The sequence below is a fragment of the Streptomyces sp. NPDC021020 genome, from assembly GCF_044333285.1.
Taxonomy (GTDB): Bacteria; Actinomycetota; Actinomycetes; order Streptomycetales; family Streptomycetaceae; genus Actinacidiphila.
Genome location: NZ_JBIRQQ010000008.1, coordinates 115,344 through 172,628 on the forward strand (window position 1 = coordinate 115,344; position 57,285 = coordinate 172,628).

At 73.5% G+C, this 57,285-nt stretch carries 45 protein-coding genes, 1 tRNA gene, 3 pseudogenes and 3 CRISPR repeat arrays (2 of these 52 running past the window's edge); of the genes and pseudogenes, 24 read left to right on the forward strand and 25 right to left on the reverse strand.

Features of this window, described 5'->3' with window-relative positions:
• The 5 genes from ACH4SL_RS24265 to ACH4SL_RS24285 form a co-directional block, all read right to left on the reverse strand.
• On the reverse strand, positions 1-1,710 hold the 5' portion of the coding sequence (locus ACH4SL_RS24265) for a CRISPR-associated endonuclease Cas3'' (RefSeq protein ID WP_398448972.1). 540 nt of this gene lie to the left of the window's left edge; the window shows 1,710 of its 2,250 coding nt (coding positions 1-1,710); the start codon lies at positions 1,708-1,710; the stop codon falls past the left edge of the window.
• A gap of 122 nt (positions 1,711-1,832) precedes the next feature.
• The gene (locus ACH4SL_RS24270) at positions 1,833-2,027 is read right to left on the reverse strand and encodes a hypothetical protein (RefSeq protein WP_398448974.1); all 195 of its coding nucleotides are present in this window, start codon (positions 2,025-2,027) and stop codon (positions 1,833-1,835) included.
• Positions 2,028-2,376: 349 nt separating this feature from the next.
• Positions 2,377-2,849: a CRISPR direct-repeat array (repeat unit 37 nt; unit sequence GTGGCCGCCGCCCTCCGGGACGGCGGAGGATCGCAAC).
• A 45-nt stretch (positions 2,850-2,894) separates the two neighbouring features.
• Positions 2,895-3,098, reverse strand: a complete 204-nt coding sequence (locus tag ACH4SL_RS24275) for a hypothetical protein (protein WP_398448976.1) — start codon at positions 3,096-3,098, stop codon at positions 2,895-2,897.
• 387 nt (positions 3,099-3,485) lie between these two features.
• Positions 3,486-3,680, reverse strand: coding sequence for a hypothetical protein (locus ACH4SL_RS24280; protein WP_398448978.1), 195 nt, complete (start codon positions 3,678-3,680; stop codon positions 3,486-3,488).
• A 194-nt stretch (positions 3,681-3,874) separates the two neighbouring features.
• Positions 3,875-4,234 carry an ATP-binding protein gene (locus tag ACH4SL_RS24285; RefSeq protein ID WP_398448980.1) on the reverse strand — a complete coding sequence of 120 codons (360 nt, stop codon included), beginning with the start codon at positions 4,232-4,234 and terminating at the stop codon, positions 3,875-3,877.
• Between the two features lie 532 nt (positions 4,235-4,766).
• On the opposite strand from ACH4SL_RS24285, the gene ACH4SL_RS24290 reads away from it, so the two are divergent.
• The 3 genes from ACH4SL_RS24290 (at position 4,767) to ACH4SL_RS24300 (ending at position 7,584) form a co-directional block, all read left to right on the forward strand.
• Entirely contained in the window at positions 4,767-6,074 is a 1,308-nt protein-coding gene (locus tag ACH4SL_RS24290; protein WP_398448982.1) for an XRE family transcriptional regulator, read from the forward strand.
• 14 nt (positions 6,075-6,088) lie between these two features.
• Positions 6,089-6,703 (forward strand): 2'-5' RNA ligase family protein, encoded by a 615-nt coding sequence (locus ACH4SL_RS24295; RefSeq protein WP_398448984.1) that lies wholly within the window; start codon positions 6,089-6,091, stop codon positions 6,701-6,703.
• A 359-nt stretch (positions 6,704-7,062) separates the two neighbouring features.
• Positions 7,063-7,584 (forward strand): hypothetical protein, encoded by a 522-nt coding sequence (locus ACH4SL_RS24300; RefSeq protein WP_398448986.1) that lies wholly within the window; start codon positions 7,063-7,065, stop codon positions 7,582-7,584.
• Positions 7,585-7,820: 236 nt separating this feature from the next.
• A CRISPR array of direct repeats spans positions 7,821-8,298; the repeat unit is 37 nt; unit sequence GTGGCCGCCGCCCTCCGGGACGGCGGAGGATCGCAAC.
• Positions 8,299-8,454: 156 nt separating this feature from the next.
• Here ACH4SL_RS24300 and ACH4SL_RS24305 read toward each other — a convergent pair.
• Complete coding sequence (locus ACH4SL_RS24305; RefSeq protein ID WP_398448988.1) at positions 8,455-9,651, reverse strand: helix-turn-helix domain-containing protein; 1,197 nt, start codon at positions 9,649-9,651, stop codon at positions 8,455-8,457.
• 57 nt (positions 9,652-9,708) lie between these two features.
• Here ACH4SL_RS24305 and ACH4SL_RS24310 point away from each other — a divergent pair, with 57 nt between their 5' ends.
• From ACH4SL_RS24310 to ACH4SL_RS24340, 7 genes are all read left to right on the forward strand, one after another.
• Entirely contained in the window at positions 9,709-10,425 is a 717-nt protein-coding gene (locus tag ACH4SL_RS24310; protein WP_398448990.1) for a haloacid dehalogenase-like hydrolase, read from the forward strand.
• A 332-nt stretch (positions 10,426-10,757) separates the two neighbouring features.
• On the forward strand, positions 10,758-11,990 hold the full coding sequence (fxlM, locus tag ACH4SL_RS24315) for a methyltransferase, FxLD system (RefSeq protein ID WP_398448992.1): 1,233 nt from the start codon (positions 10,758-10,760) through the stop codon (positions 11,988-11,990).
• Between the two features lie 49 nt (positions 11,991-12,039).
• A complete protein-coding gene (gene fxlA / locus ACH4SL_RS24320; protein ID WP_398448996.1) occupies positions 12,040-12,234 on the forward strand; it encodes an FxLD family lanthipeptide in 195 nt (64 codons plus the stop codon).
• 88 nt (positions 12,235-12,322) lie between these two features.
• Complete coding sequence (locus tag ACH4SL_RS24325; RefSeq protein WP_398448998.1) at positions 12,323-15,382, forward strand: lantibiotic dehydratase; 3,060 nt, start codon at positions 12,323-12,325, stop codon at positions 15,380-15,382.
• Between the two features lie 131 nt (positions 15,383-15,513).
• A complete protein-coding gene (locus ACH4SL_RS24330; protein WP_398449000.1) occupies positions 15,514-16,602 on the forward strand; it encodes a lanthionine synthetase C family protein in 1,089 nt (362 codons plus the stop codon).
• Positions 16,584-17,501 carry a thiopeptide-type bacteriocin biosynthesis protein gene (locus tag ACH4SL_RS24335; protein ID WP_398449002.1) on the forward strand — a complete coding sequence of 306 codons (918 nt, stop codon included), beginning with the start codon at positions 16,584-16,586 and terminating at the stop codon, positions 17,499-17,501. The genes ACH4SL_RS24330 and ACH4SL_RS24335 overlap by 19 nt, the downstream gene beginning before the upstream one ends.
• A gap of 276 nt (positions 17,502-17,777) precedes the next feature.
• A CRISPR array of direct repeats spans positions 17,778-18,692; the repeat unit is 37 nt; unit sequence GTGGCTGCCGCCCTCCGGGACGGCAGAGGATCGCAAC.
• A 258-nt stretch (positions 18,693-18,950) separates the two neighbouring features.
• Complete coding sequence (locus ACH4SL_RS24340; RefSeq protein WP_398449616.1) at positions 18,951-19,091, forward strand: hypothetical protein; 141 nt, start codon at positions 18,951-18,953, stop codon at positions 19,089-19,091.
• A gap of 173 nt (positions 19,092-19,264) precedes the next feature.
• Here ACH4SL_RS24340 and ACH4SL_RS24345 read toward each other — a convergent pair.
• Positions 19,265-20,302, reverse strand: a pseudogene (locus tag ACH4SL_RS24345) (tyrosine-type recombinase/integrase); the annotation flags it as partial.
• Between the two features lie 96 nt (positions 20,303-20,398).
• Between ACH4SL_RS24345 and ACH4SL_RS24350 the strand changes: the two are divergent.
• Positions 20,399-20,563, forward strand: a pseudogene (locus tag ACH4SL_RS24350) (pirin family protein); the annotation flags it as partial.
• A 361-nt stretch (positions 20,564-20,924) separates the two neighbouring features.
• Positions 20,925-21,644 carry a DUF6193 family natural product biosynthesis protein gene (locus ACH4SL_RS24355; RefSeq protein ID WP_398449004.1) on the forward strand — a complete coding sequence of 240 codons (720 nt, stop codon included), beginning with the start codon at positions 20,925-20,927 and terminating at the stop codon, positions 21,642-21,644.
• A 21-nt stretch (positions 21,645-21,665) separates the two neighbouring features.
• On the opposite strand, the gene ACH4SL_RS24360 is transcribed toward ACH4SL_RS24355, so the two are convergent.
• The gene (locus tag ACH4SL_RS24360) at positions 21,666-22,760 is read right to left on the reverse strand and encodes a hypothetical protein (RefSeq protein ID WP_398449006.1); all 1,095 of its coding nucleotides are present in this window, start codon (positions 22,758-22,760) and stop codon (positions 21,666-21,668) included.
• Between the two features lie 229 nt (positions 22,761-22,989).
• A complete protein-coding gene (locus ACH4SL_RS24365) occupies positions 22,990-25,371 on the reverse strand; it encodes a glycoside hydrolase family 44 protein (RefSeq protein WP_398449008.1) in 2,382 nt (793 codons plus the stop codon).
• Positions 25,372-25,642: 271 nt separating this feature from the next.
• On the opposite strand from ACH4SL_RS24365, the gene ACH4SL_RS24370 reads away from it, so the two are divergent.
• Positions 25,643-26,134, forward strand: a complete 492-nt coding sequence (locus tag ACH4SL_RS24370; RefSeq protein ID WP_398449010.1) for a metallophosphoesterase family protein — start codon at positions 25,643-25,645, stop codon at positions 26,132-26,134.
• A gap of 47 nt (positions 26,135-26,181) precedes the next feature.
• On the opposite strand, the gene ACH4SL_RS24375 is transcribed toward ACH4SL_RS24370, so the two are convergent.
• The 3 genes from ACH4SL_RS24375 to ACH4SL_RS24385 all read right to left on the reverse strand — a co-directional run bounded on the left by ACH4SL_RS24375 (position 26,182) and on the right by ACH4SL_RS24385 (position 28,996).
• Positions 26,182-26,829 carry an HD domain-containing protein gene (locus ACH4SL_RS24375; RefSeq protein WP_398449012.1) on the reverse strand — a complete coding sequence of 216 codons (648 nt, stop codon included), beginning with the start codon at positions 26,827-26,829 and terminating at the stop codon, positions 26,182-26,184.
• 302 nt (positions 26,830-27,131) lie between these two features.
• Complete coding sequence (locus ACH4SL_RS24380; RefSeq protein WP_398449014.1) at positions 27,132-28,367, reverse strand: MFS transporter; 1,236 nt, start codon at positions 28,365-28,367, stop codon at positions 27,132-27,134.
• Positions 28,368-28,555: 188 nt separating this feature from the next.
• Positions 28,556-28,996: a hypothetical protein gene (locus ACH4SL_RS24385; RefSeq protein ID WP_398449016.1), complete on the reverse strand. Its 441-nt coding sequence runs from the start codon at positions 28,994-28,996 to the stop codon at positions 28,556-28,558.
• Between the two features lie 581 nt (positions 28,997-29,577).
• Between ACH4SL_RS24385 and ACH4SL_RS24390 the strand changes: the two genes are divergently transcribed.
• Positions 29,578-32,772 carry a tetratricopeptide repeat protein gene (locus ACH4SL_RS24390; RefSeq protein ID WP_398449018.1) on the forward strand — a complete coding sequence of 1,065 codons (3,195 nt, stop codon included), beginning with the start codon at positions 29,578-29,580 and terminating at the stop codon, positions 32,770-32,772.
• A 482-nt stretch (positions 32,773-33,254) separates the two neighbouring features.
• Here ACH4SL_RS24390 and ACH4SL_RS24395 read toward each other — a convergent pair whose 3' ends face one another.
• Both ACH4SL_RS24395 and ACH4SL_RS24400 read right to left on the reverse strand, forming a co-directional pair.
• Positions 33,255-33,896 carry a response regulator gene (locus ACH4SL_RS24395; RefSeq protein ID WP_398449020.1) on the reverse strand — a complete coding sequence of 214 codons (642 nt, stop codon included), beginning with the start codon at positions 33,894-33,896 and terminating at the stop codon, positions 33,255-33,257.
• Positions 33,893-35,056: a sensor histidine kinase gene (locus ACH4SL_RS24400; protein ID WP_398449619.1), complete on the reverse strand. Its 1,164-nt coding sequence runs from the start codon at positions 35,054-35,056 to the stop codon at positions 33,893-33,895. The genes ACH4SL_RS24395 and ACH4SL_RS24400 overlap by 4 nt, the downstream gene beginning before the upstream one ends.
• A gap of 302 nt (positions 35,057-35,358) precedes the next feature.
• Here ACH4SL_RS24400 and ACH4SL_RS24405 point away from each other — a divergent pair, with 302 nt between their 5' ends.
• Positions 35,359-35,952 (forward strand): heme-binding protein, encoded by a 594-nt coding sequence (locus tag ACH4SL_RS24405; protein WP_398449022.1) that lies wholly within the window; start codon positions 35,359-35,361, stop codon positions 35,950-35,952.
• A 93-nt stretch (positions 35,953-36,045) separates the two neighbouring features.
• Entirely contained in the window at positions 36,046-36,642 is a 597-nt protein-coding gene (locus tag ACH4SL_RS24410; protein ID WP_398449024.1) for an ankyrin repeat domain-containing protein, read from the forward strand.
• A gap of 47 nt (positions 36,643-36,689) precedes the next feature.
• Here ACH4SL_RS24410 and ACH4SL_RS24415 read toward each other — a convergent pair whose 3' ends face one another.
• The 5 genes from ACH4SL_RS24415 to ACH4SL_RS24435 form a co-directional block, all read right to left on the reverse strand.
• A complete protein-coding gene (locus ACH4SL_RS24415; protein WP_398449621.1) occupies positions 36,690-37,700 on the reverse strand; it encodes a DUF3533 domain-containing protein in 1,011 nt (336 codons plus the stop codon).
• 340 nt (positions 37,701-38,040) lie between these two features.
• Entirely contained in the window at positions 38,041-38,601 is a 561-nt protein-coding gene (locus tag ACH4SL_RS24420) for a nitroreductase family protein (protein WP_398449026.1), read from the reverse strand.
• A 36-nt stretch (positions 38,602-38,637) separates the two neighbouring features.
• The gene (locus ACH4SL_RS24425) at positions 38,638-39,879 is read right to left on the reverse strand and encodes a copper resistance D family protein (protein WP_398449028.1); all 1,242 of its coding nucleotides are present in this window, start codon (positions 39,877-39,879) and stop codon (positions 38,638-38,640) included.
• A 178-nt stretch (positions 39,880-40,057) separates the two neighbouring features.
• Positions 40,058-40,324, reverse strand: a complete 267-nt coding sequence (locus tag ACH4SL_RS24430; protein WP_031515006.1) for a metal-sensitive transcriptional regulator — start codon at positions 40,322-40,324, stop codon at positions 40,058-40,060.
• 93 nt (positions 40,325-40,417) lie between these two features.
• Positions 40,418-40,942 (reverse strand): DUF6328 family protein, encoded by a 525-nt coding sequence (locus tag ACH4SL_RS24435; RefSeq protein WP_398449030.1) that lies wholly within the window; start codon positions 40,940-40,942, stop codon positions 40,418-40,420.
• 402 nt (positions 40,943-41,344) lie between these two features.
• Here ACH4SL_RS24435 and ACH4SL_RS24440 point away from each other — a divergent pair, with 402 nt between their 5' ends.
• Positions 41,345-44,353, forward strand: coding sequence for a beta-galactosidase (locus ACH4SL_RS24440; protein ID WP_398449032.1), 3,009 nt, complete (start codon positions 41,345-41,347; stop codon positions 44,351-44,353).
• A gap of 84 nt (positions 44,354-44,437) precedes the next feature.
• Here the strand turns inward: ACH4SL_RS24440 and fahA are convergent, their stop codons facing one another.
• Positions 44,438-45,673 carry a fumarylacetoacetase gene (gene fahA / locus ACH4SL_RS24445; protein WP_398449035.1) on the reverse strand — a complete coding sequence of 412 codons (1,236 nt, stop codon included), beginning with the start codon at positions 45,671-45,673 and terminating at the stop codon, positions 44,438-44,440.
• 172 nt (positions 45,674-45,845) lie between these two features.
• On the opposite strand from fahA, the gene ACH4SL_RS24450 reads away from it, so the two are divergent.
• Complete coding sequence (locus ACH4SL_RS24450; RefSeq protein ID WP_398449037.1) at positions 45,846-47,351, forward strand: SDR family NAD(P)-dependent oxidoreductase; 1,506 nt, start codon at positions 45,846-45,848, stop codon at positions 47,349-47,351.
• Between the two features lie 13 nt (positions 47,352-47,364).
• Here ACH4SL_RS24450 and ACH4SL_RS24455 read toward each other — a convergent pair whose 3' ends face one another.
• The gene (locus ACH4SL_RS24455; protein ID WP_398449039.1) at positions 47,365-47,985 is read right to left on the reverse strand and encodes a VOC family protein; all 621 of its coding nucleotides are present in this window, start codon (positions 47,983-47,985) and stop codon (positions 47,365-47,367) included.
• A gap of 51 nt (positions 47,986-48,036) precedes the next feature.
• Positions 48,037-49,818: a multicopper oxidase family protein gene (locus ACH4SL_RS24460; RefSeq protein ID WP_398449041.1), complete on the reverse strand. Its 1,782-nt coding sequence runs from the start codon at positions 49,816-49,818 to the stop codon at positions 48,037-48,039.
• A gap of 472 nt (positions 49,819-50,290) precedes the next feature.
• Here ACH4SL_RS24460 and ACH4SL_RS24465 point away from each other — a divergent pair, with 472 nt between their 5' ends.
• Entirely contained in the window at positions 50,291-51,337 is a 1,047-nt protein-coding gene (locus ACH4SL_RS24465; RefSeq protein WP_398449043.1) for a LacI family DNA-binding transcriptional regulator, read from the forward strand.
• Positions 51,338-51,394: 57 nt separating this feature from the next.
• Here ACH4SL_RS24465 and ACH4SL_RS24470 read toward each other — a convergent pair whose 3' ends face one another.
• Together ACH4SL_RS24470 and ACH4SL_RS24475 are read right to left on the reverse strand one after the other, a co-directional pair.
• Complete coding sequence (locus tag ACH4SL_RS24470) at positions 51,395-51,793, reverse strand: VOC family protein (RefSeq protein WP_398449045.1); 399 nt, start codon at positions 51,791-51,793, stop codon at positions 51,395-51,397.
• A gap of 99 nt (positions 51,794-51,892) precedes the next feature.
• A complete protein-coding gene (locus ACH4SL_RS24475; protein ID WP_398449047.1) occupies positions 51,893-52,870 on the reverse strand; it encodes an aminoglycoside phosphotransferase family protein in 978 nt (325 codons plus the stop codon).
• A gap of 81 nt (positions 52,871-52,951) precedes the next feature.
• On the opposite strand from ACH4SL_RS24475, the pseudogene ACH4SL_RS24480 reads away from it, so the two are divergent.
• Both ACH4SL_RS24480 and ACH4SL_RS24485 read left to right on the forward strand, forming a co-directional pair.
• A pseudogene (locus tag ACH4SL_RS24480) lies at positions 52,952-53,434 on the forward strand (helix-turn-helix domain-containing protein); the annotation flags it as partial.
• Positions 53,435-53,747: 313 nt separating this feature from the next.
• Entirely contained in the window at positions 53,748-54,938 is a 1,191-nt protein-coding gene (locus ACH4SL_RS24485) for a methyltransferase domain-containing protein (protein WP_398449049.1), read from the forward strand.
• Positions 54,939-55,003: 65 nt separating this feature from the next.
• Here ACH4SL_RS24485 and ACH4SL_RS24490 read toward each other — a convergent pair.
• A tRNA-Leu gene (locus tag ACH4SL_RS24490) sits at positions 55,004-55,088 on the reverse strand.
• A gap of 214 nt (positions 55,089-55,302) precedes the next feature.
• On the opposite strand from ACH4SL_RS24490, the gene ACH4SL_RS24495 reads away from it, so the two are divergent.
• From ACH4SL_RS24495 to ACH4SL_RS24505, 3 genes are all read left to right on the forward strand, one after another.
• Positions 55,303-56,646: a M20/M25/M40 family metallo-hydrolase gene (locus ACH4SL_RS24495; protein ID WP_398449051.1), complete on the forward strand. Its 1,344-nt coding sequence runs from the start codon at positions 55,303-55,305 to the stop codon at positions 56,644-56,646.
• A 179-nt stretch (positions 56,647-56,825) separates the two neighbouring features.
• The gene (gene chpH, locus ACH4SL_RS24500; RefSeq protein ID WP_398449053.1) at positions 56,826-57,059 is read left to right on the forward strand and encodes a chaplin ChpH; all 234 of its coding nucleotides are present in this window, start codon (positions 56,826-56,828) and stop codon (positions 57,057-57,059) included.
• A 160-nt stretch (positions 57,060-57,219) separates the two neighbouring features.
• Positions 57,220-57,285: the beginning of a chaplin gene (locus ACH4SL_RS24505; RefSeq protein WP_398449055.1), read on the forward strand. It continues 738 nt past the right edge of the window; only the first 66 of its 804 coding nucleotides appear in the window; its start codon is at positions 57,220-57,222; the stop codon falls past the right edge of the window.

The window sequence follows — 57,285 nt, forward strand, 5'->3', positions numbered from 1 at the left end:
CACCGTGCCCAGACCGGGCAGCAAGTTCTCGCGGTTGCACCGGCCGGCGGCCTGCTGAAGGGACTCGGCCGGAGCCCACGCCCGATAGACCCGGGGAAAGTCGACATCGACCCCCGCTTCGATCAGCGACGTGGACACCACCCGCACCGGAGTACCGTCCCGGAGATCGGCACGGATCTCCTCGATGACCTCCCGGCGGTGCCCGCCGGTCATCCGCGTCGACAGATGCACCACTTTGCCGCGGACACGCTCCTTGAGCAGGCGGTGCAGGTGAGCCGCGTCCTTGGTGGTGTTCACGATCGAGAGCACCTGCGGCCCACCGTCTGCGGCGATCTCCTCTGCCACGCTGTCCCAGGTGACATCCTCGCCAAGCCGCCACTCGTACTCGACGCGTCGCAGTTGTTCGAACAACGCCGCGGTGTCGCTGACGACCATGTGCTTCGGTATGCCCTGCATCTCCGGCAGCGACCAGAATTCCGGCTGGGTCGCCGAGGCCAGGACCACGGTCACGCCGAAGTGCTCCACAAGATCTCGCAGGCCGCTGAGGATCGGAATCAGCAGCTGGTCGGGGAGCGCCTGGACCTCGTCGAGGACGATCGCGGAGCCGGCGACGCGGTGGAGCTTCCGCATCGCGGACGGCTTACGCGCGAACAAAGACTCGAAGAGCTGCACTGTGGTCGTCACCACGAAGGGGGCGTCCCAGTTCTCCGCGGTCAGCCGGGCCCACTCGCTGACGTCGTCGTCCTCGTCCAGGTTCACCGAACTGTGGTGTTCCAGGACCACCGGCTTCTCGTTCCCCGTGCGGGGCGGATCGAGGAGGTCCCGGTACACCTTGGCGTTCTGTTCGGTGATGCTGGTGTACGGCACGGCGACGATGACGCGCTGCAGCCCGTGCGCCGCGGCGTGATGCAGGGCGAACCCACCGGCTGCCAGCGTCTTCGCCCCACCGGTGGGAACGTGCAGCACGAACATGCCTGGCTTGCCCTCAGCCGCGGCAACCGCCTCCTGGTAGACGCGTTCGCGCAGACGCGCCACCGGTGTCGTCGCCCGGTCCCGAAGGAACGCCGATCGGCGCTCCTCGAACCGCTTGACCAGGTCGCCCATGTCCACCGGCGCCGCCAGGCGAACCGGGGCTCCAGCGAAGTGGGCCTCCGTGTCGAGGTAGTCCGCATCAACGAGGCAACTGAAGAGTATCCGTACCAGCAGATCCACGCCGAGCCTCAGCCGGTCGGCGCTCAGCCCGGATAACCACTGCGGCAACGGGATTCGCTGGTCCCGCACGATCTCGGGCACCAGCTGGGCCACCGACTGGAAGGCTTCCCGAGCCTGAACCCCTTCCAGGCCGCTTCCCTTGACCTTGGCCAGGGCGGCAGCGAGCGCCTGCAGATCGGGGAGCCCCCCGTGGTGCCCCTCCACAGCGGCCGCGAACGGCCGGCCCACGAACCGGTCCACCAGCTCGGCCCCCGCCCCTTTGTGGGGGACACCGACCGGCTTGCCGTACGGCTCCGCGTGATGGACGAGGCGGTCCTGCCATGCCGTGCAGCCCTTGCCAACGTCGTGCACCAGCGCGAGATACTCCGCCACCTCACCGGCGCCGAACACCGCGCCGAAGCCGCGGGCCAGCGCGGCCGTCCCCCGGAGGTGATCTTCCAGCGAGTGCCTGAGCTGTGACTGTGAACTGCGGCTATGTGCGTATAACTGAGGTTGCATGGTGCCAACTCCGCGAACGACAACAAACCCCTGAACCAGGGACGCCGCACACCCTACGACCCACCACTGACAAAGGCCGCCTGCCAGCCGGGACAGTCCTCGGGTGCTTCGTTGTCACGGCGTCAGAGGGCATCCGCGGCAGTGCCGGAGAGGCGGTAGACGGTGGAGGTGTCGATACCGAGGGCGGTTAGCAGGTCGAGAGCGGCCTTGAGCGGCGGGTTTCCGGCGAGGCGTGCGCCGGCGAGGTGGGAGGGGAGGCGGCCGGTGGCAATCAGTCGTTCCCACTGGGGGCGGTGAGGGGTCGTCGGCTGACGCACATGGCGCTGTTTTAACGCGGGGCGCGTCGCTAAGGTCGAGCAGGTTCCATGGCGGCGGTCACACCGGTGGCCTCGACGGTGGAGTAAGCGCTGCTGAGCCAGCCGTGGACCCCGGAGCGATGGGTTGTCGTCAGATGCGCCGTCCAGCTGCTGCTGCGACCTGATCTACTGTTATCGGCGCCCACGATTTGCCACTGCGGCGAGACAGAGCATCCGGTGATTCGGAACCTCAAGCATGCACGCGACACGCGGGTCGCACCGAAGCCGAATGCCCGTTGTGTGACCAATTGGTCGCCCGGCCCTTCGGCAGAAGCCCGTCAGCAGGGCGAGCTTGTGCTGGTCAAGTACCGTGGCCGCCGCCCTCCGGGACGGCGGAGGATCGCAACTGCTCGTGGCTGGCCCGAGTGAACGGGACCAGGGGTGGCCGCCGCCCTCCGGGACGGCGGAGGATCGCAACCCCTTGAGGTCGGTCTGCGCGGGCTGCGACCAGGCGTGTGGCCGCCGCCCTCCGGGACGGCGGAGGATCGCAACTCCGACACGCGCACCCTGGCGGCCTCCGGCTCCGAGTGGCCGCCGCCCTCCGGGACGGCGGAGGATCGCAACGACGACGTCGTCAACCCCGCGGGCGGGGGCGCGACCGTGGCCGCCGCCTTCCGGGACGGCGGAGGATCGCAACTACTCGCGGACCGTCCGGTACAACCCGTCCGTCTCGTGGCCGCCGCCCTCCGGGACGGCGGAGGATCGCAACGCGCTCATCTCGGACTCGACCTTGGCCTTGGCCGCGTATGGCCGCCGCTCTCCGGCGGCGGCCTATCGCACTGCTGACCGCTGACGGTGAAGGCGCTTCGAATGCGAAGCGTCAGAGCGTCAACCGCGCTCCAGGAGGCCCCACGGGTCGTAAGCGTCGTAGGTGTGCACACCGGGGTGCCCGGCGAATTCGCAGCAGGGCTGTGAGCCGCGTTCCGGCGTGCTGACCGCCTGGCAGTCGGCGCGCACCTCCACCTTCGTCGGGGGAACGTCCGTCCAGCTCGTCCATACGGCCCCACCGTCAGGGACGTCGAGCTGTAGCACGAAGGCGTGGTGCTCACCTCCGACGTGCGTTTGGAGAACGCAACGGAGCGCGACTTCCACGTCCTCCAAACGGGCGTCGGGGTGATCGGCGAGGGAGAGAGCCGAGGTCAGGAGGGTCGGCGGGAGCGTGGTTGCCTGCCCGCAGACGGGGACGCGGCGATGTGTGTCCGAGCTGTGAGGGTGGAGAGATTGCGGCATGTCGGCGGGGAATCCCTTTGCAGATGGTCGTGGGTTATGTGGATGGGCCGCCTCCGCTCCGCGGTGAAGGCGTGCGGAGTTGACGTGCCCTTTCTGTCGGTAGGAGCGAGAGCGGTCACCGCTCGGTGCGGCGGCCGGAGGACGGAACGGGTGCCGGCGCTCGGACATGACGAGCTTTTGGGCCCGAGATCACGAGCGGCGGCGGTGCTTTCCCCTGGGGGGTCCGTGTGCGCCCCCGCCGAGCCAGATGTCATCGAGCCCATCGGTGATATCTCCCGCCATGTGGGTGGCGATGATCTGGTCCGCCAGCACCTGGACGCAGCGACCGCACGCGTAGACGCCGGCCGTGACGCCGTTCACCGAGGCGGGTCCGATCTGCAGCACCCGGGTCGACTCCCGGCTGCACCAAAGCCAGCACCGCCCGGTCCTCCAGGCGTTGCCGTCGTCCTGCTGAGTCACCCGGGCGGCCCGGCTCGCGAGCGGCATCCCGGCGCGGAGAATGAAGATCAGCCTCTTCCTCGGTGGACGGACCACCCGCTTCCTCCGCTGCTCGCCCACCGCGGGCGCGCTCGCCGCACTCACAACGACGCTTCCAGCTCGGCCCACACGGCCTTGCCCTCGTGCAGCAGGTGGACACCCCACTTGCAGGACATCGCCTCGACGAGCAGCAGCCCGCGACCACGCTCCCGCTCCACGTCGAAGGGCCGGGCCTGCGGGCGGGTGCGTTCCGCGTCGATCACGCTGACGCGAATCCGTCGGTCGCTCACGAGTGCAACGCTCACCCGCATGTCGGGCCCCGAAGCGTGGGCGACGGCGTTCGACACCAGCTCCGTCACGATCAGCAGGGCGTCGTCCGCGAGCTGTGCGAGGTCCCACGACGTCAGGGCGTCGGCTACCAGGGTGCGTGCCGCGTGGGCCGACTCCGGGATCCGAGGCATGGATCTGGCGCAGGGCAGCGCACCGTCGTGCGGCGCGTGCTCCGTACTCGTCGGTGACGGCTCGTCCGACACGGTCGTGAGCCGGCATGCGGCAGCCGACTCTTGCTCGCGCCTGGCGACAGTGGGCTCGGCTGTCATGGCGTCTCCAGCGGTAGGAATTGAGGGCCTCAACGGTCCCTCTTCCGCATGTCAATCGTCACGGGCAATGACGACCAGGAAATCTGGACGGACAACGCACCCTGTGACCTGCGAGGACGCCTACCCTTGCGGTGGGTTTTGGACGGCGGTGCACCCCGAAACGTGGACATTTCTCAGGCCGAGCGGCTAACCGAGCGCTACCGTGAAAACACATCACCACGTCTGGGGGATTCTCATGGCCCAGTCTCCGAAGCCCGGTAGCAAGGCCCAGCGCGACAATCTGCGCAGTGAAATGCTTGCGGTCGGTTGTTCGGCATCGGACATCGCGAACGAAATGCGGGCCCGCTGGGGTTTTCGCCCTCGTGAAGCGTGGCGGCACGCGTACGGTCTGAGCTTGCAGGAGGCCGCTGACCGCATCAACGAGGAGGGCGCCACCCGCGGTGATGCCACGGCCGCCGACGCCAGTCTGCTGGGCAAGTGGGAGAAGTGGCCGCTGACCGACCGTCGGCCGTCGCAGGCCGTTCTCGACCTCATGGCCGAGGTGTACGGCTGCGAGGCCGAGCAGCTGCTGGACATCGAGGATCGGCGGGCGATGCCCCGCCCGGAGGCACCCGCCCTGCGGCAGACCGTGCGCGTTCGGGAGACGCCCGACCTGTTCCATACTCCCGACGAGCCTGCGCCGACGCTCGCCGCCGAGGTCCGACAGGCGGCGGAGGAGTCGGTCGCGTGGGCCGCTTGGGCCGAGACCAGCACGATCGGCGACATCGCCTTGGAGCAGATCCAGTCCGACGTTCGCCGCCTCGCCAAGGACTACCTCGGCGGAGACGCCGTCGAGATCTTCACCCGCACTCGGCGCCTGCGCGACACCACCTTCCGGCTGCTGGAGGGGCACACCTCACCGCGGCAAGCGTCGGACCTGTACGTCGCCGCCGGATACCTGTGCGCTCTTCTGGCCTGGATGAGCAGCGATCTGGGCCACCTGGACGACGCCGAGGCCCACGGCCGTACCGCCTGGCTGTGCGGCAAGAAGGCGGAGCACCAGGGCCTGCTCGCCTGGACGGCGAGCACCCGCAGCAAGGTCGCCTTCTGGGACGGACGGCTCAGGGACGCCGTCCAGCACGCCCGCCGCGGAGCCATGTACGCGGCCGGCGGCACTGTCGGAGCGCTGCTGGCCTGCCAGGAAGCGGATGCCTGGTCGAAGTTCGGCGCCGTCGAGGAGACCCAGGAGGCTCTGCGCCGCGCCCAGGCCGCGCGTGACCAGAGCACCGGGGACGACGAGATCGGCGGCCTGTTCTCCTGCAGCACCGGCAGGCAGGAGCAGTACGCCGCGAGCTCCCATCTGCGCATCGCGGCCTACGGCGAAGCCCTGGACGAAGCCGAGTCGGCGCTCACCCACCTCCAGGCCCAGCCGGTACGCGCGTACGGCACCGAGGCGCAGACCTCGATCAGCCGCGCCATGGGGTACGTCGGCGTCGGCCAACCCGACGCCGTGATGGAGGTGCTGCTGCCGGTTCTCCAGCTTCGGCCGGAGCAGCGCTACGGCACGGTCATCGGCCGGATGCGCGACCTGACCGCGCAGATGACGCAGGCGCCGGGTGCACGTGGCGCCGCGAGCGTCCAGGCGCGGGCTGCGCTGCTCGACTGGTGCCAGGACTCGGCGCCGCGGAGGCTCGCCCTCTCGCCAGGTGCCGGTACGAGCTGACAGGATCGACTGTCATGACTCCTCAGGCGATGCGCAACCACTGGTGGTGGCGGCCCGGTTGGGACGTGGGCCGTCGCTTCTACACCTGGCATCTCACCTGGGACGGTCAGCACGACGTCCACCGCTTCGCCGACGGCTACCGTCGGGCAATGTCCGGGCTTCCCGGGCTGGACCTCATCCCCGACCGCTGGCTGCACCTGACGATGCAGGGCGTCGGCTTCACCGACGACGTCCCCGAGGAGACGGCTACGGCGATCGCCGCCGCGGCCCGCCCCCGGCTGGCGGCTCTGCACTCGTTCGGCGTCACGCTCGCGGCTCCGATCGTCGATCCGGAGGCGATCCTCGTTCCCGTGGTCCCGGCAGAGCCCGTCCGCCGGCTCCGGCAGGAACTGCGCTTGGCGATCGCCGAGGTGCTGTCGGAGGTTCCGGAGCCCGCAGACGGCTTCAACCCGCACGTCAGCATTGGGTACAGCCACGCCGAGGGCCCGGCCGCGCCTTACGCCGAGGCGATCGAGGCCGCGGCCATCCCTCCGGCGAAGGCTCTGGTCACCCACGCGGACCTCATCGTGATCCACCGCGACCACCAGATGTACGAGTGGACCACGCTCGCCGAGGTCCCTCTCGGGTAATTTACGAGCTGCTTCGTCAGCGGTGGCCGGACGGGGCGCCAGATGACGTCGGGTCTCGCCGCGCGGGCAGCCCGCGATCGCCAACTGGTTCGTTCGGCGCCAGTCGGGCAGGCGACGAGTCGGAGGGCCGGTTGCTTCGGAACCTCAAGCATGCACGCGACACGCGGGTCGCACCTGGCTTTGTCCACGAGATCGGACAGCACTTCGACGCCGGTTCCGGCGGCGGGAAGCCCACGAGACCGGGGCGGAATGTTCACGAGATTGGACAGCACTACCGAGAGGGCGGCCGGGGCGGGCACTGAGTCCTGGCGTACGTTCGAACCTATGACGCGCACCCTGAGATCCCGGCAGGTGACCCAGTGAGCGGCTGGTGGGCCTACTTGGACGAACGGACCTGCCGTGAGGTCGATGCCGACGTGCTGCGCGACCGCCGACTGTCGGCGGTCAGGTCCGTCTGGGAGGCGCTGCGCCCCCTGGGGGTCGGCCTGCACGAAGCCGAGCGGGTGGTCCACACGCGATACGCGGCTCTCGGCGACCGCGTGCAGCACACGCCGCCCGATCCGCTGGACCTGCCCTCGCTCACAGCCCGGGCGGCAACTCTTCCCGGCCGTGTGGCAGCAGTGGAGGCGCTCTGGGACGGCGATACAGTCCACGACTGGTTCGTGCTCCTGGTCGCGGTCCTGGACGCCCCGGAGGGGGAAGGCCACCTGGCGACCGTCTACCGCCGATCTGACAGCCCTCCGCCAGGCGCTGCTGCCGCCGAGGCCGGCCGGGCGCTGGCCGGCCACCTCCAGGTGCCCTTCCACTTCGCGTCTCCGGACGTCCCGGATGACGACGCCCCGCGCTGGAGGACGATCCAACGGTCGGCGGAAGGGCCGTGACCGGGGGCGTGGACGGAGCGTGGTGACCCAAGGAGGCCGGACGACATGGTGCCTCCCGTTCTCATGAACATGGGCCCAGGTCCGATCCGCCTGCCTCCCGAGATGGTGAACAACTGCTGTCGACAGTCGTGAACAAAGCCACGCACCGAAGCAGAATGTCCGTTGCGTGACCAATTGGCCACCCGGTCCTTCCGTAGAAGCCCGTCGGCAGGGCGAGCTTGTGCTGGTCAAGTACCGTGGCCGCCGCCCTCCGGGACGGCGGAGGATCGCAACCTGGACTGGTGCCGCGAGCGCGCCCGCGCGCCGTAGTGGCCGCCGCCCTCCGGGACGGCGGAGGATCGCAACAAGCTCACCAAGAGCTTCACCGCGCTGGAGGACAACGTGGCCGCCGCCCTCCGGGACGGCGGAGGATCGCAACCTTGGGTGACCCCGTGGAGCGCGGCGCGGGTGTGGGTGGCCGCCGCCCTCCGGGACGGCGGAGGATCGCAACGCGTTCGGCGCCCCGCACCACTCCTACCGGCTGACCGTGGCCGCCGCCCTCCGGGGCGGCGGAGGATCGCAACCTTGACCGGCGGGACGTACCGCTGTCGACGGCATCGTGGCCGCCGCCCTCCGGGGCGGCGGTGGATCGCAACGCCCAGCACACCAGCCGAAACGACGACCCGCAGCTGCACGCAGTGGCCGCCGCACTTCGGGATGGCGGAGGATCGCAACGCTGCCTGGCCCCAGCACTGCGTCACTGGCCTGGAAAGTGGCTGTTGCCCTTCGGAGCAGCGGTGGATTGTGCTGCGCCCCGAACCGAGCCCGAACGCCGTCGGGCACCGTAGTTCGACTCGGCAGCCGGCCGGGTCGCGTCCCACCTCGCCGATCTCAGCGAATGCCGACCCGCTCGGCCAGCCCGACCACCTGCTTGCGGTACGTCGGGCGCACCCGCTTCCGCAGGTCGGTGACCATCTGTATCGCCATCGGGTTGCGGGCGAAGTCTTCCGGCGCCACGGCTGCCAGGTCGCTCAGGTGGACCAGGACTGCGGCGTCCTCGCGTAGCAGGTCCCAGCAGCGGGCGACCTCGAGCTGGAAGGTGAATCGGCGCTCCAGGGGGAGACGTGACGTGTCGATCTGGTCCGCGAGGGCCAGGGCGGCTCGGGAGTTGCCGGCCTCCGTGTCGAGGGAGACGGCGTGGAGCTGGACGTTCGTGGGGCCGAAGACGGTGTGGTGGACGTTGCCGTCGCCGACCGATGCCGCCAGCGGCGTGGCCGACTTGGTGAGCCGCTCACGGGCGGGCCAGTACCGCTTCCGGCGTCCTTCGGCGACCACTGCCACGAGTTGCAGCGCGCCCGCCATGGCCGCGGCCTCGCCTTGCGGATTCGGGCCCAGTTCCTCGGCGGCCAGCAGGGCAACATCCGTTGCTGCCTCCGGCTCGTCGGTGCCGAGAAGAATGTGGCCGAGATTCCACCGGGCCGCCGCGATGCGGATCGGGTCGTCCGCTTCCTCGGCGGCCCGCAGACCGCGGTCGGCCACCATCATCGACAGGTCGGCTCTGCCGGTCCTGCGGCAGTAGGAGCGGAGCATGAAGTACATGTCCGCTGCGCACCGCTGGATTTCCCGTCGCGCGGCGGCGTCCGCGTCCGAGCGATGACGGTGGAGTGCTGCGTTCACGTCCTGGATCAGGCCGGGAAGTGCGTCGGCAGCCGCGGAGAAGCGTTCGGGGTGGGTCTCCCAGGTGCGCCAGACGCGTTCGACGGCGGTGCGCAGGGCCGCCGGCGAGCAGGGTGGACGGCCGGGATCCTCCACGTGGCCGAGGAGGGCGCTGGCGACGCGTCGGTCCGCGCATGCCGCGTCGGCGCGGGGCCGTGGATCGGACGGTTCGCCCAGCAGCACGGCCACGGGGACGCGTAACTCGCGTGCGATGCTCAGCAGGACGGGCAGCGTGGGCGTCTTCTTGCCGCGCTCAATGCGGGAGAGGTAGTCCTCCGAGATCCGGCAGAGGCCGGCGACGACCGCCTGACTTCTGCCCTGCCGCTCGCGATGCTCGCGAATACGCTGGCCGAGAGGGAGATCCGGCTCCATGTGTCGGCTCCCATGGTCGGTCGTTCCGGCGGCAATTGACGAGGAAGGTCGTGGCGTATGGCACGGCGGCAGGTCGTCCTGTGGGACATCGACCATACGCTGGTGGACACCCGAGGTGTGGGAAGGGAGCTGTCCGCTCAGGCGTTCCGTGCGGTCACCGGGCGGGAGATGCTCCGCCAGGCGACGGTGGACGGTATCACCGAAGCGGTCATCTTCCGGGAGACGGCGAAGCTGCACGGGCTGGGAACGGACAGGGCCGACTTCGAGCGGTTCGCGGCGGCGCTGGCGGACGCTCACGCGACCGCGGCGGAGGAGCTGCGGTCCCGGGGCCTGGCCCTTGCCGGGGCGGAAGCCGTTCTGGACAGGCTGGCCGCGGATCCCGGAATCGTCCAGACCGTGGTGACGGGGAACGTCCGGCGCGTCGCCGAGATCAAGCTGGCCACCTTCGGCCTGGACCGCCACATCACCTGGGAGGTCGGCGCATACGGAGAGGACGCCGACGAGCGCGCCGACCTGGTGCGTGCCGCCCTACGAAGGGTCGCGGCGTACCTCGGCCTCCCGGTGGAACCGCGCGACGCCGTGGTCGTCGGCGACACGTCCGCCGATGTGCGGGCCGGACGGGCCGTCGGAGTCCCGGTCATCGCCGTAGCCACCGGCCGTACCTCCGCGGCAGAGCTGCGCGCGGCGGGGGCCGCGTACGTGGTCCCCGATCTCACTGACGACGAGCAGCTCGCGGACATGATCTCGTCCCTCTCGGTGAACGACCCGACCTGAGGTCCGCTCGGGGACCCGGACGGCTGGGCTACCCGGACTCTCGGTCCGGGTAGCCCAGCCGAACCTCTCGTAGCGTCAGCATCTGCCGCGCGAGGGAAGGAGGGGCTGCTGCCCGCGCAGCGAGTCGCCCTGACCTGCTCCCGGGTGCCGCCACCCGGGCCGGACCGTCCGCAGCGACGAGTACGCAGGGCTCACCGGACGTGAGCCGAGCAGCAGCGGACACCTGAAGGCCTCCCGGCCACCGGTGCTCGTTTCACCGGAGAACCCGAGCCCCACCGCGCCAGTTCTTGTTCGCACACGCACAGCACGTACGAGGGAAGGGACTCCTCCTCATGAGCAACACGGCCGTCGAGCCCGACGAGGGAACCCGCTTGCGGAACAGCGTCGTGGACACGCTTCGGGCCGCGGGGTGGATCAGCTCTCCCGAGGTCGAAGCCGTCATGCGTGCCGTCCCCCGTCACGCGTTCGCGCCGGAGGCCACGCTGGAGGAGGCCTACCAGCCGTACACCGCCGTGATCACGAAGACCGACGAGCACGGGATCCAGCTCAGCTCGGTGTCGGCCCCGCAGGTCCAGGCCCTGATGCTGGAACAGGCCCGGATCGGCCGGGGGATGCGGGCGCTGGAGATCGGGTCGGGCGGGCTGAACGCGGCCTATCTGGCCGAACTCGTCGGCCCCGAAGGGCATGTCACCACGGTGGACATCGACCCGAGCGTGACGGAGAAGGCCAGGCGTCTGCTGGACGACCACGGATACGGCCGGGTCACGGTGGTGACGGCCGACGCCGCCGAGCCGATCCCCGGACTCGGGCAGGTCGACGTCGTGCTGGTGACCGCGGGGGCCTGGGACATCCCGCCCGCGTGGACGGACCAGCTCGTTCCCGGCGGGCGGCTGGTGGTGCCGCTGCGGATGCGCGGGCTGACACGGTCCGTCGCCTTCGTCAGCGTGGACGGCCATCTGGAGAGCGAGTCCGCGAAGATCTGCGGCTTCGTCCCGATGCAGGGCGCCACCGCCCACCGGGAGGACCTGCTCCTGGTCGCCGGCACGGCCGAGATCGGGCTGCGCTTCGACGACGGCCTGCCCTCGGAACCGGGCCTGCTCGACAACGCCGTCACCCTCCCCCGCGTCGAGATCTGGACCGGAGTGGCCATCGGCGTCAGCGAACCGCTGGACACCCTGCAGATGCACCTTGCCATCGCGCTGCCCGGCTTCTGCACCATGGCCGTGGACTCGGACCTCGACTCCGGGATCGTCGCCCCTGCCAACAAAGGCTTCTCCCTGGCTGCCGTGGACGGGGCCGGGCGCACCTTCGCCTACCTCACGCACCGCCGTACCGAGGACGGCGGGCACGTCGAGTTCGGCGTCCACGCGCTCGGCCCGGACGCCGCCGCCTTCGCGGAGACCGTTGCCGACCACGTACGCGGCTGGGCCGTCACGCACCGGGGCGGTCCCGGCCCGGTCATCCGGGCCTACTCGGCCGGCACCCCCGACGACCGGATCTCCGGCGACCGGGTCATCGACAAGGTCCACAGCCGGATCTCGCTTTCCTGGCCCGACGCCGAGTAGCCGCCGGCCAGGTCACCGCACCATCCACAACGGAAAGAAGGGCACCACCATGAGCATTTCCGCCCTCGCCGCGGCCCCCGCGCCGACGGCCACGGACGACGAGGACTTCGCCCCGCTCGACGTGCGGGTCGTCCTCGCCACCCATCCGCACGGCAAGCTCCAGTGCTCGACCGGTGACGGCTGCGGCAGCACCTGTTCCAACGGCGCTTCCGCCTGCGCGTCGTCGGTGGACGACCCCGCCTGATCCCCTTGCACAGCCGTTGGGTCGGCCCGACGAGCGGTCGGTCCGGCCCGGCGGCCACCTTCGCAGCCGCACGGGAAGGGAGCAGCCCATGGCCCGATCCGCCCTCCGCTACAGCTGGCAGGGACCCGCGATCCTACGAGCCACCACCATCTCCGGCGTTGCTGACCTAACCGTCACGCTCAACCTGGAGGACGCGGCGGTGGTCCGCCCCTGGATGCGCCGGAGCTGGGAGCAGCCGATCTTCCGGAACGCCCTGCGCATCGCCGCTCCCGGGCTGTCGGACGCGATGCAGGCAGTCCTTGACGGGCACGAGGCGCGACCCCGCCAGGTCCGGCGAGTGGCGCTGTCCGTCGCGTCCTACCTGCTGCGGTGGCAGAACCGTGCCACTCCCTTCGGGCTGTTCGCCGGGACGGCGGCCGTGGCGGTCGGGACCACCGCGGACGCCCATTGGCGCGAGAAGCACCGGGTGCTGATGCGGGCGGACGCCGAGTGGGTCACCGATCTCGTCCTGCGCCTTCAACGGCACCCGGAACTGCTGAGACGGCTGCCCGTCGTGGCCAACAACACCGCGCGCCCGCGCGGTGACCGACTGGTCGCCACGGGACCGTCGGCCGACGCCCGCGCCCACCTCATGGCGCCGATCGAGGTGTCCGTACGTAACTCCCGTGCTGTCACCGCGGCCGTCGAGGCCGCCCGTGAACCGATCGTGTACTCCGACCTGCACGCCCGTCTTCGCGCGGCCTTCCCGCGTGCGGCAGACGAGCGTATCGACGAGCTGCTCACCGGCCTGATCGACCAGCAGATCCTCCTCACCAGCCTGTGGGCGCCGATGACCACGACGGACGCCTTCGGCCACCTGTGCGCCGAGCTGGAGCGGCTGTCCGCGACCGGCATACCCCATGTCCGCGACCTGGTTGCCGAGCTGTACGACATCCGCGACGAGATCGCCGTCCAGCCCTCGACCGTCGCGGCGGACACGGCGCAGCGAGCCACGGCGAAGATGCGCGCCCTCTCCGACGCGACTCCGACGCCCTTGGTGGTCGACACCGCCCTCGACTGCGAGGTGCGCATACCCGCGCGGGTGATGGAGGAGGCGCAGGCGGCGGTCACCGCGCTCTACCGGACCACCCTGCAGCCGTACGGTCACCCGCACTGGCGGGACTACCACCGCCGCTTCCGTGCTCGGTACGGCGTCAGTGCCCGCGTGCCCGTGCTGGAGTTGGTCGCGGACAGTGGCCTCGGCCTTCCGGCCGCATTCCTCGGGGCGGAACGTATCCGGCCGCCCGGTCTCCGTACGGAGCGGGACGAGCTGCTGCTCGCGCTGCTGCAACCCGTACTGAGGGACGGGGCGAGTGAACTGGTCCTCACCGACCAACTGGTCGCCGACCTCGCGGACGCCACCGGCACCGAGCCGCACTTCCTTCCGCGCATCGAGACCGCCTTCGAGATCCACGCCCCCACGGGCGAGGCGGTCACGCGAGGAGCCTTCGCCCTCGTCCTCACCGCCGCTCCGCGGCCGGCCAGCAGCATGGCCGGCAGATTCGCCCACCTCCTGCAACCCGACGAACAGGAGGCGCTGGCAGCCGGTTACCGCACCGACCCCGACGCGCTCACGGTCCAGCTCAGCTTTCCGCCTCGCAAACGGCGCAACGAGAACGTCGTCCGCACGCCACGACTGCTGCCGGACGTCCTCGCCGTGGGCGAGCCCCCGACCGGTGACCATGGAGCGATCCGCCTTGATGACGTGGCCGTCACGGCTGACGCCCGCCACTTCTTCGTCGTCCAGTTGTCGACCGGCCGCCGCCTCGACGTCCGGGTCCTGCACGCTCTTGAGGCCGGAGCCCAGACACCCGCGCTGGCCCGGTTCCTCGCCGAGATCGCGGGTGCGCGTTACGCCGCCTACCGGGGATTCGACTTCGGCGTCGCATCGCACCTACCGTACCTGCCGCGGATCCGCTACCGCCGCACCGTTCTCGCCCCCGCCCGCTGGCTGATCGCGGCCGATGAACTCCCCGGCCAGAGCGTCGCCCAGACGGCGTGGGACGCGGCGTTCGAAGCGTGGCGTACGCGGCTGCGCGTGCCGGACGACGTCAGTCTGGTCGAGCACGACCAACGCCTCCCCGTCAGTCTCGGACATCCGGTGCACCGCCGCCTGCTGCGCTCCGAACTCGACAAGCACCGACGGCTGGAGCTGCGCGAGGCTCCCGGCGCCGACGCCTACGGCTGGATCGGACGCGCGCACGAGATCTGGGTCTCGCTCCGCCGGGCCGACCCCGCCCCGCAGCGGGACGGCTTCACCGTCTCGTCCGCCACATCCGAACCCGCGCCGCTTCACCTTCCGGGAGCGGGAAGCGTGCTGTACGCCCGGCTGCGTGCCCACCCCGCCCGCTACGACGAGATCCTGACCCGTCACCTTCCCGCCCTGCTCGCGGCTTGTGGAGACCTCCTGTCCTCCTGGTGGTTCACCCGGCACCGCGAGACCGCCCGCCCGGACGCCGACCAGTACCTCGACCTCGTGCTCCATTTCATGCCCGGTACGTACGCCGCGGTCGCCGAGGACGTGCACGACTGGGCCGGCGCTCTTCACCGCGGACGCCTCGTGGCCGGCCTGACTTTCACCGACTACCGCCCGCAGACCGGCCGCTTCGGACACGGCCAGGCCATGGAGGCTGCGCAGCGCGTGTTCGCCGCCGATTCCGTTGCTGCGCTCGCGCAGATTTGCCTTGCCGAGCAGGACGGTTCCGTGCACGGGCAGGCGCTTGCCGCGGCTGCCGTCCTGGATCTCGCGGAGCACCTCGCGCCCTCCCCGACGGAGGGGAGGAACTGGGTCGTCGAGCAGTTGCCGCGAGCGACGGGACGCTTGGACCCGCGATTACGGGACGAGGTGCTCGGCCTCTCCTCGCCGGGCGCTGCGGACGTCCTGGCCGGACGTCGCGGGGGAGAGGCGGTTCTCCGAGCGTGGTCGGACCGCGCCGCGGCCCTGACGGCGTACCGGGCCAGCCTGGGCGGCACCGATCCGCTGCGAGCCGCTCGTTCTCTGGCCCACCAACACCACGTCCGGGCGCTCGGCGCCGATCCCGCTGCCGAGGCGGTCACCCTTCGGCTGACCCGTACGGCGGGGCTGTCCCGGCAGAGGACGGCCCGATGAGCGCTCCCGCCATCAGCGCTCTGGACCTACTGCTAGAGACCGCTCACCGTCTGGATCAGCCCGCGCCTGCGGACCATCCCGGGGCGGAGCAGTCCCTCGCCGACGGAGCAGCCGGAACAGCCCTCCTCCACGTGGAGTCCTCGGGTCGCCACGCGCGGCCCTGGCACGCCGCCCACCGCTGGATCACCGCCGCAGCATCCGGTCAGGTCAGCGCCGCGGACACCGCCGGGCTCTTCCTCGGCGCACCTGCTGTCGCCTTCCTCCTCAGCACCGTGCCGCCCGAGTTCGACCACCTCTACGCCCGAGCCCGGCGCACCCTCGACCAGCACGTTCTGGCACTCGCCCATCGACGTACCGACGCCGCCCTCGCCTGTATCCGGCGCGGCGACCTGCCCACCTTCGCCGAGTACGACCTCTTCTACGGCATGACCGGCATAGGCGCGTACCTCCTACGCGTGGACCCCGGTAGCAGCGCGCTCGACCGCGTCCTCCGCTACCTCGTCCTCCTGACGCGCCCCTTGACGTCGGAGGGCCGCGAACTCCCGGGATGGTGGGTCCGGCACGACCCGCAGCGCGGCAACTCCCCGCACTATCCGGGCGGACACGCCAACCTGGGCGCAGCACACGGCATCACCGGCCCGCTGCTCCTGCTCGCCCAGGCGCTGAGGCGAGGCGTCGAGGTCAAGGGGCACCGCGACGCCGTACGCGCCATCTGCGCCCACCTCGACTCCTGGCGCCAGGACAGCGAGGCCGGCCCGTGGTGGCCCGAGCACCTTTCCCGCCGGGACCTCGATCGCGGGGTGCCGCATCGGCACCGCAGTGCCCGCCCCAGCTGGTGTTACGGGACCACCGGCATCGCGCGAGCAGGGCAGCTCGCCGGTATCGCCCTGCATGACGCCGAACTCCAGCGCGCCTACGAGGACGCCCTCTACCGGGCCCTGAGCGATCCCGCCCAACTGGCCAACGTCACCGACGCCGGGCTCTGCCACGGGTGGGCCGGCATTTACCAGACCGCGAGCCGCGCCGCTGCGGACGCGCTCGACGAGCGCTTGTGCGGCTTGCTGCGACCGCTCGGGAACGCGTTCCTCGCCCACGCCCAGCACGGACCCGCCGACCCGGGGCTGCTCAACGGAGCCGCCGGGACGGCGCTCGCCCTGTCCACCCTTGCCACCCAGCAGCCCCCGAGCACCGGATGGGACGCATGTCTCCTGATCGACTGACCCGTCCCGAGCGAGGCCCGAATGCGCGTGCCGGATTCGCGGTCGCGTCCAGAGATCCGCTTGCCGAAAAGCCCTCCGGGGTCGGAGACGAAGGGCAGGCGTCGTGGTGGCACGCGTACCTGCACTTCGCTGACTGGACCGAGGCCGACAGCACCTTCATCGAACACGTTCTGCCGCTCCTGCTCGCCGCGGAGGCAGGGGACGCGATCGACGGCTGGTGGTACACGCGGAAGTATCCCTGCTGGCGGTTGCGCCTCCGGGAGCAGCATCGGTTCGCTGCCTTGCCCTACGTCCGCGCGGGCCTTGACCGCTTGGTCGACGAAGGCCACCTGCACCGCTGGTGGCCGGGGATCTACGAGCCGGAGACGCCCGCGTTCGGCGGCGCCGCGGGCATGTCGGCGGCCCACGGGCTCTTCGTCGCCGACAGCCGTGAGATCCAGCGTCTTTCGCAGCACGGCACTCTCGCGCTCGGCCGCCGAGAGCTGTCCGTCCTGCTCTGCACGATCCTGATGCGCGCCGCCGGACTCGAATGGTACGAGCAGGGCGACGTCTGGCACCGCGTCATCACCGCCGACCACCGCTCCAGCCTCACGGACGTCCCGCCGGAAGTGCTCGACGCCCGCACCGCCGAGATCCGCAGCTTGCTCCTGGCGGACACCGCCGCCCTTCTTACTCACGCCGGCCCCCTGCGCCCGGTGACAGCATGGGCGGCAGCTTTCCGCGACACGGGCCTCTCCCTCGCCCAGTCCGTCCAGCAGGGGACCTTGGAACGTGGCCTGCGCGAGGTGCTCAGCTACCACGTGCTCTTCCACTGGAACCGCCTTGGCCTGTCGCTCCGGGCCCAAAGCGCACTCGCCTGGTCCGCCCGCGCTGCCATCCTCGGCCCGATAGCCTCCTGAGCACGGGCGTCGCGCCGGTATCGCCGAGCAGCGGGGACGGGGGCCAGGCGCTACAGGTGGACTACCCGCCCGTGTCGGTGCGAGACGTCGTTCGATGAGACCCTGGTCCCTCCGAGGCGTCTACGGGTGCGGGGGCCAACAGCTTGCTTCGGAACCTCAAGCATGCACGCGACACGCGGATCGCACCTAAGCAGAATGTTCGGTATCAGTCGAATTGGCCACCCCGCCCTTCCGTAGAAGCCCGCCGGCAGGGCCAGCTTGTGCTGGTCAAGTACCGTGGCTGCCGCCCTCCGGGACGGCAGAGGATCGCAACCGGTACATCTCGTGCTGCCAGAGATCCCTCTGGTAGTGGCTGCCGCCCTCCGGGACGGCAGAGGATCGCAACGTCGGCGTTGCGGCGAACCACGGGCTGCTGCCCGGCGGTGGCTGCCGCCCTCCGGGACGGCAGAGGATCGCAACCTGGAGGTGTGCTGCGCGAACGCCGCGGCGGTGAACGTGGCTGCCGCCCTCCGGGACGGCAGAGGATCGCAACACGTCCATCGTGACGAGCGTCTCGGGGTCGAGCAGGTGGCTGCCGCCCTCCGGGACGGCAGAGGATCGCAACGTCCACTGGGCCACGCTCAGCGCGGACGCCGACGTGTGGCTGCCGCCCTCCGGGACGGCAGAGGATCGCAACAATCTGAGCCTTGAGGTGTACGCGCCCACGGCGCACCGTGGCTGCCGCCCTCCGGGACAGCAGAGGATCGCAACGCCATCAGCTCGGCATAGTGCTGGTCCTGCCAGCGGTGGCTGCCGCCCTCCGGGACGGCGGAGGATCGCAACTACCGCCACGCGGACCTCGCCGTCATTGAGGGCCCGGTGGCTGCCGCCCTCCGGGGCTGCAGAGGATCGCAACACGGCCTACGACGCCGAGACCGCAGAGTCCGTCAGCGGTGGCCGCCGCCTTCCGGGACGGCGGAGGATAGCAACAGGTTGCCGCCGAGCTGCCCGAAGACGCCGTCGGGGTGGCTGCCGTCCTCCGAGGCGGCGGAGGATCGCAACACCGGCACCGCCGACATCACCTACCAGCCGGCCCCCCCCGTGGCCGCCGCCCTTCGGGACGGCGGAGGATCGCAACTTCACCGGCTGGCCGGTGTTGGTGAACCGGCACACGTGTGGCCGTCGCCCTTCGGGGCGGCGGAGATTCGTAACATTCCCCAGGTCTGGACCGCACAGCTCTTCCAGGAGCGCCCGTTGCCTTCGGCCCCTCCTCCAAGGGGGGCGCGAATTCGCCAACCGCGCGACAGCCTGTTGCGCGGCCCTTTATCAGAAAGGGCCAGCGCCACCAAGTCGAGGATTGCGAACACACTGCCCGATCTGGACCCTCCTTCGAGGCAATGCAATTACCGCACCGAGGTGACGATGGCGGCTCAGTTCATGGACGTCAAGGAAACGGCCGAATACCTGAACATGTCCGTGCAGTGGGTGTATCGGGAGGCGCCGCGGGCCGGGCTGGTGCCGTACAAGTTCGGGAGGGGGGTGAATGCGAAAATCCAGTTCAGGATTGCCGATGTCCAGAACTGGGTGAGGCAGCGGCGGATGGTCGGCTGACCATCCGGTTCGGCGTGCGCTGCCACCACGGAGCAGAGGCGGCAGCGCGCGCCGACACAGACCGCCAAGCCCACGTCGAGGATTTTGGCGGCCTTGCTGATGGAGCCCGGCATCAGGTGGCGGTAGATCCGGAAGGTGATGTCGAGGCTTTTGTGGCCCATCCACTCCGCTACGTCGGTGATGGGGATGCCGTGGGAGAGGCAGTTCGAGGCGAAGAAGTGGCGGAAGCCGTAGACCGTCATGCCGTCCGGGATGTCGACCGCCTCGGACCTCTTGATGCGTTGCCACTGGTTGGAGAGGCAGTAGTAGGGGTAGGGCTGCTCGGCGTTCCGGGGGTTGCGGAGGAGGTAGCCGTCCACGGTGCCGTGCGCCTTCGCGTACGACTCGATGGCCTCGCGGGTCCGAGTCGGCAGCGGAACGTCCCGGTATTCGCCCGGCTTGCGGTGCTTGAGGCGGGCGTAGGTGTTGGTGGTCTGGTTGACCTGCTCGTGGACGCGGTAGGTGTCGCTGGCGACGATGTTGTCGAGGTTGACCGCTGCTGCCTCGCCGTTACGGAGACCGCAGCCGCTCATCAGCTCGGCGACGAGGCGGAAGGCGTCGTCGCCCGCTGAGTGGAGGAGGCTCAGCTGGGCGGGGGAGGGGATGACGGTGCGCGCGGGGTCGTACTGCGGGGGCTTGACGCCGTCCAGGGGGTTGTCCTCGTAGAGGCCGAGGCGGTGGGCGTCCAGGAGGATCGCCTTCAGCTTGTCGTAGACGTTGGACTGCGTGGCCAGGCCGACGCCGTTGCGCTCCATGGACTGGATGAAGGTGTCCACGACCTTGTGGTCGAAGCTGCTCATCCGGCGGCTCTCGAAGGCGGGGAGCAGATGGTGCGCGAGGAGGGAGTCGAGGTGCCGGCGTGAGGAGTCCGCCAGGTGACGCTGGCCCGCGCGCCACTCCGCGGTGAAGGTACCGAACGTCATGGCGCCGTACGTGCGGATGCGGTCGGCCCTGCTCTTGCTGTGCGCCTTGGACTTCTTGTCGCGATAGACGTCGGTGAGCCGCTCCATGGCGGCGTCCTGGCTGGTGAAGCTGGACTCCTCGGTCTGCCGTCCGGCGGCGTCGCGGTACCTGATCGTGTAGGCGTGCGGGCACTTCGTCCACCGGGTCGGCGGGTGCTCGCAGGTCTTGAAGAACGTGCCCATCCCGCGGGGCAGGGTTTTGGCGGCCATGGTTCGGCGGCCTCCTCGGCGTCCGTTGCTGGGGTTTTGCTGACCGCCGAGGGTGGATCACGCCTCTGAGCTGCAAGAAAGCCGGATGTGCGTGCTATGTTCTGGAACTTCGTCGGCCGCTCCCACGACGACATCGCCCGATCCGCCGCCGACTGGACCACCGGCACCCGCTTCGGCGAGGTCCACGGCTACGCCGGCCCCCGCCTGGAGGCTCCCGCCCTCCCGGCAACACCGTTGAAGCCGCGGGGGCGGGTGCGCTGAGCTGGGGCTCTTCTGCCACTGGGCCGATCGCCGACGTGCCCCGGCACGGTGGATACCTACCGGCTGGCATGATGTGCTGGCTGCGCTCGCCGTCACGCTGCTCGGCGCCGTCGCCGGATTCGCGCCCTTCCCGTCCCCCACGGCGGCTACCGAGTCATCGGAAGGCACCGGTAATTCAGCCGCGCCCTACAAGCCCCGCGTCGACACGGACACGGGGTGAAACGCCCGCACCGCCCTGCTGTGGGCGCGCGTTCCTGGCCTTCCGCGGTGTGGGGCAGGACCGCCTTCCTCGGCTCGGTCAGCGGGCGGCAGGCCGGATCACGTGGGGCCGCAGGGCCGCAGCAGGCGAGAGGGGGAGTCGATGGTCGACGAGGAAGAACTGCTCCGGGTTCACTACCCGGACCTGGTTCCGGTCGGGGGTCTGGTGGCGGCGATGGCCGAGCGGGCCCGGGCGACCGGCGTGCCGCTGACCGGGGTCGGGCCCGGCGGGCAGCCGTCAGGGGCCCGCACAGCGGCGCTGGAGAGCCCCACCGGCTACTTCGCCGTGTATCTGGACACCGGGGAGCGCGACTTCGTCGTGGTGTTCTGGGACCGGGGCGTCAAAATGGGCGGCGGCGCCACGGCGGATCTGGACGAGGTGGTCAAGGCCGCGTCCGCCTGGCAACAGGGGCTGCCGCTGCGCGAGATGAAGGCGCGTGCCGGGTTCGTGTACTACGACGAGCTGGGCGAGGCGCACGAGGCAGGGGCGGCGCAGGCTGTCGCCGTCAAGTGGCGGATGCTGCGGGATGACCGGGACGCGGACATCGGGGCGCTGGCCCGGGCGGCCGAGCGGGTGCCCGAGGTCGCGAGCCTCTTCCCGTACCTGAGCCACGGGGTGCTGCTGCTCAGCCGCTGCACGGGCTACCCGTACACCCACGACACCCCCTGCGTACGCCCGCCGGTCGGCCGCTCCGGCTTTCAGGTGCTGGCCCCCGACGGCTCCCGGATGTACGCCGAGACGGACACCGCCGAGGAGGCAGTCCGCGCGCTGGCCGCCGCTCTCCCTCCGGACTGTGGTCCGGCCCGCCGCGGTACGGCGTGAGCGGCTCGCTCCGGCGCCGGGCTAGAGGGAGCGGTAGCGGTCCGGGTCGGTGAGTTCGGGGAGGATCCGGCGCATCCACGGGGTGCGGGCGGCGGGGAGCCGGACGAGGGCGTGGCGGAAGGTGTCCCAGTCGATCCGCAGGGGGTGGTTGGGGGGTGGCGGGGGTGGGTCCTCGTCGGTGAGGAGGTGGCGGGTGCGCGATCCGATGCGGTGGTGGGTGGGTTCGGGTGGGGGGAAGGCGAGCCGGTGCCACACGCCGAAGGGCAGGGGCGCGAGGTGCGCGGTACCGGGCGGTGTCCAGGTCTGTCCGGTCCGGGGGTGGGTGGGGACGAGGAGGATGCCGGCGTCGGTGCCGGGCAGGCCGGGGCCTGCCAAGTGGGCGCGGTGTGGCGACGGGCCCGGCCGGAGGAGGGTGTCGAGGGCGCGCTGGAACATCTCGGCGGCCAGGCCGTCGGGGACGGTCACGGGCCGGCCGTGGGAGGCGGCCAGCAGGTGGGCGAGGGCGCAGCCGGCCGCTGCTTCCCAGCGGGGGCTCCAGGACCACTGGCAGTGCGGTCCGGGGCGTGAGCCCCAGCGGATGAGGGGTTCGTACGGGGGCGTGCCCGCGTCCTGGGCCAGCAGCTGGTCCCAGGACGGCGGTTCGGGGTCGTCCCCGTCGACGGCGAGGCGGTGGACGGCGCGGGGATCGAGCCACACCGCCTCCCACTGGGAGCAGTCGTCGATGCGCGTGGCGACGGGCAGGCCGCACGCTTCGCACGTCATGTTGGGGCCGTCGCCCCCGGCGAGTCCGCAGCAGCCGCCGCCGCGCCGGTCGGGGTTCAGGATCGTCGCGCGGACGTCCCCCGGCGCGACGGCCACCGCTCCGGCCGGGCCGTACGACAGGGAGCTGACGGGCGCGTGGATGCCGCGGGCCGCCGCCTCGTCCGGGCCGACCTCTTCCCATGTGCGGTAGGGCGGGCCGTACGGCTCCGGGTCGACGGCGAAGGTGCCCGGTTCCATGAGCACCGGGAGCTGGAGCCCGTTCCCGAAGGACTGGTGGGCGTGGATCGGCAGGGCGACCTGCGAGAGCGGCGCGGTCAGCTCTTCGCCGCATCCCGCGCACAGGAAAACGTACAAGCATCCTCCGTACGGGATATCGGCACATCGTCACATCCCGCGTGGCGCTAGACCAACGGGATATTCGTCCGCCGAGCGGTCGGGGCAATGCCGGCGGTCAAGGGCCGTAGGCCTGAGGCACGGGGCTGCGGGGCTCAGGGCCGCCGCAGCCCACCCGGCCGCTCCCGAGGCGGGAGCGGCCGGGGCCGCCGCGTGGGCGGATCGCGTCAGCGGAGGGCCGGACGGGTGCTCAGCGCACGGCGTGCGCGCCGGGTGCGCGGCCGACGGCTGCGGGGACGGTCGCGTTCGCCGGGCCCGCTGCGGTGGCGCACTGCTTGCCGTTGAGGGTGAAGGTCTGCGGCGCCGGGTTGGCGCCGGTGTAGGAGCCGTTGAAGCCGATGGTGGTGGACGCGCCGGTGGCCAGTGCCGCGTTCCAGCCGGCGTCCTTGACGGTGACCGCGGCGCCGGACTGGGTCCAGGTGCCGTTCCAGCCCTGGGTGACCTTCTGGTTGCCGGCGAAGGAGAAGCCGAGCTGCCAGCCGTTGAGCGGGGCGGCCTTGTTGGTGAGGGTGACGCTGCCGCCGAAGCCGCTTCCCCAGTCGGTCGTGACGGAGTAGGCGACGGTGCAGGTGGCGGCCTGGCCCGCGGCGGTGGTGACGGTCAGCGGGGACGAGGGCGGGGAGCTGCGGCCCGCGGTGTCCTCGGCGACGACCCGGAAGGTGTAGGCGGTGGACGGGCTCAGCCCGGTGATCGTCGTCGTGGTGGTCGCCGCGTCGACGGTCGCGACCGCGGGGGTGGTCGCGGGGTCGCCGGAGTAGACCCGGTAGGACGCCACCGGCGCGGAGCCGGCGGTGGCCGGGGCCCAGGTCAGGGTCACCCGGTCGGAGCCGACCGCGGACGCGGCCGGGGTGCCGGGCGCGGACGGCGGGGTGGCGGTGGTGGAGCCGGCCGGGATGACGTATTCGGTGATCGAGTACGCGGGGAAGGTCGCGCTGAAATTCCCGCCGGACAGCGGCTGGTCGGCCGGGTGCTGGATGGCGGTGGGGTCGTCCTGGCCGTAGCGGTAGACCTGCGCGGCGGCGGGCAGCGTGCTGCCGGAGGTCAGCGAGACCGGGGCGGTCAGGTCGCCGGTGGTCTTGTTGATGACGATGACGGTCGTCGCGTGGTCGCTGCTGCGCTCGGCGGCGTAGACCGCCAGCTGGTCCTGGTCGGCGCTGCCGGAGGTGACGGCGGTGTCGCCGAAGGCACCGCCGGCGCCGTCGTAGTTGCGGAACATCCGGAAGGCGTACGCACCGGGGTCGGTGGCCTTCGGCGGCGACCACAGCGTGGCCAGGTCGAGGCCCTCGCGGCCGAAGATCCCGAGGACGTCCGCCTCGGCCAGGGCGCCGTCGACGTGGTCGAGCGCGCCCCAGTTGTACTCGGATATGGCGACCTTCGTGCCGGGGTAGTTCTGGTCGACCAGTGAGCGCATCCGCGGGATGAACTGGATGGGCTGGTTGATCCAGCTCTCGTCGACGTACGAGGGATCCCACAACTGCCGGGTGGAGCGCAGCCGCAGGGCCTGGGTGGCCGCGTCGTCGGTGCTGCCCAGCGCCACACCCGTCTGCTGCGGGTAGATGTGCTCGTCGAAGTAGTCGAGGATGCGGGTGCCGTGGGCCTGCTGGTAGGCCTGCATCTGCTGGAGGTACCAGGTGGCGAAGGGCACCCCGCCGTGCGCCGCCTGGTCGGGCGGGTTGGACCAGCAGCTGCCGCCCTCCCTGTTGCAGACGTCCTGGTCGAGACCGGAGTAGGTGAGGGAGTTGAAGCCCCAGCCGACCGGGCCGAGGGTCTGCGCACCGGGGTCGGCGGCCTTGACGGCGGCCGCGGTGGCGTAGGTGCTGTCGCGCAGCTCGTCGTCGCTCGCCCCGGTGGGGTGGACGTCCCGGTGGGTCTGGTGCCACAGGTCGGGTTCGTTGTCGAGGTCGTAGAAGCGCACCCCGCCCTGCCCGGCCGCGCCGTACGCGCTGTCGAGGTACTGCACCCAGCCCTTGGTGAAGTCGGCGCCGATGGGGACGCTGGTGTCGGCGGGGTCGTTGCCGGTGACCGGTGTGCCGTCGGTCTTGGTGCCGTTGCCGCAGTCGGGGCGCCACTGGGAGTCGCTGCCCTGCTGAGGGCCGTACGCGGCGATGCTGAAGCCGCAGGAGCTGTCGCGTGCCGCGGGGGTCCAGCCGATCATCGGCACGGTCAGCAGGGTGTCGCTGCCGGTGCGCAGGTTCTGGTCGACGAACTGGTCCGCCTCGGAGCCGTCCGGCAGCGCGGCGGGGTCGTTGTCGGAGGCGACGTTCTCGAAGTACCAGTCGGAGCCGGTGTTGTGGGTGTCGAGCTTGTAGTTGTAGCGCGTGGTGGCGTTGCCGCCCCAGCGGTTCACCGGCAGCCGCAGCTCCTTGGCCAGGGCTTCGTCGGCGAAGTTCATGCCGTAGACGTGGGGGTCGATGGGGTGCTGGCCCGTGGTGGTGTCGACGCTGAGCGCGGGGCCCGCTGCCGCGGCCGCTGCGGAACGCGGCGCGGCCGCCGCGCGGGCGGGACCGGCCGGCACGGTGGCGACCACGGTGAGGACCAGCGCCGCGAGGGCGCTCCTGGATGCCGTACGCATTGTCTCCTTCTCCTGGCGTGGGGGGACCGGCGCGCGTGGGATGGTGCGGCCGGGTGAGCAGGGACTGAAGGGACCGGTTTTTCGCGCCAGAGTATATGGGAGCGCTCCCACAGCGGAAAGGCGTCGGGCGGTGGCGGGTGTCCGCCGTTGGGATGGCGGGGGGAGTCCGGGGCGGGCGGCGCCGGGGCCGTACGGCCGCGGGGGGTGAGGATGGGCGGCGCGCCCGACCGGCACGACCCGCTGACCCCGGCCCGCGAAAGGGGGGCGCACGGTGCGCCTCGTACTGACGTCCGACACGCATGTGCCCGCGCGGGCCCGGCAGCTGCCCGCGGAGCTCCTGGCCGCCGTCGACGAGGCCGATGTCGTCCTCCACGCGGGCGACTGGGTGGACGAGGCCACGCTCGACCTGCTGGCCGCCCGGTCACGCCGGCTGGTGGCGGTCCACGGCAACAACGACGGGCCCGGCCTGCGGGCGCGGCTGCCCGAGGTCGCCCGCGCCGACGTGGGCGGCGTCCGGTTCGCCGTGGTGCACGAGACGGGGGCCGCGCGGGGCCGGGAGGAGCGCTGCGCCCGCCGCTTCCCCGACGCCGACGTGCTGGTCTTCGGCCACAGCCACATCCCGTGGGACACCTCAGCGCCCGGCGGCCCGCGCCTGCTCAACCCCGGCTCCCCGACCGACCGGCGGCGCCAGCCGCACCGCACGTTCATGACCGCGGTGGCGGCGGACGGCGAACTGGCGGAGGTCACCCTCCACCGGCTGTGAGCGCCGGGCGTGCCCCTTCCCCGTACCGCTGTCCCGCCGGGGGCGGGTCACTCCGGCCAGGGGTTGTCGCGGATGAGGCGGACGAAGTCCTTGCGGTGGAAGTCGGGGTCGAAGTGGGCCAGGACGTCGTCGTTCATCGTGCCGAAGGTGGTGTCGGGGCGTGCGGACATGCCGTCGTAGAAGGCCTTGAGGATGCGGTTCTTGAAGTCGGGGCAGGGGTGGGCGGTGACGACCTCGGTGCGCTGCCGGTCGGTGATCTCCGCGAGGTCGAGGCCGAGGACGTCGGTCTCGACGCCGAGGGTCACGACGGCGACCTCGGGGGAGAGGTGGAGGGGGACCTCCGGGGTGGTGTGCAGGGCGATGGCCAGCCAGACGTCGCGGGCCTCGCGTTCGGAGCGGCCGTGGTCGAGGAGGAAGCCGCGGGCGGCCTCGGCGCCGTCGAGCTCGAAGCGGCGGTCGGTGGTGGCGTACGACGGGGTCAGGCCGAGGTCGTGGAAGAGGGCGCCCACGTAGGCGAGTTCGGGGTCGACCTCCAGACCGCGGGTGGCGGCCTTGAGCGAGCCGAAGAAGTAGACGCGGCGCGAGTGGTGGAAGAGCGTCTCGTCGGCGGCCTCCCGGACGAGGGCGGTGGCCTCGCGGACCAGCCGGGTGTCGGGGACGGCGATCCCCGCGATCGTTTCCGTCGGCGACGGCATGAGCGCTCCTCGGTCGGGTGCGGAAGGGACTGCTTCCAGCATTCCCGCAGGCCGGCGCGCGGGCACCGCCCGACCCGCCGGGCACCCCACAGATCCGGACCCCGGCCGTACGCCTCGTCAGCGGGCCCCGCCCGTACCGCCGCCGCTCCGCGCCGTGGCGAAACGGGAGCGGTAGCCGCTCGGCGGGACACCCGGACGGGCCACGAAGACCCGGCGCATCGTCTCCGCGCTCCCGAACCCCCGCGGCCCGCGCCGCCTTCGCCGGGAGCCCGGCGCCCGCCGCACCCGGTAGCCTCCCACCCTCACCGGCTCCCGGCCGCCACCGCGGCGCCGGTGTCCGAGGGCGCGTCCTGCGGTACGGGGCGCGGCTCGGGCAGCCGGGTCAGCAGGGCGACGGCCAGCAGCACGGGGAGCAGCGCGGCCAGCGTGCGGGTCAGTCCGCCCAGCTCCGCGGCCCAGCCCACGGCCGCCGGGCCGAGCAGGACACCCGCGTAGGTGAAGGTGGTGAAGCGGGACACCGCGGTCGCCGCGCTCACCCCGCGCGTCCGGCCGACCGCGCTGAAGGTCAGCGGCAGCAGCACCGACATCCCGGCGCCCATCACCGCGAACCCGGCGACGGCGGGCACCGCCCCGGCGGCCAGCACGGCGACGGCGAGCCCCGCGACGGCGACCAGCCCGCCCGCGCGGAAGACCCGCGGGGCGCCGTACCGGGTGGCCAGCCGGTCGCCGATCACGCGGACGGCGGTCTGCCCGCCCGCGTACGCGGTGACGGCGGTCGCGGCGAGGCCGACCGGGACACCGCGGGCGTCGTGCAGGAAGATCGGCCCCCACCCGAGCGCGGCGCCCTCGCAGACCATCAGGGCCGTGCCGGTCAGACCTAGCGCGACGAAGGCCGCGCTCCAGCGCCCCGCACGGGCGGCGTCCCGCCGGGCCGGGGTCCCCGCCCCGCTCACCCGGTCGGCCGCGGCGGGCAGCAGCAGCCGGCCGAGGACGAGCCCGGCGGCCGCCAGCACCGCCGCCGCGCCCACGAAATGCGCGGTGAGCGTCACCCCGGCCCGGGACAGCCCCGCCGTCGCCAGGGAGGCCACGACCGCGCTGACGCTCCACGCGGCGTGGCAGCCGCTCAGGATCCGCCGGCCGGCCCGCCTCTCGACGGCGACGGCGTGCGCGTTCATTGCGGCGTCCGTCGTACCGTGCACGGCGCCGAGCGCGGTGTTCGCCGCGGCGAGCGCGACGAAGCCGCCCGCCAGGCCGACCAGGGCCAGCAGCAGCGGCATGACGACGAGCGACACGCGCAGCACCGGCCGGCTGCCCACCCGGGCGGCCAGCGGCCCGACGAACTGCATGGCCACGATGGCCGCCACCGCGAACAGCAGCCCCAGCGTCCCCACCTGGCCGTTGCTCAGGTGGTGCGCGCTCTTCAGCGAGGGTTGCCGCGCGATAAACGTCGACAAGGTGAGCCCGTTGAGGAGGAAGACCGCCGTCGCCGGCCATCTCCCGCTCCCGGCTGCCCCTGCCCCCTGCTTGCGCCCTGTCATCCCGCGGCCTCCGTCCCACTGCGCCGACGGCCCCGAAGCCCGGGGCTCCACCTTCGACGAACGGGACGGCCGCGTATCGACAGCTTCCGGCGACCGGGCGACGGGCGGTTTTGGGATTTGCCTGCGGCGGCGCGCGGGTGGCGGCCCGCTCCCCTTCCCCCGGGAGCGGGCCGCCGCCTTCCGGGCGGTCAGCTGTACGTCAGGCCGCTGACGGAGCAGTAGCGGACGAACGGGCCGGGGTACACGTACTCGTCCAGGCAGTAGCCGTTCGCGCTGATGGTGGAGGTGCCCGGGGTGATCGTGTAGCGGTTGCCCTCCCACATCGGGGTCTGCGGGTCGGTCTCGCAGAAGCCGGTGTTGATCGCGAGGGCCGTGGCGCTCGCCGGGATCTGGACGGTGAAGTATTTGACGCCGCCGGACGCGTAGCTCGAACCGTCGGGGTAGTACCAGCCGGAGCCGTTGTCGACGCTCAGCCCGTACGGCAGGCCGTAGGAGCAGCTCAGGGCGAGGTTGAGGGTGCGTGTCGTCTCGGCCGAGGCGGACTGCGGCGCGGCGGCCGCGAGCAGCAGGGCGGCGGCGGTCGCCGACCCGAGCGCCACGAGGCGGGCGGCGGTGCTTCGTGTGGTCATGGGTTACGTCCCTGTCCTTCCGGGCGCCTGGGCGCCCTGGCGAGTGGGGGGTGCGGACGTGCGGGAGGCCGCCCGCGGGCTGCCGTCGCGGCGCGGGGCCTCGACCCGGCGCCGCGGACGGTGGGCTGCCCGCGGACGTGCCGCCCCATCGTGGCCGCGCGGGGGCGCGGCGGCCGCGGGTTCCGTGCACGGGCGAAGAGCGGCGGAGACCGGCGTAATCCGCCGCGGGAGCGCGGGGGCGCGGGGGCGCGGGGGCGCGGGGGCGCGGGAGTCCGGGAGTCCGGGAGTCCGGGGCCGGCGGGGCCGACGGGGCTGCCAGGAGGCGCGGGAAGCCTGAGGAGCGGGGACTCCGCGGGAGCTGTGAAGGCGGGGGCTGCGGGTGGCGGGCGCGCTGCTGGGGGCCTGGTGGTTCCGCGGGAGCCGCGAGGGCGGGGGGCGCTCCGGCCGCGCAGCTGGTGGCTCCGCGGGAGCTGTGAAGGCCGGTGTACGGCTCCCGGCGCCGCCGCCACGGCGGTAGGCTGCCGCCCGGCCACGGCGTTCGGGCTCGTGCCCGCGGCGAACGGGACGGGAGAGGACGTGCAGTGAGGCAGCCCCTGCCGGACCCGGCCGGTCCGGTGGCCGAGGCCGCGGCGGCCGTGCGTACGCCGGACGAACTCGCCGCGCTGTTACGGGACCTGCGTCGCCGCCACGCCCGCGGCCGCCACGACAGCCCGCTGACCTACCGCGAACTGGCCGCGCGCACCGGGTGGTCGCAGACGGCGATCGCCGAATACTTCACCGCCCGCACGCTGCCGCCCACCGACCGGCTCGACGGGCTGCTCGAACTGCTCGGCGCCACACCGGCCGAGCAGCGCGCGCTGGCCACCGCCCGGGACCGCGTCGAGGAGACCGCCCGCCGCGCGCGGGGCCGCGGTGGCGGCGGCCCGCCCGCCGCGGACGGACCGGGCCCGGCGCCGCGCCAACTACCGTCCGCGCCGCGCCTGTTCACCGGCCGTGCCCGCGAACTCGCCCTGCTGGACGCGGCTCTCGACGAACACTCCGGCGGCATCTGCGCGATCGGCGGCATGGGCGGCATCGGCAAGACGTGGCTCGCGCTGCACTGGGCGCACACCCGGCGCGACTGCTTCCCGGACGGCGAACTGCACGCCGACTTACGCGGGTTCGACCCCACGGGGCAGCCCGTGGACCCGGCGGCGGCGGTACGCGCCTTCCTCGCCGCGCTGGGCGTGGCACCGGCCTCCGTCCCGGCCGCGCCGGAGGCGCAACTCGCGCTCTACCGCGGCCTCACCGCCGGGCGGCGGATGCTCGTCCTGCTGGACAACGCGCTCGACACCGCGCAGGCCGCCCCGCTGCTGCCGGGCGGCAGCGGCTGCACGGTGCTGGTCACCAGCCGGCGGCGGCTGACCGGGCTGGTCGCCGCGCACGGCGCGCGGCCCGTGGCCCTCGGCGAGCTGCCCGCGGACGACGCGCGCGAGGTGCTGGCCCGCCGCCTGGGCCGCGCCCGGCTGCACGCGGAGCCCCGCGCGGCCGCCGACCTCGTCGCCTGCTGCGCCGGCCTGCCCCTCGCGCTCGGCGTCGCGGCCGCCTGCGCCGCCACCCACCCCGACCTGCCGCTCGCGGCGCTGGCCGGTGACCTGCGCGACGACGCACGCCGGCTGGACGCCCTCGACGGCGGCGAGCCGCGGGCCGACCTGCGGGCCGTACTGTCGTGGTCCGGCCGGGCCCTCTCCCGGGAGGCCGCCCGCGGCTTCGGGCTGCTGGGCACGGCTCCCGGCCCCGACCTCACCCCCGCCGCGGCCGCCCACCTCCTCGACCTGCCACCCCCGGCCGCCCGCGCGCTGCTGCGCGAACTCGACCACGCCCACCTCGTCCAGCGCCACGCCCCCGAGCGGTACCGCATGCACGACCTCCTCCGCCTGCACGCCACCGAACAGGCCCGCACGCACCACCCCCCACCCGAGCGGCGCGCGGCGATCCGCCGCCTGATCGACTTCCACACCGAAGCGGCCTGCGCGGCGGCGCGCTTACTCGCCCCGCACGAGCCCCCGCTCCCTCCGGGACCCCGCCCTGGCGAGGGCGCGCCCGGGGGACCCGCGCTCGGCGGTTGGGCGGCGGGCGAGGGTTCGTCCGGTGGACCGGCGCCCGGCGGTTGGGCGGCGGGCGGGACCGCGCCCGGCGGTTCTGCGCGTGGGGAGGGGGCGTCCGGCGGGTCCGTGCCTGGCGGCTCCGCGTTCACCGGCGCCTCGCCCGGGGAGGGCGCGCCCGGCGGCTCTGCGCTCGGCGGTCGGTCGGCGGGCGGACCCGCGGCGGGCGAGGGTTTGTCCGGTGGACCGGTGTCCGGCGGCCGTGTGCCTGGCGGGATCGCCCCCGGCCGCCCCGCGGGGGCCGTCTCCGATGGCGGGGCTCTTGACTCCCGGACCCTTGACGGCACCTCGCCCGGCGGCGGCCCCGTGTCCGGTGGCTGTGTGCCCGGCGGGACCGCGCCCGATCAGGACCCGTCTGGCGGCTCTGCGCTCGGCGGTCGGTCGGCGGGCGGACCCGCGGCGGGCGAGGGTTTGTCCGGTGGACCGGCGCTCGGCGGTCGTGTGCCTGGCGGGATCGCCCCTGGCCGCCCCGCGGAGGCCGTCCCTGATGACCGGACCTCCGGCCTCCCGGCCGTTGATGGCTCCGCGCTCAGTGGCCCCGCGTCCGGGGGCTGTGTGCCTGGCGGACTCGCGCCGGGTGAGGGTTCGTCCGGTGGACCGGCGCTCGGCGGCCGTCTGCCTGGCGGGACCGTCCCTGATCGCCCCGCGGAGGCCGTCTCCGGCGATCGGACCTCCGGCTTCCCGGACGTTGACGGCCCCGCGTCGGACCACCCCGCGCCCGGCGGTGAGCCCTGCGAGGTTCCGGAGACGCCGCTCGACCGGGTCTCGGCCATGGCCTGGTTCGACGCGGAGCACGCCAACCTGGTGGCCGCACAGCAGGCGGCTCGCACGTACGGGTGGGACGGGCAGGTGTGCCGGCTCGCGTGGGCGCTCGACCCCTACCACCGCAGCCGCGGGTACTACGCGGAGCAGGCGGCGGCGTGGCGGCTCGCCGCGGAGGCGGCGGAAGCGCTCGGCGTGCCCGCCCTGAGCGCGCGGGCCCATCAGATGCTCGGCGACGCGTGCGCCCTGCTCGGGCGGACCGGCGACGCGCTCCGGCACCTGGACCGGGCGCTGGAGCTGACCGGCGGCGCCGATGACGCGGCCGTCCGGGCCGAGATCCACCACAGCCTCGGCGGGGCCTGGGAGCGGCATGGCGACGACCGTCAGGCGCTGGAGCACGCCCTGCGGGCGCTGGCGATCTTCCGGACGCTGGACGACACCTACCGCCAGGCACGGGCCCTCAACGCCGTCGGATGGCTCCGCACCCGGCTCGGCGACCACGCCGAGGCCCGCGCCGACTGCCTCGCCGCCCTCGCGCTGCTGCGCCGGCACCCCGCCGACCGCCGCCAGCTCGGCGAGTCCAGCACGCTCGACAGTCTCGGCTGCATCGCGCACCGGCGCGGGGAGCACGATCTGGCCGTCGCGTACTACGGTGAGGCGCTGGCCATCTGCCGCGCCCAGGGCCACAGCCACCTCGAAGCCGACGTGCTGCGCCACACCGCCGAGGCGCTGCTCGCCCGGCGGCGCACGGACGAGGCCCGCGAGGCCCTGGCACGTGCCCACGAGCTGCTCACGTCCCAGCACCGGCTGGCCGATGCCGAGCGCGTCGGCCGGGAGCTGGCAGACCTCGCCCGGCCCGCGGACGGCTGACGGCCTGCGGCTTGCTGGTGGCGCAGGGCCCCGGCGCCGGGGGGCGTACCTCGTCCGTCCCCGGACGGTGGGGGGCGGCCCGCGCTCCGGTCGTCGCGGCGGCGCTTCACCGACGTCGGAAGCGTTGGTCGGGCGCGGCACGTGGGGGGCCGATGCCGTACTCGTCGGGCCGGACACGCCCCGCCGCCGGGCGCGTAGTTCCCGGGCGGAGAGCGGCTGACGGCCTGCCGGCGGCGCAGGACCCCCCGGCGCCGGGGGCGCGTACCTCGCCTGTCCCGGACAGGTTGCGGGCGGCCCGCGCTCCGGTCGTCGCGGCGGCGCTTCACCGACGCCGGAAGCGTTGGTTGGGCGCGGTACGCGGGGGGCCGATGCCGTACTCGTCGGGCTGGACCCACCCCACCGCCGCGCGCGCCGGCTGCGTTCGGCTCCTCGCGCGGCCCCCGGGGCGCCCCGCCCGGCGGGGAGCAGTGGTCCGCCGGGCCTCACGGCAGGAGGCGCCGCTCCGTAGCCACCGCGACCGCCTCCGCGCGGGTGGCGACGCCGAGTTTGTCGTAGATGCGGCGCAGGTGCGTCTTCACGGTGGTCTCGCCGATGAAGAGGGCGGCGGCGATGTCGCGGTTGGGCAGGCCGCGGGAGAGGTGGGTGAGGATGTCGCGTTCGCGGGGGGTCAGCGACGGGTGGGGGTGGCGCATGTGGGCCATCACGCGGTCCGCGACGGGGGCGGAGAGGGCGGGGCGGCCCTCGGCGGCGGCGCGGAGGGCGGCGAAGAGCTCCTCCGGGCGCTCGGCCTTGAGCAGGTAGCCGGTCGCGCCCGCCTCGATGGCGCGGGTGACGTCGGCGTCGGTGTCGTACGTCGTGAGGACGAGGACGCGCGGGCTGCCGGCCGCAGCGGTGAGCCGGCGGGTGGCGGTGACGCCGTCCATGCCCGGGCCGAGCTGGAGGTCCATCAGCACGACGTCGGGCCGGTGCCTGGCCGCCTGCGCGAGCGCCTCCTCTCCGGTGCCCGCCTCCGCGACGACCTCGATGCCGGGCGCGCTGTCCAGCAGGGCCAGCAGCCCCGCCCGTACCACGGCGTGGTCGTCGCACAGCAGGACCCGGACGGGTGACGGCGGAGTGGTGGTCACCGGGGCTCCTCCAGGGGGATCGCGGCGGTCAGGACGGTGCCCGCGCCTGGCGCGGATTCGACGGTCAGGGTGCCGCCGAGCTGCCGCAGCCGGGCGCGGGCGGCGGGCAGGCCGTGCCCGCGCTCCCCGCCGGGGGCGGCCGGGAGCGCGGCCGGGTCGAAGCCGCGGCCGTCGTCGGCGACGTCCAGCACCACCTGGTCGTCGAGGACGGTGAGGGTCAGTGTGGCGGCTCCGGCGCCCGCGTGCTCGGTCACGTTCGCCAGCGCGCCCTGCGCGATCCGCAGCAGCGCCGACTGCACCCGCTCCGGCGGCGCGGCGCCCGTGTGGTCGTCGATGTGGACGCGCACCGCGAGCCCGCCGCCGCTCTCCCGCTCGGCCAGCTCGCGCAGGGCCGCCGGGAGTCCGCCGCCCGCGGCGAGCCCGGCGGGGGCGAGGTCGCGGACGAAGCGGCGGGCCTCGGCGAGGCTGGTCTCGGCGATCGACGCGGCCGTACGGACATGGCCGCGAGCCTTTCCGGGCTCGGCGTCCCAGACGCGCTCGGCGGCCTGGAGCAGCATCCGCTGGCTGGACAGCCCCTGCGCGAGCGAGTCGTGGATCTCCATCGACAGCCGCTGCCGTTCCGCGAGCGTCCCGGCCCGCCGTTCGGTGGCGGCCAGCTCCCGGCGGGTACGGATCAGGTCGTCGATCAGCGTGCGCTGCCGGGCGTCCTGCCGCTGCATGAGGACGAAGACCGCGGTCGTGAAGGCGACGACCGCGGCCGGGCCGACCAGCAGGTCGAAGTCGAAGCGCGGCGCCAGCGCCAACCGGGCGGCGGTCACCAGCACGGTGAGCAGCGCGACCAGCGCGAAGGCCGCCGCGCCCGGCAGCGTACGCAGCGCCACGTAGACGAGCGGCACCGCGACCCACGCGAAGCTCGGCGCCAGCGTCACCAGCACCGCCCACACCACGACGACCGCTGCCAGCCACAGCAGCCGCGGCACCGGCGGCCAGGGCACCGGTACCCGGGGCAGCGCCCGCAGCAGCCGGCGCCCGCCCGCCGCGTACAGCACGGCGAGCAGCGCGGCCAGCGCGACCACCGGCCACACCCGGGCCTCGCCGCCGTGCCGCTGCACGAACCGCGCCATGGAGGCGGCGAGCAGCACGAAGAAGGTCACGTGCATGACCGCCGCGAGCCGCCGCGCGTCCGCGGCGGCGGGATCGTCGCTCGTGCGCACTGCGCACCGCCTTCCACGCCTCGGGCCGTCGCGCGTCCGGGCTCTCCGAACGGGACGAACACTCCCATGGTGGACGGTCCCGGAGGTGGTCGGGGTCATCCGATCGGACGACCCCGGTGTCCTCCCCGCGGCCCGCCGCAACGGCCCGGGACGACGACGGGGGAGCGGGGCGCACGCGCCCACGATGGATTGCGGAGCGCCGGTCCGGCGGCTCCGCCGAATCCCCCCGACCCCTGGAGCCAAGAGTCATGCAGCAGGTCAAGAAGGTCTCGACGCGTACCCGCGTGCTCACCGCCGGCGCCCTCGCCGCCGTCGTGATCGGGGGCGTCGGCGCCTGGTCCGCGAGCGCGTCCTCGCCGCAGTCCGCGCCCGCCACGGCGCAGAAGGCCACAGCGCAGAAGGCCACGGCGCAGAAGGCGGACGCGCGGCACGGCGCCCTCGTGCAGACCGACCACCTCTCGGTCGCCGCCGCCACGAAGGCCGCGCAGGCGGCCCTGGACGCGGCCGCGAAGGCGCACCAGCACGTCTCCGTCGCGGTCGTCGACCGCGACGGCAACACCCTGGTCACCCTGCGCGGCGACGGCGCGGGACCGCAGTCGTACGAGGCCGCGCAGGAGAAGGCCTTCACCGCCGTGTCGTGGAACGCCCCCACCTCCGAGCTGGCCACCCGCCTCACGCAGGCGCCGACGCTCAAGGACATCCCCGGCACCCTCTTCCTCGCGGGCGGCGCGCCGGTCACCGCCAAGGGCGCCCCGGTCGCGGGCATCGGTGTCGCGGGCGCCCCGTCCGGCACGCAGGACGAGACGTTCGCGCAGGCCGGGGCCGCCGCCCTCGCCCATTGACTGACCACCGCGCCGGGGTCCGGTGGCGTACGGTGCCTCCCGGCGCCCACCGCCACCCCCGGCACACCCGCCCCCGCAAGGAGCAGCCCCCGTATGAACGCCCCCGACAGCGCACTCCTGGACGCCGCGGCGAGCGGTGACACCCGAGCGGTGTGCGCCGCGCTCGACGCGGGCGCCGACGTGGGGGCGCGGGACGCCCACCGGCGCACCCCGCTGCTGCTCGCCGCGCTCGGCGACCACGTCGCGGCCGCCGAGGCACTGGTCGCCGCGGGCGCCGACCCGGACGCGCAGGACGACCGGGACGACAGCCCCTGGCTCGTCACGGGCGTCACCGGCAGCACCGCCATGATGCGTGTGCTGCTCCCGGCCGGGCCGGACCTGACGCTGACCAACCGCTTCGGCGGTGTCTCCCTCATCCCGGCGAGCGAGCGCGGCCACGTGGACTACGTCCGGGCGGTGCTCGCGCAGACGTCGATCGACGTGAACCACGTCAACCGGCTCGGCTGGACGGCGCTGCTGGAGGCCGTCATCCTCGGCGACGGCGGTCCCGCCCACCAGCAGATCGTCGGACTGCTGCTCGACGCGGGCGCCGACCCCGCGATCGCCGACGGCGACGGCGTCACCCCGCTCGCGCACGCCGAGCGGCGCGGCTTCGCGCGGATCGCGGCGCTGATCCGGGCCGCCGGCTGAACTCCCGGCAGGCCCCGGCCCCGGGTCGGTCCGGGGCCGGGGACCTGTCACAGGGCCGGCCGGGCGACGAGTGCCCGCCGGGTGCGCAGGCCGCGGACCGCGGACGAGGCGATCGCGACGAGGGAGCCGCCGACCGCCCAGGCGACGAGCACCCAGATCGCCGTGGCGATGTCGTGGCCGTCGAAGTAGACGGTGTTGCGGACGGCCGTGGTGCCCGCGCCCGGCGGCAGGGCCTGGCCGATCGCGCGCCAGAACGGCGGCAGCAGGGGCCCCGGGTAGACGCCGCCGGAGCTGGGGTTGCCGAGGACGGTGAAGATCAGGATGGTCAGGCCGAGACCGACCGTGCCGGCCAGCGACTGAAGGGCGACACCGGCCGCCGCCGACGCGTAGACGACGAGGGTCCCGATGCCGGCGAGTTCCCAGAAGGCGCCGGGCAGGCAGTTCAGCACGGGGCCCACGATGACCGCGCCCCCGACGCCGGACACGAACGCGTACGGCAGCATCACCAGCAGCCGCACCAGGACGCGGCGCAGGGTGGGGCGCCGGGAACCCGCGGCCATGCTGAGCGCGGAGGACGCGAGGTAGCCGCCGATCGTCCAGCTCAGCACGAGGTAGAAGGACGACAGCCCGCGGAAGTCGCCCGCGGCCGGCGGGCGGATGTCGCGCACGACGACGTCGCGGTGCTGGGCGGTGTTCACGGTCCGTACGACCCTGGTGGCCGCGTCGCTCGCGGAGGAGCCCGCAGCCGAGGCGACCAGGAGGGTGTCGGCCTTCGCGCGCGGGTCGAGGAGGAAGGCCGCGTCCGTACGCCGCTCCAGCAGCCGCTGCCGCGCCTGCGCCTCGCCGCTGACGGCGGTCGCGTGCACGGGCTCGCCGGGCAGCGCGTTCAGCCGCGCGACCGCCGTGCCCAGGGCGGACGGCGGCGCGGCCACCACGACCGGCACCCGGTGCGGCTTGGGCGCGTGGAAGGCGCCCATGTAGGAGAGCGCGAAGCCGAGCTGGAGCAGCAGCACCCCGAGGACGACGAGCGCGGACCGCGGCGTGACCGCGTCCCGCAACTCCCGCACGACCCCACCCAGCCCCCCGACCCCCGCAGCCTCCGGAGTCTCGCCGGGAGCGCCGGACGCGCCCGGTCCGCCTGAGCCCGCGCTTCCGCCCGAGTCCGCGCCTCCGCCGGACCCGCCGCGTCCGCCCTCGCCCGCCGGGCCCCGCGGCTCGTCCGGGTCCGGGCCGGGTCGGTCCGCCTCGTGCGCCACCGTCGCCGCCCTTCCCGCGTACCGCCGCCTCCCGGGCCCACGGCCGGGGTCGTCATATCGTCGGTCCGGTCCAGGGCCGGGCCCCGCGGGCGCGCCCGAGCGGGGGTGCGGCCCAGCCGTTCGGCCCAGCCAGGTCCCGCGGCTACTCCGGCAGCGCCCAGGGCGCCGAGCGCAGGTCGGCGACGGTACGGCGGGCGCGGGCGGCGGCGGGCGGTTCGGCGGGGCGGCCCACCGCGATCATGGTGACGACCTCCCACCCGGGGCCGGGCTGCAGCTCGGCGGTCAGCTTCTCCAGGTCGAAGGCGCGGAACTGGTGCGCCGCCAGGCCCATCGCCTGCGCCTGGAGCGTGAGGTGCGCGACGGACTGCCCCAGGTCGTAGTCCGCGAACTCCGAGTAGAGCAGCCCGCTGTCGCCGACGTAGCGGTGCGCGAGGGTGACGACGAGCAGTCCGGCGTCCACCGCCCAGCGGGCGGAGCTGCGCGCGAGATGCGGCAGGATCCGGGCGTGGTCCGGCTCGCCGGGGCGGGCGGCGACGTAGGCCCACGGCTGCGAGTTGCCCGCCGAGGGCGCCCATCGGGCGGCCTCCAGCAGGAGCGCGACGGCGTCGTCCTCCAGCACACCCGACGGGTCGAACTTCGAGGGGCTGAAGCGGCCGGCGAGCAGCGGGTGGAGGCCGTCGAGCGGCGGGTGATCACGGTTCACGCCGCGTGCAACCCGCCGCCGCGGGGCGGTATTCCGCTACTCGGCGGCGGCGGGCGCCGCAGCCGGGATGGTGGCGGGCCCCCGCGAGCCGGGAGCGCGGCGCGGGGCGAGCCGGCCGGACAGCAGGTAGCCGCCGACCGTCAGGGCGAGCACCACGAGCGTCTCCGCGGTGCCCCACGTCCACGTGGAAAGGCTCACCTCCTTCGCCGGGAGCTTCGGAAGGTCCTTCACGTCCACGGCGGTCGCCGAGTGCTCGGCCACCCCTGCCTGGTAGGCCTGGTTGCGGGCGGAGCCGTGCAGGAAGGGCGCGACGAACAGGACGGTCAGGACCAGGACCGCCTCGGTCGCCACGACGGCCGGGAAGGTGCGCACCAGCAGGACGTGCAGCGGCCGCCGGTCGCCCGCGTCCCGCAGCGCCTCGACGCGCGGGTGCACCACGAACTGGTTGAACGCCCCGAGCAGCAGCAGGGTGCCGAAGATGACGATCTTCACGCCGAGCACCCGCCCGTACATCGTGGACAGCAGCTGGCCCAGGCCGTCCACGTGCTCCCAGTAGAGGAAGAGGCCGGACAGCGCGATGGCGGCCACGCAGCTCGTCGCGGCGGCGGAGAAGCGGCGTATCGCGGGGGAGAAGAAGGCGCCGCGGTCGGCGGGCGCCACGGCGCCCGGCGCGGCGAGGAGCAGCAGGCCCAGCAGTCCGCCGGCCCACACCGCGCCGCCGAGCAGGTGGAGCATCCACATCGCCGTCTCGAAGACGGTACGGGACCAGTCCTGCGGGACGGCGTCGGGGAATTTGGTGGTGCCGAGCGCGACGGCGCCCGCGGCGAGCCCGGCCGCGAGCAGCCACCGGCGGGCCGGACCGGCCGCGTACCTGCGCAGTGCCAGCGGGGCGACGAGCACGGCGCCGGCCAGGACCAGTGTCACTTCGAGGCCGAGCAGGCGGCCGGAGTTGGTGCCGTCGTAGAGGGAGCGCCAGGCGGCGCCGTAGTCGTAGCCGCCGTCGGCGGAAGCGCCGTGGGCCAGGTCGGTGAGCACCGCGGGCACCGCGAGCACGCCGAGGACGGCCGCCGCGCGGGCCAGCCGCGCCGTCACCCCGGCGAGTGTGCGGGAGGAGATCCGGGCGGCGGGGCCCGCGGCCAGCAGCGCGAGGAGGACCAGGCCGACGAACCCCATGAGGGTGGTCCAGGTCGTCCAGCTCACGGCGCTGTCCTCGAACGGGCCGAGCGGGGTGGAGGGGGCTGGCGCGGCCGCGTACGGCAGCGGAGGGGGGAGGGGCATGGCGGGGAACCCTTGGCTCGCGTCGGAAGAAACGGAGCTTAGGTTAGGCTCACCTAACTCGGAGCGGCAACGTGATCCATCCGACCCCCGGGACGTTGAACGCGAGGGCGCCGGGATCCGTACCGGTACGGATCCCGGCGCCCTCGCGCAGGTGGGCGGAGTGCCCGGGGTGCTCGTTTCAGGCGAGGGTCAGGAAGAGCTTCTCCAACTCGGCCTCGGACATGGGCGGCTGGTTCTCGTCCGCCGCGGTCATGCACTGCCGCATGCCACTCGCGATGATCTTGAAGCCCGCCCGGTCCAGTGCGCGCGAGACGGCGGCGAGCTGGGTGACCACGTCCTTGCAGTCCCGCCCCGCCTCGATCATCGCGATGACTCCGGAGAGCTGCCCCTGGGCCCGCCGCAAACGGTTGAGGACCGACTGCACCGCGTCCTCGTCGACCGCCATCCCCATGGCCGCCACTCCTCTCGTCCGGCAACCGTCCAGCGGTCCAGTGTACCCCCGGGGGTATGAATCCCCGGGGCCGCAGAAGGCCGGCGCTCACCCCTGCCGGGCCGCGGCCGTCCGCCGGGCGCGCCGCACCGCCCACAGCGGCACCGCCAGCCAGCACAGCGCGAACCACACCACCAGAGCGCCGGCCAGCCACCCGGCGAGGGCGCCCGGCACCACCAGGCGCAGGACGAGCAGCAGTGAGCAGGTCATCGTGCACAGCAGGAGGAAGAGGCCGAGCACGGTCAGCCGCGAGGCCCAGACCACCGTCTCCGGCTTGAGGTGGTGGCCGGTCAGCAGCCGGTGCATCGCCGCCGGGCCCACCAGCACCCCGGTCGTGGCCGCGCCCAGTACGACCGCGGCCGCGTACAGGTGCCGTTCGGTGCCGGACAGCTCGGCGAAGCGCTGCTGGAAGGCGACGGTGAGCAGGAAGCCGAAGAGGATCTGCACGCCGGTCTGCGCGACCCGCAGCTCCTGGAGCAGGTCCGACCAGCGCCGGTCCGCCCGCTCCTCGGCGGTCTCGTCGCGCCCCGGGGCCGCGGCGTCCGCCGGATCCCCGGGTGGGCGTTCCGTCATCGCGCGTGCTCCTTTCCGCGGGCGGTGCGTCGGGCGCGGTGCCCGCGTGATGAATCTGCCCCGTTCCGCCCGACCCACCGGACCCGCCGCGCCGCTGCTGATCGAAAGTGTCGAATCGTGACCCGCTCGCGCTGCCTCCATGAGTGAACACGTTTGAACACGATGATTGCTTTCCGGCGCCCCGGCCCCCTCCAAGCGCCTCTCGTGCTGTCTCCCACCTGCTGAAATGGCCACTCCTGAAGGAGCATCACGCTTCCGGGTGCCCGGCTCACGGTCTGCGCGCTCCTGGGGGATTGTGTGCGAAAGTCTTGCGCGCCGCTCCGGCTGAAGTTACGTTTCCGCGGCACGCCCCCCGCGCCCCGGCGCGGTCAGCACCGCCCTGTCGCCGAAGGGAATCCCCCTGTGGAACTGTCCCGCCGCACCTTCACCGCTCTGACCGGCAGCACGGCCGCCGCTCTCGCGCTGCCGGTCGCCGCCGCCCACACCGCCGCCGCGGCAGCCCCGGCCACCGCCCCCGCCGGCGTCCTGCCCCGCCCCGCCGCCGACGGCCGGCCGCACACCGTGGGCTTCGACCGCTACTCGCTGCTCGTCGACGGGCAGCGCGTCCCCCTGTGGTCCGGCGAGGTGCACCCCTTCCGGCTGCCCAGCCCCTCCCTCTGGCTCGACGTCCTGCACAAGATGGCCGCCAACGGCTACAACGCCGTGAGCATCTACGCCGCGTGGAATTTCCACTCACCCGCGCCCGGCTCGTACGACTTCACGGGTGTCCGCGACCTCGACCGCTTCCTGGACATGGCCGCGGAAGCGGGCCTGTACGTCATCGCGCGCCCCGGCCCGTACATCAACGCCGAGGTGGACGCGGGCGGTTACCCGGCCTGGCTGACGACGACCCCCGGCCGCGCCCGCACCAGCGACCCCACCTACCTCGCGCACGCCGACGAGTGGCTCACCGCCGTCAACGCCGTGATCGGCCGCCACCTCCACACCAAGGGCCGCGGCACGGTCGTGCTCTACCAGCTGGAGAACGAGTACGCCTCGTACGTCACCAGCGCCACCGGCCAGGACTACATGGCCCACCTCTACGCCAAGGTGCGCGCCGACGGCATCGACGTACCGCTCTTCCACAACGACAAGGGCCGCAACGGCTACTGGGCCCCCGGCGGCTTCGACACCGGCGGCGAGCAGGGCCGCTACCTCTACGCCTTCGACGGCTACCCCTCGCCCAGCGGACTCGCCCCGGACTGGGGCTACTTCGGCACCGGCGGCGCCAAGGGCGGCGCGACCGCGAGCCCCGACACCCCCGGCTTCATGGCCGAGTTCGGCGGCGGCTGGTTCGACCCGTGGGGCGGCGCGGAATTCGGCGGGCTCGGCTACGCGGAATCCCGCAGGACCCGCGACGCCGCCTTCGAGCGGCGCTTCTACCTCACCAACCTCGCCAACGGCATCAAGATCCACAACGTCTACATGACCTTCGGCGGCACCTCCTGGGGCTGGCTCCCCGCCCCCGTCGTCTACACCTCCTACGACTACGGCGCCGCCATCGACGAGGGCCGCAACCAGACCTCCAAGCTGCTGCCGATGCGGCAGATCGGCTCGATGCTCGCCGCCTTCCCCGACCTCGGGCAGCTCGACCGCGCCGACGACGTCACCGCCACCCCCGTCACCGGCGGCGCCCTCCGCGTCTACCACCTGACCAGCCCGGACCGCAGCTCCCACCTGTACTTCCTGCGCAACGACGGCAGCGCCGACGCCACCTGCACCCTGCCCGTGACGACCGCGGCCGGGGAGCTGACCGTGCCCGCCGCGCCCGGCGGGCTGCGCGTCACGGCCAAGGACATGAAGGTCGTCGCCGCCAACCTCTCGCTCGGCCGCCGCGCCCTGCTCTACACCACCGCCCAGCCCATGTGGCGCGCCACCGGCCGCGCCCAGGACCTCGCGCTGCTCACCGGTCGCCCCGGCGATCCCGTCGAGACCGTGCTGCTGTGCCGGACCCGGCCTGCCGTCACCGTCACCGAAGGCACCGCCGAGACCACCTACGACGCCGAGGCCGGCACCCTGCGGGTCAACGCCGTCCTCGACGGGCTCACCCGCGTCCGCGTCGAGGGCGGCGGCAGCGGCACCCCGCTGCTGCTGCTCCTGGCCGACGACACCGCGGCCGCGACCCTGTGGCCGAGCACCACGCCGGCCGGCCCGCTGCTCGTCCGCGGCCCCGCCCTGGTGCGCACCGCCCGCGTCCACGGCGCCGACCTCGACCTGACCGGCGACACCGACGCCCCCGCGCCGCTGGAGGTGTGGGCCCCGGACGGCGTCAAGCACGTCGACTGGAACGGCAGGCGCGCCGGCACCCGCACCACCCGCGACGGCAGCCTCGCCGCCACCGCGCAGCTCCCAGGACCGCGGCCGGTCCGGCTGCCCGCGCTGACCGGCTGGCGCTACGCCGCGGAGAACCCGGAATCCGCGCCCGGCTTCGACGACCGCCGCTGGCGCGTCTGCGACCTCACCGCCTCGCACAGCTCCACCGCGCTGCCCGCGGGCCAGCCCGCCGTGCTCTTCGCCGACGACTACGGCTGCTACTACGGCGACGTCTGGTACCGCGCCCGGGTCGGCGACGCGGCCGACGCCGAGACGCTCTCGCTCACCTACCAGGGCGGCACCCTCGGCCTGCTGATGGCCTGGTGGGACGGCCACCCGCTCGGCACCCACCGGCTGCCCACCCCCGCCAAGGCCCAGGACACCGTCGCGAGCTGGACCGGCACCGCCGACTTCGCGGTGCCCGCCGAGCTGCGCGGCCCGGGCGAGCACACCGTCGCCGTGCTGGTGCGCCCGATGGCCCACGCCGAGGACGGCGGCGCCAACGACGCCTTCAAGGCCGCCCGCGGCCTGCTCGCCGCGACCCTCGACGGCGCCCCGCTGACCTGGCGCATCCAGGGCGCGGCAGGCCTCGACACCGTACGCGGGGTGCTCAACACCGGCGGCCTGTACGGCGAGCGCTCCGGCTGGCACCTGCCCGGCTTCCCCGACGAGCGGTGGACGCGGGTCGCGCTGCCGCACACCGACACCCGCCAGGGCGTCAGCTGGTACCGCACCGACTTCCGCCTCGACGTCGACCCCGGCACGGACGCGTCGATCGGCCTGACCCTGACCGACGACCCGGCCCGCGCCTACCGCGTGCAGATCTTCCTCAACGGCTGGAACCTCGGCCAGTACGCCAACGACGTCGGCCCGCAGCACACCTTCGTGCTGCCGAACGGCGTCCTGCGCACCCGCGGCACCAACAGCCTCGCCCTCGCCGTCCTCGCCGACGGCACCACCCCCGCGGGCCTGCCGCAGCCCGAGCTGACGCTGCTCGGCGCGGTCGCGGGCGGCGTCCCCGTCCAGGACGTCCCCGCCCCCGGCTACCGCGGGCGCTGAACCCCGCGCGGTCCGGCACCCGGCACCTGGTGCCGGACCGCGCGGTCCACCCCGTTCACCCCGCCCACCCGGCGCGCGCGGGCCTCAGCGCGCGGGCTCGATCCTTCCCGCGACCTCGCCGAGGCCCACCGGGACACCGTCCGGGCCCGCGGCCGTCGCCGTGATGACGACCTCGTCGCCGTCCTCCAGGAAGGCCCGCCGGGAGCCGTCCGGCAGCTCCACCGGGCGCGCCCCGCCGTGCGTCAGCTCGATCAGCGCGCCGACCTGCTCCGGCCGCGGCCCGCTGACCGTGCCGGACGCGAAGAGGTCGCCGGGGCGCAGGCTCGCGCCGTTCACCGTCAGGTGCGCCAGCATCTGCGCGTACGTCCAGTACATCGACGCGAAGGGCGGCCGGGAGACGGTGTGGCCGTTCAGCCGCAGCTCCATCGCGATGTCCAGGCCGCACGGCGGCAGCACGCCCGCGTCGTCCAGGTACGGCAGCAGCGGCGTGTCGCGCGGCGGCGGGGCCGTACGGGCGTGGGCCAGCGCCTCCAGCGGCACCACCCACGGGGAGACGGACGTCGCGAAGGACTTCCCGAGGAAGGGGCCCAGCGGCACGTACTCCCACGCCTGGATGTCGCGGGCGGACCAGTCGTTGAGCAGGCACACGCCGAAGACGTGCTCGTCCGCCTCGGCCATCGCCACCCGGCTGCCGCGCGGCGACGCGCCGCCCACCACGAAGCCCAGCTCCACCTCCACGTCCAGCCGCAGCGACGGCCCGTACGACGGCGCCGCCTCGCCCGCGGCCCTGCGCTGCCCGCACGGGCGCAGCACGGGCGAGCCCGACACCACGACGGTGCCCGCGCGGCCGTGGTAGCCGATGGGCAGGTGCTTCCAGTTCGGGGTGAGCGGGTCGGCGGCGTCGGGGCGGAAGATCCGGCCGACGTTCGCGGCGTGGTGCTCGGAGGCGTAGAAGTCGACGTAGTCGGCGACCTCGAAGGGCAGGTGCGGCAGCGCCTGCGCGAGCGGTACCAGCAGCGGCGCGACCACGGCCGTGTGCTCCGGCGCCGTGAGCCACCGCGTGACCGCCGCCCGCACCCGCGTCCACACCGGCCGCCCGGCGGCCAGCAGCGGGTTCAGCACCGGCGCCGACAGCAGCGACACGATCTGGCCCGGGGCGCCCACCGCGCGCGCCGCGGCCCCCGCGTCCAGCACGTGCCCGCCGTAGCGCACCCCGATCCGGGGCGCCGGATCCGCGGCGGTCGAATACACCCCGTAGGGCAGGTTGTGCGGCCCGAACGGATCGTCGAGCGGTACGGACAGCGGGTTCGCGGCGTTCAACGGACCTCCAGCGCGGGGCGGCGGCAACGCCCCGAGGCTACCGCCGGGGAGCCCGCCGCCGGGTTTGGAGCTGCCCGCAGGTCAAACGTAAAGTCGGTCCGATGACCCGGGAGGCGTACCCCGGCGGCACGGGGCCGGCGGAACCGGCGCGGACACGGAGAGCGGCAGCGGCATGACGGCGACCACGCAGGACCTTCACGACCCCGGGCACGAGGAGCCGATCCCGCCCGCCGAGGGCGCCGACGCAGCCGGCATCGACCCGGCCCGTATGGAGATCTGCCTCGCGGTGCTCGCCGAGCTGGACGGGCTGCCCGTCGACCACCCCGACGCGATCGCCGTGCGCCGCGCCACCGCCGGGATCTACCGCACGGTCAAGCAGCGCCGCCGCCAGGAGCGCCGGGCCGCCAAGACCGAGAACGACAAGCGCGTCACCGAGGCCACGGCAACCGGCGCCGCCGACCGCATCGACGACGAGACACTCGGCATCCGGCTCGCCCCCTCGGTCAGCACCGAGGTCGCCGGCATCCTGGAACGCCCCCGGTCCTGCTACGTCTGCAAGACCCGCTACGTCCAGGTCGACGCCTTCTACCACCAGCTCTGCCCGCCGTGCGCCGCCGAGAACCGGGCCCGCCGCGACGCGCGCACCGACCTCACCGGCCGCCGCGCCCTGCTCACCGGCGGGCGCGCCAAGATCGGGATGTACATCGCGCTGCGGCTGCTGCGGGACGGCGCGCACACGACCGTCACCACGCGCTTCCCGCGGGACGCCGTCCGCCGCTTCAAGGCGATGCCGGACAGCGACCAGTGGATACACCGGCTCAAGATCGTCGGCATCGACCTGCGCGACCCGGCCCAGGTCGTCGCGCTCGCCGACTCGGTGGCCGCGGAAGGCCCGCTGGACATCCTCATCAACAACGCCGCCCAGACCGTACGCCGCTCCGCCGCCGCCTACCGCGAGCTCGTCACCGCCGAGTCCGCGCCGCTGCCCCCCGGCGAGCTGCCCGGCACCGAGATCCTCGGCGCCTTCGGCAGCGGCGCGCGCACCGCCGCCGCCCTGCCCGCCCCGCGCGGCGGCCGCGGGCTCACCGCCGCCGACGTCACGGGCCTCGCGCTGGTCAGCGGCTCCGCGTCGCTCGCCCGTATCGAGGCCGGCACCGCGATCGACGCGGGCGGCCTCGTCCCCGACCTCGACCCCACGAACACCTGGGTCCAGACGGTCGGCGAGGTCGACCCGGTGGAGCTGCTGGAGGTCCAGCTCTGCAACATGACCGCGCCCTTCATCCTCGTGAGCCGCCTGCGCCCGGCGATGGCCGCGGCGGCCGCCCGGCGCAAGTACGTCGTCAACGTCTCCGCGATGGAGGGCCAGTTCTCCCGCGGCTACAAGGGCGCCGGCCACCCGCACACCAACATGGCGAAGGCCGCGCTCAACATGCTCACGCGCACCAGCGCCAAGGAGATGCTGGAGACGGACGGCATCCTCATGACCGCCGTCGACACCGGCTGGATCACCGACGAGCGCCCGCACCCGGACAAGATCCGCCTCGCCGCGGAGGGTTTCCACGCCCCCCTGGACCTGGTCGACGGCGCCGCCCGCGTCTACGACCCGATCGTGCGCGGCGAGCTGGGCGAGGACATCTACGGCTGCTTCCTGAAGGACTACGCCCCCGCCGCCTGGTGAGCCGCCCGGTCGTCTAGGCGCCGACCTCGAACTCGTTGCCCTCGGGGTCGGCGCGCTCTCCTGCATGGCCGGGCGGGGCGGCGGCCAGGCGCAGCCGGAGCCGGTTGCGGCCTGTCTTCGGCGCCGCGGGCGGGCCCATCACCAGGGCGGGCCCGGCGCCCGCCGGATCCCGCAGGCACACGCCCCAGTCGCCGCGCCCGGTGACCGCCCAGCCGGTCGCGGCCGACCAGAAGCTCCCTTGCGCCTCCGCGTCGGCGGCGTCCAGGCATATCTGCGCGAGCGCCTCGCCCGGCGTCCCGCGGTGCTCGGGCAGCACGCACATCTCGTTGCCCTCAGGATCGGCCAGCACCTCCCACGGCACCTCGCCCTGCCCGATGTCGGCCCGCACCGCCCCGAGCCCCAGCAGCCGCCGCACCACCGCCTCCTGGCGCCCGCCCCCGGCGAGATCCAGGTGCAGCCGGTTCTTCCCGCGCTTGACCCCCGCCCCGCCCGCGAACCGCAGCTCCACCCCGCCCCCGGGCGGCCGCACCACCCCGCCCGGCCCCGCCGTCCACTCCAGCGCCGCGGCCCAGAACCCCGCGAGCCCTTCCGCGTCCACCGCGTCGACCACGACCGCGACCACGCCGCCGGCCATCGCCACCACCCCCGTGCTCGATCCTCTTCTGCGACGAGCCTAGAAGGAGGGTCAGACAGTCAGCCGGTAGCGGGCCATCATGCAGTCGTCCTCGTGGTCGAGGATGTGGCAGTGCCACACGTAGCCCTGCAGGCTCATGCCGTCCAGGGCGGTGAAGGACGCGTCGGGGTCGAAGCCCAGTTCGGCGGCGTCGGGGAAGCGGACCAGGACGCGGGTGACGGTGGCGGGCGGGCAGGCGACGGTGTCCTTCAGGCCCGTCTCCCAGGGGGACGGGGGCTGGGCGGCGCCGACGAGGTAGGCGTCGGGGGAGGGGCGCCAGGGGGTGCCCGCGGCCGGGCGGGGGTTGGCGCGGACGTACGCCTCGATGTCGAAGCGCTGCCGGTCCAGGACGCGCATGTGCACCAGGTGCAGGTGCATCGGGTGGGCCTGCGGGGAGACGTTGACGAACTCCCACACCTCGGTCGTGCCCTGCCGCGGGGCGGTGACCGGCCCCTGGCCGTACAGCATGTTGTCCATCGTCATCCCGGCCGGCGGGTAGCCGGGGACGCGGGCCGGGGTGAGGGTGACGATCCGGCGCGCGGCGGTGGGCTGCGGCATCGGGGGCAGCGCGGCGGGCAGGCCGGGGCCGCCGCGCAGCCGGTCCGGCGGGGGAGTGCGGAAGCCGGCCACGCCGGTGCCGGTGAAGCGCATGATGTCGGCGGTCGGGGCGACCCCGGTCGCCGCCACCACGTCGGGCGACTCCTGCTGGTCGTTGGTCAGGTCGACGTGCTCGCCCGCCGCGAGCGACCCGAAGTCCACGACCAGGTCCAGGCGTTCGCCGGGGGTGATGCGGACGGACGTGGTGCGGGCCGGGGCGTCCAGCAGCCCGCCGTCCGCGCCGACCACCCAGAACGGCATCCGGTCGGAGAAGAACAGCCGGTAGGCGCGGGCGTTGGACGCGTTGAGCACCCGCAGCCGGTAGAAGCCGCGGGCGACCTCCAGATACGGCGACACGACCCCGTTGACGGTCATCGTGTCCCCGAACATCCCACCCTCCCAGTGCCCCTGCGGCACCGCGCGGGAGGTGCGGAAGACCAGCGAGCCGTCGTCGCCGAAGCGCCGGTCGGCGAGCGTGAGCGGCACCTCGAACTCGCCGTCGGGCAGCCCGAGGGGATTCCCGGCGGCGCCGGTGTCGTACGCGTCGCGCAGCATGTACTGCCCGGCGAGCCCGGCCACCGCGTTGAGCCGGGTGATGCCCATCGCGTGGTCGTGGTACCAGAGGTGGCCCGCCTGCTGGCCGTTCGGGTGGCGGTAGGTCATGCTGCCGCCGGGCCGGAAGGTGTTCTCGGGGTGCCCGTCCGCGTCCGGCGGGGTCACGGCGCCGTGCAGGTGCACGGAGGCGCGCGGCTGCGTGCGGTCGAGTTCGGACGCGCCCTCAAGGGTCGGGTCGACGTCGGCGGCGAAGAGGTGCCCGTCGAAGCCGTTGCTGAAGGTGAGCGAGAGCGGCACGCCGCGCTGCGCCTCGATCGTCGGGCCGAGGTACGGCTGCCCGCCGTACGACCACGTCCGCGCCACGCCCAGGTCGCGGTGGAAGCGGTGCGTCGCGGGGGCCATCGCCAGCGTCCGGTCGCCGGTGAGCACGGGCGGCAGCGGCAGCGCGTCCACGTACGGCGTCAGCTGCGGCGACGCGAAGGTCAGCTGCCGCGCGCCGGGCCGGGGAGTGGGGCCGTGGCCCGCCTCGGCCCCGGCCCCCGCCCCGCTCGCACGGGCGGTCCCTCCCGAGGCGCCGAGCGCCCCGGCAGCGCCGAGTCCGGCGGCGGTGAGCAGCGAGCGACGGGACGGGCCGTTCGGCATGCGGGCTCCTCGGGGGTCGGCGGGGACCGACCATAGGCAGACAAATGACGCATCGTCAACGATATGCCGCCGTGTCCGGCGCGGGGTGGTGCGCCCCGGGGCGTGTCCGGCGCGGGGCGGCTGGTCCGGGGTCGGGACGGCGGTCGCGGCGGCGTGTCCAGGCCCCGGACGGCGGTCGCGGACCCCGGCGGCGTGTCCGGGCTCTGGCGCCGTTCGTGTTCTCCGGCCGCTGTGCGCGGCCCCCGGTGCCGTATCTGGGCCCCGCCGCCGTTCACGTCCTCCCGACGCCGTATCCGAGCCCCGCCGTCGTCCCCGGCCTCCCGTGCCGTTCGCGGCCTCCCGGCGCCGGGCGTGGCGCGGGCCGGGCGGGGCTGCGGGGCGGCGCGGAGAGCGACCCGGGGCCCGGCGGGGGCGTCCGGCGGGATATTTTCGCGGGGCCGACCCGCACGGGCGGCGGAAGAGGAGGTGTGCCATGGCCGGCACCGGCGACCGCCCCCGCCCCGAGGGGAAGACGCTCGCGGTGATCGCCGCGGAGGCGGGCGTGTCGGTGTCCACCGTGTCGAAGGTCCTGCACGACCGCTCGGACGTCGCGGCCCGCACCCGCGCCAGGGTCCAGCGGCTGCTGGCCCAGCACGGCTACCCCGCCCGCAACGGCCCCGCCGCCACCGCGCTGGCGCCCGGCGGGCTCGTCGACTTCGTCGTCAACGAGATCGACGGCGCCTGGGCCGCCGAGCTGATCCGCGGCGCCGAGCAGGCGCTCGACGCGGTGGGCATGGGCCTGGTCGTATCCGCCGCGCACGGCGGCGACGGCGGCAGCCCCGCCCGCCGCTGGCTCGACTCGCTCGCCGCCCGCCGCACCCTGGGCGCGATCCTGGTCGTCCCCGAGATCGACCAGCAGCAGCACCGCGAGCTGCTCCGCCTCGGCATCCCCTTCGCGCTCATCTCCCCGGCCGAGGAGCCGCCGCCCGGCGTGCCGTGGGTCGGCGCCACCAACTGGCCCGGCGGGCTCGCCGCCACACGGCATCTGGTGGGCCTGGGCCACCGCAGGATCGCGGTCATCGGCGGCCCGCCGCAGCGGCTCGCCTCGCGCGCCCGGATCGACGGCTACCGCTCGGCGCTGGAGGAGGCGGGGCTGCCGTACGACCCGGAACTGGTCCGCTACGGCGACTTCACGAACGAGCCCGCCTACCGGCACGCCCTCGACCTGCTGCGGCTGCCGGACCGGCCCACCGCCGTCTTCGCGGGCAGCGACCAGCAGGCGCTCAGCACCTACCGCGCCGCGGCGGCGCTGGGGCTGCGGGTGCCCGACGACGTGAGCGTCGTCGGCTTCGACGACCTGGCCTTCGCCGACTGGGTCACCCCGCGGCTGACCACCGTGCGCACCCCGCTGGCGGACATGGCGGCGCTGGCCGCCGGGATGGTGCTCCAGCTGATCGGCGGCGAGCGCCCTGCCTCCACCCGGGTCGAGGTCGCGAGCGAGCTGGTCGTACGCGAGAGCAGCGGCCCGCCGCCGCCCTGAGGGGGCCGACCCGTACCGGCTACGACCCGTACCGGCTACGGCTGCGACCCGTACCGGCTACGGCTGCGTCGAGGCCATGGAGAAGATCTCCCAGTGGTGCCCGTCCGGGTCGTAGAAGCTGCGGGTGTGCATCGGGCTGGCCTCCTCGGTGGTCTTCGCCGGCCGCGCGCCCGCCGCCAGCGCCGCGTCGCCGATCCGGTCGACGTCGTCGGGCGAGTCCTGCTGCACGGCCACGATCACCTCCGTCACCGATCCGGTGTCCGCGACGGGCCGGCCCGTGAACGACGTGAAGAACGGCTCCGTCAGCAGCATCACCAGGTTGTCGTCGCCGACGGCCATGCACGCGGCGCGCGCGTCGGTGAAGTTCGGGTCGAAGGAGAAGCCGAGGTTCTCGAAGAAGGCCATGGACCTCGGGAGGTCCTGCACGGGGAGGTTGACGAAGATACGGCCGGCCATGGTGTCCGCCTCTGCTCGGGTGCGCTGCGCACGGGTCCGTTGCACAAGGGTGGACCGGACGGCCCGGCGGAACTCATCGGCCGCCCCGGCCCGCCCGGCTCATTCGCCCAGACGGGCCCGCAGCCACACCAGCGCCTCCCGGCCCTGGGCCGCCTGGAAGGCCCGCAGGGTCGGCAGCCCCGGCGGGGCCGGGCGGCGGGCGTGGCCGAGCAGGAAGCCGGCGAAGGCGGCCACCACGGCCGTGACGGCGTCCGGGTCCGCGCCCGCGCCGACCTCGTGCCGCGCGAAGATCTGCTCCGGCGGCGGGCCGCCCTGCATCCGTACGCTCGGCAGCATCAGCAGCAGGTCGTACCAGGGCGCGGCCAGGCAGGCCCAGGGCCAGTCCACGATCACGACCCGGCCCTGCGGGGTGAGCAGCAGATTGTCGGCCCGCAGGTCGGAGTGCGCGAGGGTGTCGCCCGCCGCGCCCGCGGCCCAGCCGGACTCCAGCTCCGCGAGCGCGGGCAGATTACGTGCCGCCCACGGGTCGAGGCCCGCCAGGTCGTCGGTGCCCGCCGCGTGGTCCGCGGCGAGGATCCGCCAGCCGCGGAAGGCGCCGTCCTGCTTCTCCGCGACCGGCGGCGCGTCGACCGGGCTCGGCGTCAGCGCCGCGGCCAGGCCGCCGACCGTGTCCAGCACCAGCTCCAGCTCGGCCGGCTCCCACGGCTGCGCGGGCAGCCGCCCCTCGATGTCCTCGAAGAGCAGCACCACCCAGCCGTCCAGGTCGAGATCGGCGAGCAGCCGCGGCGCCGGGACCCCGGCGGGAAGGGCCCGCGCGATACGGACCTCGTCGCGGTGGATGCCCGGGCTCTCCGGATTCTGGGCCTCGCTCACCGCCTTGACGAAGGCCCGCCGCCCGTCCGCGAGCACTAGCCGCGCCGCGACACCCGGCGAGAACCCGGCGCTCTGCGTGGCCGCCCGCACCACCCGCGCCCCCAACCGCCCCTCGACCGCCGCCCGCACCCCACCCGGCACCGCCTCCCACGCCACCCGCACCCCACGCGCCTCGGGAGCCCCCACCTCTGCCCTGTCGTCCATCCCGGCATCCTCCCGACCCCCACCCCACCAGGCGACCGCTTTTCCCTCGGCAGGTTGCCACACGTGTGCCAGCATCGAAGCATGCAGCACGAGGACGAGACGGTCGGACGAAGGGTACGACGCCAGCGCCTTCGTCTGGGCATGGCGCAAGCGGACCTCGCCGCCACCGTGAGGCGTACCCAAGGGTGGGTTTCCAAGGTCGAGAACGATCGCGTGGAGCTGGACCGGGCCAGCACGATCAACGAGTTGGCCGCCGCCCTGCACTGCCATCCGAACGACCTCATGGCACGGCCCTACGCGACCAAGGGGACGGAGAGCGCTTGGCGTACTTCGGCTGCCTCGATCCTGCGGGAGCTGCGACGGTACGACCTGGCACCGGTGTTCGACGGCGCCCCTCGCCGCTCGTCAGCTCTTTGGGCCGAACTCGAGAAGCTGCACGCCAAGCGGGATCAGGCGCACTACATCGGGATCATGGAGCAGCTTCCCGACCTCTTCCGTGAGAGCCGGGCGCTGGCGGAGGGCGCGACCGGTCACGAGCGCGAAGAAGCTTTCGCTATTTACGCGAAGGACTAAGCATTCCTCTGATTCATATTCACCTGTAGCCGCCCCCCCTACGCCCAGTGGTGAGCCGAGCGTGGCGGGGAAGGCTCGACGGTTCCCCCGCGTGGCCGGAGTGGTTCCGGGTCCCCTGGAAGCAGGACCCCGGGGGGCGCAGACCGAAAGTGTCACCAGTGGAGGAGATGCTTCATGAAGATGCTCGGAACGATCTGCGCCCAGGGCGGGGCGACGATGACGACAACCTTCCCGGTACCTCCTGGACGCCGCCGGAGCCCAGCCCCGATGGTGGCAGTCCGGAAGGCGACGGGAAGCACCGCAAGTGACCACCAGCTCTGCTGAGCAGGAAGGGCGGCCCGGTCGTACGGAGCTGGGCCGCTCTCTCCTGGAGAACGGATTCATGACCTCGGACTGGGCACCGGCGTTCGCGGCCGTGCCCCGTACGGCATTCCTTCCCGACGTGATGTGGCCGCACGATGCGGCGACAGGCCGAGCGGTCACCGTGGACAAGACGGTGGACTCGTCAGCGTGGTACGGGTACGCCGACTCCAATGTCCCGGTCGTCACACAGTGGGACGACGGGAAGCACACCGGGACCGAACCAGGCAAGGCCTTCACCTCTTCGTCGTCCATGCCGAGCGTGGTCTTCTCGATGCTCGCTGATCTCGATGTACAGGCCGGCCACAAGGTGCTGGAGATCGGCACGGGCACGGGGTGGAATGCCGGCCTGCTGGCCCACCGCGTGGGCGCGGGCAACGTCGTCTCGGTGGAAGTGGACCCGGCCGTGTCAGAAGCTGCGCGCACGGCACTGCGGCGCGTCGGGTACGGCGACGTGAAGGTGATCACGGGTGACGGTCTTCTCGGCTACCCGCCGGACGCCCCCTACGACCGCGTGATCGCCACGTGCGGCCTGCGGTCCGGACTGTTCGCGTGGGTGCGGCAGACCACCCCGGGCGGGGTGATCGTCGCCCCCTGGGGCACGCACTACGCCTACACCGAGGCAACGGCACGTCTGGTCGTCGCCGGGGACGGCAACAGCGCGTCCGGGCACTTCACCCAGCCGGTCACCTTCATGCGGATGCGCTCGCAGCGCCTGATCCGCCCCGAGCACAGCAGCTACGTCCCGGCGCAGGGAACCGGGAATGCGGACAGGTCCACGACAGCGATCACGGAGCCGGAGTTCCTGACCGGCAGCCTGGACGTGGAAGCGTTCGCAATCGGGTTGCGGGTGCCGGACTGCACCCACGTCCCGGACCGCAAACAGGCAGGAAAGCGGCCGGTGTGGTTCTACAGCCTTACCGACACGTCGTGGGCGGTGGTCGTCTTCCGTGACGGTCACGACACCGCCACCGTGTACCAGTCGGGGGACCGGCGACTGTGGGACGAGGTGGAAGCCGCTTTCCGGTGGTGGCAGGGCCAGGGGCGCCCTGGGTTCCACCGCTTCGGCCTGACCGTCACAGCAGAGCGCCAGGTCCCCTGGCTGGACCAACCGTCCAACGCTTTGGGCGGATGAGCACCACCACTCACGCCACTGCCCAGAAAAGCAGAAAACCCCTGATCAACAGGGGTCTCAGCCGGTGTCCGAGGGGGGACTTGAACCCCCACGCCCGATAAAGGGCACTAGCACCTCAAGCTAGCGCGTCTGCCATTCCGCCACCCGGACGGGTGTGACGTCACGGCCTCTCGGCCGTGGCGACGGGGTAAACCATAGCAAAGATCGGGGGGTGCCGATCACCGCCCGGGGCGGGGGAGGAACGCTGGTCGGGGGCGGGTGCGCCTTGGGCTCGCGCGGGGGTGCGGGGCAGGATGGGGGAGGCGTCCGGCGCGAGCGGCGGACGGGTCCGCGATGGGTGAGGGCGACGAGGAGGAGAGGCATCGTGAGCGAGTCACGGCCGGGCGGTGCGGGAGCGGGCGTCGGGGGGGTGCGCGGTGAGGACGAGGTCGCGGCCCTGTGCAGCGAGCTGATCCGTATCGACAGCAGCAACTACGGGGACCACTCCGGGCCCGGCGAGCGCGCCGCGGCCGAATACCTGGCGGAGAAGCTGGCCGAGGTCGGCCTCGAACCGCAGATCTTCGAGTCGCACCCGGGGCGCGCCTCGGTCGTGGCCCGCGTCGAGGGCGAGGACCGCTCGCGGCCCGGCCTGCTCATCCACGGGCACACCGACGTCGTCCCCGCCAACGCGGACGACTGGACCCACCACCCCTTCTCCGGCGAGATCGCCGACGGGTGCGTGTGGGGCCGCGGCGCGGTCGACATGAAGGACATGGACGCGATGACGCTGGCCGTCGTCCGCGACCGGCTGCGCAGCGGCCGCAAGCCCCCGCGCGACCTCGTCCTGGCCTTCCTCGCCGACGAGGAGGCCGGCGGCACGTGGGGTGCCCGCTTCCTCGTCGACAAGCACCCGGACCTCTTCGAGGGCGTGACGGAGGCCATCGGCGAGGTCGGCGGCTTCTCCTTCACGGTCAACGACGATCTGCGGCTCTACCTCATCGAGACCGCCGAGAAGGGCATGCACTGGATGCGGCTCACCGTGGACGGCACCGCCGGACACGGCTCGATGACCAACAAGGACAACGCCATCACCGAGCTGTGCGAGGCCGTCGCGCGGCTGGGCCGGCACGAATTCCCGGTGCGCGTCACCAAGTCCGTGCGCGGCTTCCTCGACGAGCTGTCCGACGCGCTCGGCACCGAACTGGACCCCGAGGACATGGAGGCGACGCTCCTCAAGCTCGGCGGCATCGCCAAGATGATCGGCACCACCCTGCGCAACAGCGCCGCGCCGACCATGCTCGGCGCGGGCTACAAGGTCAACGTCATCCCCGGCCAGGCCACCGCGCACGTCGACGGGCGCTTCCTGCCCGGCTACGAGGAGGAGTTCCTCGCCGACCTCGACCGCATCCTCGGCCCGCGCGTCAAGCGGGAGAGCCTGCACTCCGACAAGGCCGTCGAGACCGACTTCGACGGCGCCCTCGTGGACGCGATGCAGCGCGCGCTGGTCGCCGAGGACCCGGGCGCCCGCGCCGTCCCGTACATGCTCTCCGGCGGCACCGACGCGAAGTCCTTCGACGACCTGGGCATCCGCTGCTTCGGCTTCGCGCCGCTGCGGCTGCCGCCCGAGCTGGACTTCGCCGGCATGTTCCACGGCGTGGACGAGCGCGTGCCGGTGGACGGCCTGCGCTTCGGCGTCCGCGTGCTCGACCGCTTCATCGACCAGAGCTGAGTCGACCAGAGCTGAGTCGAACACAGCTGAGCGGTCGACCGGGTGTACCCGTACCGGTGGCTTCCTTAGCCGGTACGGGTGAAGGGCCCGGTCCTTTCGTAGCTCTATTCCTCCCGGTGTCGTTACGACGATGTGGTCCGCAGGCTGGGGCCGCACCACGTCCACGAGGAGGAACGAGAATGATCAAGAAGGTCGCCGCCGTCGCGGCTGCCACCGGCGGTCTGGTGCTCGCGGGAGCGGGCATGGCCATGGCCGACTCCGGCGCGCAGGGCGCCGCGGTGCAGTCCCCCGGTGTGCTCTCCGGCAACGTCGTCCAGGTCCCGGTGCACATCCCCGTGAACGTGTGCGGCAACACGATCAACGTGATCGGGCTGCTCAACCCCGCCTTCGGCAACGCCTGCGTCAACCAGTGACCCGCGGCGGCCGCACCGACGCAGCCGCCTGCTCCGGACCGGCCCCGGGCGCGCACCCGCGCCCCGGGGCCGGTCGGCATTTCCCCCGCCCTCATGGCGCACGCGCGCAGGGCCGGCGCGGTGCCGGCGCAGGGGCGAACGTAGAACGAGGAGAACAGCAATGCGACAGGTCGCAACCAAGGGCCTGCTCACGGTGGTCGCCACCAGCGGCGTGATCGCCGCGACC

Excerpts from the sequence above, each read along its gene's own strand:
- ACH4SL_RS24365 (WP_398449008.1), bottom strand. The coding sequence starts at position 25,371 with ATGCGTACGGCATCCAGGAGCGCCCTCGCGGCGCTGGTCCTCACCGTG.
- ACH4SL_RS24310 (WP_398448990.1), top strand. The coding sequence starts at position 9,709 with ATGGCACGGCGGCAGGTCGTCCTGTGGGACATCGACCATACGCTGGTG.
- ACH4SL_RS24405 (WP_398449022.1), top strand. The coding sequence starts at position 35,359 with ATGCAGCAGGTCAAGAAGGTCTCGACGCGTACCCGCGTGCTCACCGCC.
- ACH4SL_RS24295 (WP_398448984.1), top strand. The coding sequence starts at position 6,089 with ATGACTCCTCAGGCGATGCGCAACCACTGGTGGTGGCGGCCCGGTTGG.
- fxlM (WP_398448992.1), top strand. The coding sequence starts at position 10,758 with ATGAGCAACACGGCCGTCGAGCCCGACGAGGGAACCCGCTTGCGGAAC.
- ACH4SL_RS24430 (WP_031515006.1), bottom strand. The coding sequence starts at position 40,324 with ATGGCGGTCGACGAGGACGCGGTGCAGTCGGTCCTCAACCGTTTGCGG.
- fxlA (WP_398448996.1), top strand. The coding sequence starts at position 12,040 with ATGAGCATTTCCGCCCTCGCCGCGGCCCCCGCGCCGACGGCCACGGAC.
- ACH4SL_RS24465 (WP_398449043.1), top strand. The coding sequence starts at position 50,291 with ATGGCCGGCACCGGCGACCGCCCCCGCCCCGAGGGGAAGACGCTCGCG.
- ACH4SL_RS24470 (WP_398449045.1), bottom strand. The coding sequence starts at position 51,793 with ATGGCCGGCCGTATCTTCGTCAACCTCCCCGTGCAGGACCTCCCGAGG.
- ACH4SL_RS24385 (WP_398449016.1), bottom strand. The coding sequence starts at position 28,996 with ATGACCACACGAAGCACCGCCGCCCGCCTCGTGGCGCTCGGGTCGGCG.
- ACH4SL_RS24355 (WP_398449004.1), top strand. The coding sequence starts at position 20,925 with ATGGTCGACGAGGAAGAACTGCTCCGGGTTCACTACCCGGACCTGGTT.
- ACH4SL_RS24380 (WP_398449014.1), bottom strand. The coding sequence starts at position 28,367 with ATGACAGGGCGCAAGCAGGGGGCAGGGGCAGCCGGGAGCGGGAGATGG.
- ACH4SL_RS24305 (WP_398448988.1), bottom strand. The coding sequence starts at position 9,651 with ATGGAGCCGGATCTCCCTCTCGGCCAGCGTATTCGCGAGCATCGCGAG.
- ACH4SL_RS24425 (WP_398449028.1), bottom strand. The coding sequence starts at position 39,879 with ATGCCCCTCCCCCCTCCGCTGCCGTACGCGGCCGCGCCAGCCCCCTCC.
- ACH4SL_RS24400 (WP_398449619.1), bottom strand. The coding sequence starts at position 35,056 with ATGCACGTGACCTTCTTCGTGCTGCTCGCCGCCTCCATGGCGCGGTTC.
- ACH4SL_RS24285 (WP_398448980.1), bottom strand. The coding sequence starts at position 4,234 with ATGCCTCGGATCCCGGAGTCGGCCCACGCGGCACGCACCCTGGTAGCC.
- ACH4SL_RS24460 (WP_398449041.1), bottom strand. The coding sequence starts at position 49,818 with ATGCCGAACGGCCCGTCCCGTCGCTCGCTGCTCACCGCCGCCGGACTC.
- ACH4SL_RS24375 (WP_398449012.1), bottom strand. The coding sequence starts at position 26,829 with ATGCCGTCGCCGACGGAAACGATCGCGGGGATCGCCGTCCCCGACACC.
- ACH4SL_RS24340 (WP_398449616.1), top strand. The coding sequence starts at position 18,951 with ATGTCCGTGCAGTGGGTGTATCGGGAGGCGCCGCGGGCCGGGCTGGTG.
- ACH4SL_RS24335 (WP_398449002.1), top strand. The coding sequence starts at position 16,584 with ATGTCTCCTGATCGACTGACCCGTCCCGAGCGAGGCCCGAATGCGCGT.
- ACH4SL_RS24410 (WP_398449024.1), top strand. The coding sequence starts at position 36,046 with ATGAACGCCCCCGACAGCGCACTCCTGGACGCCGCGGCGAGCGGTGAC.
- ACH4SL_RS24455 (WP_398449039.1), bottom strand. The coding sequence starts at position 47,985 with ATGGCCGGCGGCGTGGTCGCGGTCGTGGTCGACGCGGTGGACGCGGAA.
- ACH4SL_RS24435 (WP_398449030.1), bottom strand. The coding sequence starts at position 40,942 with ATGACGGAACGCCCACCCGGGGATCCGGCGGACGCCGCGGCCCCGGGG.
- chpH (WP_398449053.1), top strand. The coding sequence starts at position 56,826 with ATGATCAAGAAGGTCGCCGCCGTCGCGGCTGCCACCGGCGGTCTGGTG.
- ACH4SL_RS24325 (WP_398448998.1), top strand. The coding sequence starts at position 12,323 with ATGGCCCGATCCGCCCTCCGCTACAGCTGGCAGGGACCCGCGATCCTA.
- ACH4SL_RS24450 (WP_398449037.1), top strand. The coding sequence starts at position 45,846 with ATGACGGCGACCACGCAGGACCTTCACGACCCCGGGCACGAGGAGCCG.
- ACH4SL_RS24475 (WP_398449047.1), bottom strand. The coding sequence starts at position 52,870 with ATGGACGACAGGGCAGAGGTGGGGGCTCCCGAGGCGCGTGGGGTGCGG.